Genomic DNA, 54074 nt, shown 5'->3' on the forward strand with positions numbered 1-54074 from the left:
TTTTGTCTTTCGTATCCATGGTATTCTCCCTTATTCTAACGAGTCTGGCCGCTGCCCGTCACGACGAATTTCCACGAGGTCAGCTCAAAGGCGCCCATCGGACCGCGCGCGTGCAGCTTCTGGGTCGAGATGCCGATTTCCGCGCCCAGGCCAAACTCCCCGCCGTCGGTAAAACGCGTGGAAGCGTTGACATAGACGGCCGCCGCATCCACCGAAGCCGTAAAGCGCCGGGCGTTCTCATAGCTGTTTGTCACGATCGCCTCGCTGTGCCCGGTCGAATAACGCGCGATATGCCGGAGCGCTTCGTCCATATCGCCGACCACGCGGACTGCGAGGATATAGTCGAGGTATTCCGTAGCCCAGTCTTCCTCCGCCGCGGGCACGACACAGTCCCCCAGAATCGCCCTGGTTCGCTCGCAGCCGCGAAGCTCCACGTTCTTTTCGTCGAGCTTCGCCTTGATGGCCGGCAGGGCCCGCTCCGCGATGTCCCGGTGGACCAGGACGGTTTCGATCGCGTTGCAGACGGAGGGCCGGGAAGTCTTGGCGTTGTAGATGATCTCAGCCGCCATTTCAACATCCGCCGAATCGTCCACGTAAACATGACAGTTTCCCGCCCCCGTCTGGATCACCGGGACGCGTGAATTTTCAACGACCGAGCGGATCAGCCCCTGCCCGCCGCGGGGGATCAGCACGTCGATATAGCCGGTCAGCCGCATCATTTCCACCGCGGATTCCCTCGACGGGTCCCGCACCAGCTGAATGCAGTCGGGGTTCACTCCGCAGGACTCCAGCGCGCCGCGCATTGCCCGTGCGACCGCCTCGTTGGAACGCAGGGCCTCCCTGCCGCCTCTCAGGATGACCGCATTTCCGGCCTTCAGGCAGAGCGCCGCGGCGTCCGCCGTCACATTCGGACGCGCTTCGTAGATCATGCCGATGACTCCGATGGGTACGCGGATCTTTTCGATTTTCAGCCCGTTCGGGCGGACAAACCCGGAGACCACCTGCCCGACCGGGTCGGCCTGCATCGCGACCGAGCGGATCCCGTCCGCCATGCCGCTCACCCGCTCTTTGGAAAGCGCCAGCCGGTCCATCAGCGGCGCGCTCATATGGTTCCGTTCGGCCTCTTCCAGATCCGTCCGGTTGGCGGCGAGGATCTCCTCTCCGGCGTCTTCCACCGCCCGGGCCATGGCGAACAGCGCCTTTTCCCTGAGCTCTCCTGCGGCGGCCAGCTCCCGGGCGGCAATTTTCGCTTTTTTCCCCATTTCCTCCAAAGCAGTCATTTCATTCTCTCCTGTTTGCTGCATTTTCCTTGTTCTATTCTAGCCGATTTTTTTTCCGAAAACTGTCCCAATTTGCGCGCCCTCGAAAAGGTCGTACAATTTTTCGGGGTACGCCCCGCTGATAATGCAGCAGGGGATTCCCGCCTCGTTGACGAGGGCGGCGGCGTCCACTTTGGTGCGCATCCCGCCGGTTCCGCGCCGGGAACCGGTCCCGCCCGCCAAGGTCCGGATCTCGTCCGTCACCTGCGGCACGAACGGAATTCGTTTCGCATTCGGATTCACGGACGGGTTGCCGTCATAAAATCCGTCGATATCGGTCAGGATAATCAAAAGGTCCGCGCCGATCAGGCGGGCGACGATCGCCGAAAGAGTGTCGTTGTCGCCGATCTGGTTCCCGACCAACTCGTCCACGACGACGGTGTCGTTTTCGTTGACCACCGGGATGATATCCATTCCGATCAGTTCCTGAAAGGTGTTTTCCGTATTCTTCCGGGTGGATTCACTGGCGGTCACATCGCCGGTCAGCAGGACCTGCGCGACAGTTCGGTTGTATTCTCCGAAAAATTTGTCGTAGATAAACATCAGCTCGCACTGGCCGACCGCGGCCACCGCCTGTCGCTTTTCCGTCTCCTGCGGCCTCTCCCGCAGGCCGAGCTTCCCGACGCCGACGCCGATCGCCCCGCTGGTGACCAGCACGATTTCCCTCCCGGAATTCTGCAGGTCGCTCAGAACCTTGCACAGGCGCTCAATCCTGCGCAGGTTCAGTTTTCCGTTCTCATAGGTCAGCGTGGAAGTCCCCACTTTGATCACAATTCTTTTCGCCTGAGTCACTGCCGACATAATTCTGTCCTTTCTTTCCCTTTCATTCCGCTAAGATTATAGCATAATTTCCGGCAAGATTGAACGCGTTTTGCTGAAATTGGGTCCCACCCCAAAGGAATCGCCGCCTGAGGGTAAAAAATCAGTCACAATTTGTGCAAAGTAAATTACAGGTTGATATATCCAACAATTTGTTCTCTGAAAGTGTACGATTATCGAGTAAACTCATTTCAAGGAGCTGATATTATGATTTTCGATTTTGGCTATCGTCTTCGCGAACTGCGGGAAAACAAAGACCTGACCCAAACCCAGGTAGCAAAAAGGCTGAACCTTTCCAAAACCACGATCAGTGGCTATGAGAACAATATTAAAACCCCGTCGCTGGATGTTTTGGTTAAACTCTCCATCCTCTACGGCGTATCTTCCGATTATATCCTGGGCCTGGAAAACCGCAAGCTGCTGCAGATTGACGGCCTTACGATGAACCAGGAAGAAATTTTGAAAATGATTCTGGGTGAGTTCCGAAGCATGAACAAAAAGGCGCCCGCCGCAGACAAGTAACAGAAAAGCGCAGCCGTAAGACTGCGCTTTTTCTTTCGTCTATCTGGGCTGCCTCGGTTTCCCGAAACTTGGCTTCGGACCGGAATGGCCCCGGTCGTCATGCCTTGGCGCGGGCCTGCGGAACGGCCGCGGCTCCGGGTCATTCTCCGGGACCAGGCCGTCCACCTCGATCAGAGCGTCGCGGCGGGAAAGATTCAGCCTTCCCTTGTCATCGATATTCAGCACCTTGACCATGACCTCGTCGCCGATATTGACGACGTCCGTCACCTTTTCGACCCGTTTGACGTCAAGCTGGGAGATGTGCACCAGGCCTTCCTTGCCCGGCGCGATTTCCACAAACGCGCCGAAATCCATCAGACGCGTCACTTTTCCGTTGTAGATGGAGCCCGGCTCCGGATCGTTCGCGATGGTGTCGATGATGCTGATCGCGCGCTTGCAGTTGTCGAGGTCGATGCCGGAAACATAGACATGCCCGTCTTCCTCCACATCCACCTTGACCTCGCACTCGGCGCAGATCTTCTGGATCACCTTTCCGCCGGACCCAATCACTTCGCGGATCTTCTCCAGCGGGATCGAGATGGAAAGCATCTTCGGCGCGTATTTGGAAAGCTCCTTGCGGGGCTCCGGAATCGCCTTGAGCATAATGTCGTCAATGATGTAATCCCTGGCTTTGTGCGTTTTGTAAAGGGCCTCGCGCACCATGTCCGGCGTCAGGCCATTGATTTTCAGATCCATCTGGATCGCCGTAATGCCGGCGTGGGTCCCGGCCACCTTGAAGTCCATGTCGCCGAAGAAATCCTCGACGCCCTGAATATCCACCATGGTCATCCAGCGGTCGCCCTCGGTGATCAGCCCGCAGGAAATGCCCGCGACTGGCGCTTTGATCGGAACGCCCGCGTCCATCAGCGCCAGCGTGGAACCGCAGATAGAAGCCTGCGAGGTCGAGCCGTTGGAGGAAAGGACCTCCGAGACAAGGCGCATGGTGTACGGGAATTCGTCGACCGACGGAATCACCGGCAGAAGCGCGCGCTCCGCGAGGGCGCCGTGGCCGATCTCACGCCGTCCGGGTCCCCTGCTGGGTTTCGTCTCCCCCGTGGAGTAGGAGGGCATATTGTACTGGTGGATGTACCGCTTTGTCTCCTGCTCGTCGATGCTGTCGAAGTTCTGCATGTCGCTCATAGGGCCGAGGGTCGCGACGGTGAGGACCTGGGTCTGCCCGCGGGTGAACATGCCGGAGCCGTGGACCCGCGGCAGCAGGCCGACTTCCGCGGAAAGCGGGCGGATCTCGTTCATCTTCCGGCCGTCGACGCGCTTCTGTTCATCGAGCAGCCAGCGGCGCACCACGTATTTCTGCGTCTTATACATGCATTCGTCGATCTTGGCCTGCTGGTCGGGATAGACCAAATCGAATTTTTCGTGGACCTTGTCGTAAACCGGCTGCAGACGCTCGTCGCGGACGTTCTTGTCGTCTGTATCCAGCGCGGCGCGGACGTCCTCCAGCGCAAAATCCTTGATTGCGTCCAGCATTTCCTGGTCCGGCTCGTTGCTGGGGTAGGAGAATTTCTTCTTGCCGATCTCCGTCTTGATGGAATTGATGAACTCGATCATCGCCTGATTCGCCTTGTGCCCGGCCATGATGCCGTTGTACATGACGTCGTCCGGAATCTCCTCCGCGCCCGCCTCGATCATGGCGATGCGGTCGGCGGTCGAAACGACCGTGACGGCCATTTTGGACTTCTTCCTCTGCTCGCTGTCCGGATTGATGACGAATTCCCCGTCCACATATCCGACGGAGACGCCGGAAATCGGGCCGTTCCATGGAATGTCTGAAATGCTGATCGCGATGGACGTGCCGACCATCGCCGCGATGTCCGGCTCACAGTCGTGGTCGACGCTCATCACGGTGCAGACGACGGAAACGTCGTTGCGCATGTCCTTCGGGAACAGGGGGCGGATCGGGCGGTCAATCATGCGGGAGGTCAGGATCGCCTTGTCGGTCGGCCGGCCTTCCCTCTTCAGGTACGAGCCGGGAATCCTGCCGACGGAATAGAGTTTTTCCTCAAAATCGACGGAAAGCGGGAAAAAATCCACGCCCTCGCGCGGTTTTGCGGAAGCGGTGGCCGCCACGTGGACCACCGTCTCACCGTAGCGGACCAGGCACTCGCCGTTTGCAAGCTGGGCCATCTTGCCCGTTTCCACCACAAACGGCCGGCCCGCAAACTCCGTTTTATACACTTTGTAATTCTCAAACATGAACGTCTCTCCTCCGTTGCGTCTCCGGACAGCGGGTACGGCTGATTTAGCAATAAAACCGGCGTCCAGCCGGCCGCGCGGGGCGTCCGTTTCACTGCTAAATTCCCGTATTTCCCTCTCTCCGGAGACTTCTCATAATAAGCCTAAAGGCAGGCGGTAAGAACCGCCTGCCCTGAAGTGTAAATTATTTGCGGATTCCCAATTTTTCAATAATGACACGGTACCGGGAGATATCGCTCTTCTGCAGATAGTTGAGCATGTTTCTTCTCTGGCCCACCATTTTCAGAAGCCCGCGGCGGGAATGATGATCCTTTTTGTGGGCCTTCAGGTGCTCGGTCAGAGCGTTGATCCGGGTTGTCAGAATCGCGATCTGAACTTCCGGCGAGCCGGTGTCGCCCTCGTGCAGCGCGTATTGTTTGATGATTTCCGTTTTTTCTTCTTTCAGCATAACTGTTCCACCTTTTCATCAATTTCCCACATTCTCAGAACAGGGCCGGTGAAATCCCCACGCACGGGGCGTTCCCCCTGATCCGGGAAAGGGGCGTTTGGATTCTTGGTTCCATAGATTTAGATTATAGCACAGCAAAATGGTTTTGTAAATGAAAACTTACAGTGCGCCTCCGGCCTGGACGGCGCTCTTAAATGCGCCTGGCTGCGGAAACATCCTGCGAAAAAAATTCTCTCGCCTGCGCGCCGTCGCGCAGAATCTGCGCTCTCAGGTCCTCCAGCGTGGGAAACCGGCGCTCCGGGCGGAGAAAACGGAGCAGCTCCACCCGGACGGTCCTTCCGTAGAGCTCACCGCCGCGGTAATCAGGCATCCAGGTTTCCGAAAGCGGCTGGTCGGAGCCGACCGTGGGCTTGACTCCCACATTGGTCACCCCGGCATACCGTTGATTCTCCACAAGAACCTGTGAAACATAGACCCCGAACTTCGGCTGGACGAAGCCCTTCGGCAACTCCTGGTTCAGGGTCGGGGTGCCGAGCGAATGTCCCAGCCTTCTGCCCCGGCGGACCGGCATGCAGTAGCCGAACGGGCGCCCAAGCAGCTTGGCCGCCTCGCCGGCCCGTCCGGCTTCCAGCAGACCGCGGATGCGGGTGGAGCTGACGGGCGTGCCGCCCACCATCACCGCCTTGGCAACCGAAACGGCGACTCCGCGCGCCCCGCAGAGCCCAGCCAGCGTGGAGCTGTCCGCCTTTCCGCCGCGTCCGAACGTAAAATTGAAGCCGCAGCAGACTTTTTTCGCTTTTAAGCAGCCAATGAGAATCCTGTCGACAAATTCCTCCGCGGAAAGATCCTTCACGGCGCGGAATTCCAGAATATACAGCTGTTTCACGCCCATGTGCTCCAGCACGGCGATTTTATCTTCCTGCGACAGCAGCCGCCCGCCGGCTCCTCCGCCCAGGTCCGCAAGCGGGTTTTCCGCAAAGGTGAAAACAGTGGGCAGAAGCCCTTCCGATGCTCCGTCCAGCGCGAGGGAGATCACTTTCCGATGCCCCACATGCAGTCCGTCGAAATTCCCCAATGCGACGGCGCTGTCTCCCTCGGAGGGCGTCAATGTTCGATCAATTTCCATGCTTATTTTTCTCCAAAACAAAAGGATTTATTCTGTGCGGCAGCGTGCCGCTGGCCTCCGGCCGAATGCAAACCGTCGACCGCGGCTGAAAAGCTGCAATCAAATTCAGGTTTTCGCCCGGCGCTCCGGCACCCTTCCCCTCGGCGGCGGTTTCGTTTGGAGGAAGGTCCACACAAGCCTCCGAAAAACGGGCCGGGGCGAATGGAAGGTCAAAACGCTTTTTCCGGCGAAAGCCGTGTTCGCCCCCCGCCGGGCGCGGAATGTTTATCCGCCGGGAAACAGCCTCAGCACGCGGAGCCGGCCGTTCTCGGCGCGGCCAAGCCCGAGAAATCCTCCGGCCGGGTCTTTCACACGGTAAACGGAGCCTTCGCCGGGCGCGGTCCGGCGAAGCGCAGTCCGTTCCAGATCCAGCGCTCCGCCGTTGAGGAACCTCACCGACTGCGCCGGAGACACGCCGACGGACGGCAGATCGGAAAACAGCGTTTCCACCGGCAGGACGCGTTCCTCCAGCCGCCCTTCGGCCGCAAGCTCTTTCGCCCGCGGCAGCGTGATGCAGTCAGAAACCGTGAAACCCGAGGCGCGCGTTCTGCGCAGGGAGGACATTGCGCCGTATGTATGCAGCGCCTCCCCCAGGTCCGCGCAGACCGTGCGGACATAGGTGCCCTTCGAACAGGCGATCCGGAGCGCGCCGGAACGCGCCGCTTCGTCATAGGACAGCAGCTCCAGCCGGTAAATCGTCACCGGACGCGGTTCACGCTCGACCTCGATCCCCCTGCGGGCCAAATCGTAAAGGCGCTTTCCGCCCACGCTGACCGCGGAAACCATCGGCGGCACCTGCAGAATATCGCCGCGGAAGGCGCCGAGCGCCGATTCCACCTCTTCCGCCGTCGCGCCGTGTCCGCTTTCGGCGACGGTCTTTCCCGTCGTGTCCTGCGTGTCCGTCGCGATCCCAAGACGAAACCCGGCCTCGTATTCCTTGTCGGTGTCTGGCAGCAGCGCCTCCGCGCGCGTCGCGCAGCCAAGCAGCAGAGGCAGCACGCCCGTCGCCATCGGGTCCAGCGTGCCCGTATGCCCGATCCGCTTTTCGCGGGTCAGGCCGCGCAGGACGGCAACCACGTCAAAGGAGGTAAAACCGGCGGGCTTGTCCAGAATCAGAATTCCATTCATCCATGCGTCTCCAGATAATTGCGCACCGCGCCGAGCATCTGTTTTTTCGCCTCTTCCAGCGGCAGATCCAGCGTACACCCGGCGGCCCCTTTATGGCCGCCGCCGCCGAACCGCTCACAGATTTCGGAGGCGTTTGCGGGCGGCAGCGCCCGCAGCGACACCTTCCATGCGCCGTCCGCTTTTTCCCGCAGCGTCACGCCGATCAGAACGCCCTCGATTCCGCGCGGAATCGTCGCCAGGCCGTCCAGGTCGTCCTCATTCGCGCCGGATTCGCGGATCATCCGCCTCGATATGACGATCACCGCGGTTTTTCCACCGCAGTCATACTGGATGGAATCCAGTACCCTCCGCTCCATGTCGAGCCTCGCGCGGCTTTTGGTGTCGAACATCTTCCTGTTGATCGTCGGAGCGTCGATCCCCGTTTCGACCAGGTCCGCCGCAATGCGGTAGGTCCGCGGGGTCACGTTGATGTACTTGAAGCATCCGGTGTCCGTCGTGATCCCGGTGTAGAGCGGCGCGGCGATGTCCGGCCCGATCGCGACGCCCAGCTCCCTGAGGAGATCATAGATGATCTCGCAGGTCGCCGCCGCCTTCGGGTCCACGCAGGTCTCGGCGGCGTACCCCGTGTTGGACGGGTGGTGGTCGATGCAGAGCTCCACCCTGCCGCCCCACTGTGATTTCAGCGGCTCGCCGAGCAGGTCTTCGTCCGCGATGTCCACCGCGGCGACAAGGTCCGGTTCAAAATCGTCGTCCGGCAGATCCCGGAACAGGAAGTCGTATTTCGGCCCGATTTCGTCGGAGCAGCGGATCGCCGCGCGCTTCCCCATCCGCCGCAGACCGCGGCACAGCGCCGCGGCGCTGCCGAGCGTGTCCCCGTCCGGGAACTGATGGCTCAGGATCAGCACCCGCCCGGCTCTTCGCAGACGTTCGGCCGCTTCCTTAATCCCTATCATTCCGCTCCTCCTTCAAATCGTTGAGAATCCTGGAAATGTTCGCGCTGTATTCGATCGAATCCGTGGGCTTGAAGATCAGTTCAGGGACCTTCCGCAGGGACAGGCGGCTTCCCAGCTCGTGCCGGATGAAGCCGGAAGCGGATTTCAGGCCTGCCGCGGCCTCTTTCGCACGGTCCATTCCCTCCATCGCGCTGATATACACCGTTCCGTAGGACAGATCGCTCGTCACGTCGACGCGGACGATGCTGATCAGCCCCCGGACCCGCGGGTCTTTCATCTCGCGGAGAATCGCCGTCAGCTCGCGCTTGATATCCTCCGTCACACGTCCCAGTTTATGTCCGGCCATAAAAAATCCCCTCCTAATCAGGATGATGCGCCCACTGCGGACGCGCAGCGTCTTTCGCGCCTTCGGCGGACCTCCGGTCGGGACGCGCCTACGGCGTCCATGACTTTAGTCTTCCCGGAGTATTCCCCCGTACTCCTCCGTTAAGCTCAACAGTCGGGTAGCCCCGCGCTTGTGGCGGACGCACACGTCTTTTCACAGCGTCCTTTCGCGCCTACGGCGTTCTCCACTTTCGCTTTCCGGAAGCATTTTCGTACTCTCCCGCCAAACAAAGCGGACGGGTTTTCACCGTTCCAAACGGCGGGGCGTGCGTGCAGGCTCAGCTTGCTACTCCTTGTATTCTTCCATTTCGAAGGCTTCGAGGATGTCGCCTTCCTTGATATCGTTGTATTTCTCCAGTCCGATGCCGCAGTCATAGCCTTCCGCGACTTCCTTCGCGTCGTCCTTGAACCGCTTGAGGGACGCGATTTTGTCCTCCGCGAGGACGATGCCGTCGCGCACGATGCGGATCTGCGCGGTGCGCGTGATCTTGCCGTTCGTGACGTGGCAGCCGCCGATGGTTCCGACGCTGCTGATGCGGTAGACCTGGCGGATCTCCGCCTTGCCGAGCTGGGCTTCGCGGAACTTCGGGGCAAGCATGCCCTTCAGGGCGTCGCCGATCTCGTTGATGCAGTCGTAAATGACGCGGTAAAGCCTCAGGTCGACGCCGTCGCGCTTCGCGTTCTCCTCCGCGACCGGGTCGGGGCGCACGTTGAAGCCCACGATGATCGCGTTGGAGGCCGAGGCCAGCATGACGTCAGATTCGTTGATCGCGCCGACGCCGCTGTGGATCACGTTGACGCGGACCTCTTCGTTCGTCAGCTTCTCAAGCGACTGGCAGACCGCCTCGACGGAACCCTGAACGTCCGCCTTGACGATCAGGTGCAGCTCCTTCATGTCTCCCTGCTGCATCTGGTCGAACAGGTTGTCGAGCGTGACCTTGGTCCGCGCGTTGAATTTTTCTTCCTTCTGCTCGTTCCGGCGCTGGTCGACCAGCTCGCGCGCAAGGCGCTCATCCGAAACGGCATTGAAGATGTCGCCGCCCGTCGGCACGTCGTCCAGGCCGGTGATCTCCACCGGAACGCTCGGCCCGGCGGACTCGATCGTCCTGCCGTTCTCATCGGCCATGGCGCGCACGCGGCCGACCGTGGTGCCGGCAACGACGATGTCGCCCTGGCGCAGGGTGCCGTTCTGAACCAGAACGGTCGCGACCGGCCCGCGGCCCTTGTCGAGCCGCGCCTCGACGACCGTGCCCTTTGCGGCGCGGTCCGGGTTCGCCTTGAGCTCCTTCATGTCCGCGACCAGCAGGATCATCTCAAGCAGCTCGTGAATTCCGGTCTTCTGCACCGCGGAAACCTGTACGCACGGGACGTCCCCGCCCCATTCCTCCGGCACCAGGCCGTATTTCGTCAGGCCTTCCATGACCATCTGGGGATTCGCGCCGGGTTTATCCATCTTGTTGATCGCGACGATGATGGAAACCTTTGCGGCCTTCGCGTGGTTGATCGCCTCCACCGTCTGCGGCATGATGCCGTCGTCGGCCGCGACGACCAGGACCGCGATATCCGTCACCTGCGCGCCGCGCGCGCGCATGGTGGTGAAGGCCTCATGGCCCGGGGTGTCCAGGAACGTGACGTCGCGCCCTCCGACCTTGACCTGGTAGGCGCCGATATGCTGCGTGATGCCGCCCGCTTCCGTCGAGGTGACGCTGGTGTGGCGGATCGCGTCGAGCAGGCTGGTCTTGCCGTGGTCGACGTGGCCCATCACGACCACGACCGGCGCGCGCTGCACCAGATTGTCGTCCTTGTCCTCGCTGTCGTCGATGATCCTCTCCTCGATGGTCACAACGACTTCCTTCTGCACCTTGGCGTGGAACTCCATCGCCGCGAGCGAAGCGGTGTCGAAGTCGATCACGTCGTTGACGGCGGCAAACACGCCCATGCCCATCAGCTTCTTGATGACCTCCGCCACGGTCGCCTTCAGGCGCGTGGCCAGCTCGCCGACCGTGATCTGCTCCGGGATCTGCACGGTGATCGGCTTGGTCTTGCGTTCCAGCGCGATGCGGCGCAGGCGCTCGGACTCCGTCTCCCTGCGGGCACCCCTGGGCCTGCCGCGGTACTGGCTGCTGCGCTGGGTCAGCTTCTGCTTTTTCACCGTGTTGTCGTTCGGCTTTACCTTCTCCGAGGCGAGGCGGTCGTATTTCTCGTTGTATTTGTCCAGCTCCACATGGGAAGCGTGGGTATCCACGATCCTGCCCGCGGGCCGCTGAATGGAATTGTTCCCATTCCCGCCGCCCTCCAGCCGGATGCTGTTCTGCGGGGCGCGCCGCTGCGGCTGCGCCTTATGATCCTTCTGCACGTTCCGGTTCCCGCCGGAAGCCTGCTGCTGCGCGGGGCGCTGATGGAAATTGCCGCGCTGCTGTTGCTGCTGCTGCGCGGGGCGCTGACCCTGCCGCTGGCGGTTGTCGGGAGGCTGCGGCCTGCCGCCGTTTTCGGGCCTTTTTCCGTCGCTTCTGCGGGGCGCTGAGGAGGAGGAAGCAGCAGGGACGGGGCGGTGAGCGGGCGCCGGGGAAGCCGGTTTCGCCGCGGTTGGCGCGGGCTGGGTGCGGACCGCCACGTCGGGGCGTTCCGGTTCCACCACAACCGGTTTGCGCTTGCTGGCCTCCGCGAAATACGCGTCCAGGCTGTTCGTGTTGTTTTTCTGGGTAAAAGATTCAAACACGACGTCCAGCTCGTCTTCCGTCAGGGCCGTCATATGTTTTTTTGTTTCGCCGGTGTATTTCTGCAAAGCATCGATCACGTCCTTATTCGGGACGTCCAGGTCCTTCGCGACCTCGTGAACCCTGTATTTAATCATCATAGTACGAATTCCTCCTCAATCTTCCGCGTTCAGCGCGAGCAGCTTCTTTGCAAATCCTATATCATTTACCGCAAGTACCCCCGTCCTTTTCCCAATGGCACAGCCGATTTCATCCATGTTCGCACGAAGAACCGCCGTTTCCGCCTTTCCCCTCGCCGCAGCCTCGCTGACCGCGCGGGCCGTGCGCGGGGAAAGATCCGACGCAAGCAGAACGAGCGGACATCCTCCGCCGAGCGCCGCCTCGCACGCGGCGTCGCTCCCCAGGCTGAGTTTTCCGGCCTTCCTCGCAATCCCCAGCAGGGAAAGCAGCCTACGATTCATTCCCGTTCAGTTCCTCCTCCAGACGGTCATACACCTCATCCGGGATCCGGCAGGAAAAAGCTTTTTCCAGCCGTCTGGCCTTCCGCGCCGCCTTCAGGCAGTCCGCGCTTCTGCAGACATAGGCGCCGCGCCCGGGCTTTCGGCCGGTCAGGTCCAGCGAAATCTCGCCCTCGGGGGATTTCACCACCCTCACAAGCTCCTTTTTCGGCTTCATCTGCCCGCATCCCGCGCACATGCGCAGCGGCACTTTTCTTTTCTGCATCGCAACACGCCCCCTTCGGCAGTCGTTCCCCGATTATTCTTCCGCGGGTTCCTCCGCCGGCTCCTCATAGAATCCGCTCTCCGGCTTGATGTCGATTTTCCAACCCGTCAGCCTTGCGGCAAGGCGGGCGTTCTGGCCTTTGTTTCCGATCGCGAGCGAAAGCTGGTCGTCCGGGACCGCGACCCGGCACGCGTGGGAGCCGTCCTCCGCCGGAACAACGTCCACAACGCTGGCCGGGGAAAGCGCGGAGGCGACGAACTGCTTCGGGTCGTCGCTGTACTGGACGATATCTATTTTCTCGCCGCTGAGCTCCGCCACGATGCGGTTCACGCGCATCCCCTTCGCGCCGATGCAGGAGCCGACCGCGTCGACGTCCGGGTTGTGGCTCAGGACGGCGATTTTCGTGCGGGAGCCCGCCTCGCGCGAAACCGCCTTGATCTCGACCGTCCCGTCGTAGATTTCCGGCACCTCCGCCTCGAACAGGCGCTTGACCAGGTCCGGGTGGATCCGGCTGATGATCGCGCGCGGGCCCTTCTCCGTCTCCTTGACGTCCGCGACGTACACTTTGATGTGGTCGCCTTCCCTCAGCTTTTCGCCCGCCACCTGCTCCGACTTCGGCAGCACGGCCTCCGCCTTGCCGATCGAAAGCGTCGCGGCGCCGGAGCGGGGGTCGACCTGCTCGACCACGGCGCTGACCAGTTCCTGGTGCTTGCTTTCGAATTCCTGCAGCATGCGGTCGCGCTCGCCGTCGCGGATGCCCTGGCGGATGATGTTCCTCGCCGTCTGCGCGGCGATGCGCCCGAATTCCTTCGTGTCGAGCGGAACGGCGACCTTTTCTCCGGCCGCGGCCGCGGGATCGATTTCCCTTGCTTTTTCCAGCGTGATTTCCTTCCCTTTGTCCGTTATGTCCTCAACGACGGTCTTGCGCAGGTAAACCTCGAAATTTCCTTTCGCCTGGTCCACGTTCACCACGCAGTCCTCGTTGCCGTAGCTGTTTTTGCAGGCCGTGACGATCGCCTTTTTGATCCGGTCCACCATAAAATCAACCGAAATGCCCCGCTCTTTTTCCAGCAGGTTCAGGGCGTCAAAGATTTCGCTGTTCATTTTTCCTCATACTCCTCCAATTCATCCTCTTCCAGCAGCCGCACCCAGGCAGTGTCCCGAAGGGACAGGCGGGCCGTTTCCCCGGACTCGGCCCGAAGCGTCAGCTCTCCGCCGCCGTATCCGGCAAGTTCCCCCGTAAAATCCCTGGTTCCGTCCGGCAGCGGCCGGATCAGCCTGGCCGCCACGCGGGAGCCCAGAAAGGCCGTAAAATGTTCGCTTCGCCGCAGTTCCCGGTTCAGTCCGGGGGAAGAAACCTCCAGGCAGTAGGGTTCGCGGATCGGGTCAAGCTCGTCGAGCGGCCCGTTGACCGCGCGGCTCAAAGCCTCGCAGTCGTCGATGCCGACCCCGCCGGGCTTGTCGATAAAAATCCTCAGGTACCAGGCGCCGCCTTCCTTTTCATACCGGACGTCCCAGACCGAGAGGCCGAGCCGCTGCGCGAACGGCAGCGCAAGACGCCAGACCGCGCCGGCAACGCCGCCCTCTTTCCCTTTTCCCGCCAAAACGCTTCACCCCGCTATACAAACAAAAGAGCGGGTCGCCCCACTCTTTCATCCCATCATTCATATACTTTTGCTATTTTAACACATAAAAAGTAAAATTGCAAGGGAATTCCGAGAAAGATTCCGCTATTCCTCCATTTGCTTTCCGAGAAAGGCCGCCGCGACCTGCACCAGCTTCATTTTGGTTTCGTCCGGGGCCGCCTGCGTGTCGTCCTCCAGCAGGATCACGGCGCCCGTCACGTCGCTGGAAGCCAGGATCGGGCAGACGACGCTCGCCATGCGGTCGATCCCCTCGATAGGCTGCAGCTTTTCGCCGCTGGTGTTGATGAAGGTCCGCCGCGACTGCATGCATTCCTCCAGCTCCGGCGTGACGCGGCGCTCCAGGTATTCCTTGCGGGATACTCCGGCCGCGGCAACGACGTGGTCCCGGTCGCAAATCAACATAGGCAGGCCCGCCGTGCGGTTTAAAACCTCCGCATACTGGAAAGCAAACGTGGAGAGCTCCCCGACGGGTGAATATTTTTTAAAAATGACTCCCCCCTGCGAATCCGTGTAAATCTCGAGAGCGTCTCCCTCGCGGATTCGCAGAGTTCTGCGGATCTCCTTCGGTATTACAACACGACCCAAGTCGTCAATCCTTCTTACGATTCCTGTGGCTTTCAAAATTGATTTCCCTCCTATGTGGTGATTTACAACCATATTATCCGCAGGAAAGGGCTGACTATGCAGGATTTAACAAGGTTGTTTCTGGAAATTGATAGCAGCATTTCAGCGGGGCGCGGGGCTTGTAAACCGGCCGAAAGCGGTTTATAATAATTTATATTTTAAAAATATTTTAAAAGAAAAGCCGTATGGCATTCCATGATGGAGGGTTCACCGTGAAAAAAACTGCCGGATTCCTTGCCGCCGCGCTTGCCGCGTGTCTTCTGGTCCTTTCCGCGTGCTCCGCACGCACCCCGATTTCAAGCGATGATTTTCAAAAAAAAGCCGAGGCTCTGGGGTACAAGGTGTCGCAGGACTCTTCCTCCTCCGGTTCGGACGCAAAAACGCTGACCGCCGCCAAAAGCGATTCTGACACGCAGATTACTTTTACCACGTTTTCAGACGCTTCCGCGGCGCAGGAACAGTACGCTTCGCTGAAAGAAAGCCTGAAGGCGACGGGCGGGACAAGCACGGTCGATTCGGACTCCTACAACAAATACACCGCGCAGAACGGCGAGATCTATTATACCCTGGTCCGGATGGGCGATACCCTTCTTAACTGCAAGGGCACGGTCGGCAAAAAGGACGAAATCGACAATTTCGTCAAAGAGATCAAATATTGAGGTTTTCCCGCAAGAGGAAAAGGCGCGCCGGGCGGCGCGCCTTTTTTGATACCCCTTTTCACAACAAAAAACATCCGGGCCCGGCGGGCGGAAGGAGGACAGTGGTGCAGGCTGTGCTCCCGCCCCGCCGGGCTCCGGCTGCCGCAAGGCGCAAAAAAACGCCGTACACGGAAATCAATCCATATACAACGCCAACAAAACACACGCAAATCCAACCGATACCCCCTGTACAAACGGACGGACAGGCGGTATAATAGGAACCGCAATGCGCTGATGATTCAGTTGTGTATGGAGGTCATTTCTCCGTATGCAGGAGGCCGGTGCGCCAACACCTGTCTCCGCATTGCACTTTTTGTGCCTCACAGTTAAATAATACCACTTTCCCGTTTGAAGTCAAGGGAAAACCGGCAAATTCCGGCAAAATATGGGAAATGGAACTTTCAGCCGCCGCGCTTCGGCGCCGGCAGTATAAAAAGAGGAGGAACCCCACCGGGCTCCTCCTCTTTTTGCGGCTTTTTTCAGTTTTTGACTTCCGTCACGGTTCCGGTTTCCGTGTCCAGGCTGAAATAATAGGCCGGGTAGGAGCTGCTGTCCCCCACGCTGCGCATCTGCTGCGTCCGGTACAGGATCGCCCCGTCCTTGTACGACGCGGTCACGGCCGTGCTCCCGCACACGCCATGAAACGCATCCATGCTGCAGACTTTTGTTTTACCGGTTCCGTCCAGCCTGATTTTATCGATTTCAACCAGAGGGCTGATGTAATAGACCCAGTCCCCCGCGATGCACGGGCAGAGGACGATATCGTCAACAATGACTTTGTCCCCCGTCCCGTCCTTTTTCCTGACGTGCAGCTTGTATTCGTCCTTGTTGCTGTCGTAGGCTTCCCAGACGCCGTCCGTGCTGATTTCGTACCCGGTGTCGTAGTTCTTCGATTCCACGCTCGGAGCCGTCGAAGAGGCGACCGAAGCCGCGCTCTGCGAAACGGCGCTTTGAGAGGAATCCGGCGCGCCGCTCTGAGCCGCTGTCTCCCGACTGACCGCGGAACCTGCGCTTTGGCTTGAGCCTTCCCGGCTGGAAGAACTTCCGTTTCCCGCCTGCGCGGTTTTCCCCCCGCACCCAGACAGGAGAAGGAAAGCGGCCAGCGCCCCGGCAATCACTCCGTTTCTGATCTTCGTATGAAAACCCCCATCTTTGAATTTATTACCATTATAGCACTTTAAGCCGCAAACGGGTAAAAATCCCGCCGGGAGTTCCATTTTATTTTTCTTCTATCAGTTTTTGCGCCCGCCGGAACAGCTCCGGCTGGATCTCCGGATAAGTCAGGCTGTCCGGATCGGGAAAATCGTCCCTCAAAGCAATTTCCGCCATCTCAAACTTCGGAAGCGGGCCGAACTCCCCGATCTCCGCAAAATAAAGCATCCCGAACAGTTCTTTCCCGCCGTTGACCGCGCCCGTTACGGAATACACGCAGACCCGGGTGAGCGCGTACCGGAGGGCCCCGGTCTCCTCGAACAGCTCCCTCCGGGCGGCGTGCCCGATCTCCTCCCCCGGCTCCCGGTGCCCGCCCGGCACTTCCCAGGTCTTCCGGTCCCGGTGCCGGCAAAGCACCCATTTGCCGCGGCAGCGGGCGACGATCACCGCGTATTTCAGCAGGGACGGATCGACATTTTCATAAAACCGGACCAGGGTATCGCTTTTCTCCATTTAAAACACCCTTCCCCCGGCAAACCCGGCGAACGCCATCGACAGGATGCCGACATATAAAATCGAAGCGGGCAGGCCGCTGAACGCCTCCGGCATGTCCGGGTTGCGGCACTTCGCCTCCGCGTGGGTCAGGACCGCCGACGCCAGATAAAACGCGGCCCCGGTCCCGACCGCGTACCCGGCGGCCTGGACCGGGTCAAGCGAAAAGCCGCGCTGCGCGTAGGGCATGGCCAGCACAATGGTGTTCATCGCGGACGGGGCCAGAAGCGGCCCGATCTTTTTCATGGCGCGGGCGGGAAGGACGGCGCGCATCAGAAGGGAGGTCAGAAGATACGCGGCCGCGGCCGCCGCGGCGAAACAGGAGGACCGCAGGATCGCTTTCGTTCCGTACGCCGGCAGGAACGAATTCAGCCAGACTCCCGCAAAGGCGGAAAGCAGGGTAAACCAGGTGATGAGCAGGGAGTAGATCCCGATGGAGGCCGGGCGCTGCGCGGCGCGCAGCGCCCGGCTGAACCCGGAGCCGCCCACAAAAAGAAGATTTTCCGCGCCGACCGCCAGAAGGGCGGCCAGAACCAGCTTCAAAAACATCACGGCATCCTCCTTTTCATCCGCTCCGCGCTCCTGCGGGACCTCAGGCGGTTGATCCACTGGATCAGCGCCGCCAGGAAGCCGAGCAGCAGAAATCCGGCAAACGGCAGGTCCGCCGCGCGGCCGACCGCAAAACCCGTTCCGCCGGGAAGGCCGGCTCCTCCCATCCAGGCTCCGCGCAGCACAGCGATCAGAAACGCCGTCACCGCAAATCCGGCGGAGCAGCCCAGCGAATCCGCCGCGACCGCCAGCGCCACGTGCTCCGGCGCATATTCCTCCGCGCGGGAAAAGACGACGGAATTGCAGATCATCAGCCCGGCCGCCATCCCGAGATTCGAGACGGAGCCGGGCAGCAGCAGGTCCGTCAGGAACCCCGCCGGAACATAGAGCGCGGCGGAGACCAGCAGGACCAGGCCGGGCCGGAACCAGCGCGGGACCAGCATCCCCGTCAGGCAGAGCAGGAGCGACGACGGAAGGGACAGCGCCAGAAACAAAACGGAAAGCGCCGCCGCGTTCTTCACGTTCCATGCGGCTGCGGCGATCGGATACATGCCGAGCGCCCCGATCAGGACGGGATTGCGGAACAGCAGCCCGTTAAAAAAGATCGGGCCAGCGCCGTGCGGCAAAAGCCTTTTATCCTTCATGTGGTTTCCCCTCCCAGCCGCGCAGGCGGAACACGGCGGAATCCATCAGCGGCGCGACCGCATCGGCCATCAGCAGCGCGAAGCACGCCCCCTGCTCATAGACGCCGAACCAGCGGAACGCCATGGTCACCGCTCCCGCAAAGGCGCCGTAAAGGCACCGCCCGGGAAACGTGCGCGGCGACGTGACCGGATCGGTCACCATGAACACGGAACAGAAAAAAAGAGAGCCGGAAAGAAGCTCGTATTTGACGGAAGTCAGCGGGCTGCACAGGATGCGCGGAAACAGCGCCGCGGCCAGAGCGGCCGCGCCGAGAAAGCAGACGGCGGCCTCCGGTTTCGCCGCCCTGGTGAGAAAAAGCAGGATCCCGCAGGCTCCGATGATCAGGACCCCCGTCGCGCCGAGCGGCCCGGGGAAATTCCCCCACAGCATGTTGAACGGGAGAATGTCCGGCTTGAACCCCTGTTTCAGCACCGCCGCCGGTGACAAAGCCGTGCCGAACGAGCCGGCCCCGAACGGCGGGAACGAGGCGGGAGCGGACGGGTCGAAATAGGAAAAGACCGTCTGCGGCCAGCAGAGGGCGGCAAACGCCACGCCGGCGGCGGCGGGATTGAACGGGTTGCGCCCAAAGCCGCCGAACGGCTCCCTGACCACAAGGACGGCGAAGGCGGACGCGGCGCAGGGAAGCCAGAGCGGCGCGTTCAGCGGCAGGAGCATCGGGATCATCAGCCCCGTCACCAGGACGGAAATCTCCGTTACGGAGATGCTTTTCCCGCGGATCAGGCAGAACAAAATATGGCAGAAAACAGCGGTCAGCATGGAAGCTCCCGCGGCAACCAGGGGGCGGGGCCCATAACGGATGACGGGAATGATCAGCAGGGCCAAAAGGGCGAGCAGCACGCTGCGCATCATGGAAAAGACCGTGAATTCGCCTTTTATATAGGGAGAGCCGGCATTTTTCAGCATCATGGATCTCCCCTGCCTTCCTTGATTTTGATCGCGCGCCCCACTGCGGCCGCCAGATCGATTTCCGACGGGCAGACGACGCTGCACGCCCCGCACCGGATGCAGCGTTCCACGTTAAACAGCCGGAACGGGTCCGGCGAGCCGGATTCCAGCTGCTGCAGGATCATCCACGGGATGATGCCGCGCGGGCAGGCGCGTTCGCACCGTCCGCAGCCGACACAGGGCAGCGCCGCGCGCCGGGGCAGGCGTTTCATCGCGAGGATGCAGCGGGTCGCCGTCGTCACCGGTTCGGAGAGATCGGTGACGCTTCTTCCGTTGACCGAGGAGCCGACCACCACCGCCGCCGTTTCGGGAAGCGGATTCCCGGCCGCCAGCACGTCCCGCAGCGGCGTGCCGATGCGGACCCGGCAGTTCACCCAGCGGGCGGCGCCGTCCCCGGCCACGGTCACCACCGTCTCGCTCTGCGCCAGCCCGCGGGAAGCGGCGGCCGCTAGCGCCAGGCAGGCCTGCGCGCCGACCAGGCAGGCCGCTTTCCCTTTCCCGGAAAACTTCCTGCGCAGAAGCGCCGCCGCCGGGTAGCGGTCCCCCGCGGTCAGGAACTCCACGGCCGTACAGGCTTTCTGCGCGCGGCGGATCTCTTCGCGGGACGCGGCCGCGATTTTTTTGGAAACCGCTCCGCACGCCAGCGCCGCCAGATTCAGTCCGGCCAAAACCTGAGCCGGATTTTCACGGAACACCGCCTGACCGGCGGAGGTCATCGGGTCTTCGTCGAAGCAAGCGGCGACCAGCACCGGCGCGTCCGCCGCCGCAAAGCGCGCCAGCTTCTTCCCCAGCGGCTCCCCGTCGAGCTCGTCCACGATTCCGGCCATCTCAGCCGCCCCGATGATTTTCGCCGCGCCCGCCTTTTTCCGCAGCGGAGCGAACATCTTCGGCGCCGGCAGCTTTTTAGGGGCGGGGATCGTGATGATTTGTTCTTTGAGCGAAGGTTCCTTCGCCAGATCCAGTTTGACTCCGCGCGGCATTGCACCGTACCTCCGTTATTTCAGGGCCGCCTCGGCCGCCGCTTTCAGATTGCGGATCGCCGCCGCGGAATCCGGCGCTTTAAAGACGCCGGTCCCCGCAACGCAGACGTCCACGCCCGCCCGTGCCGCCAGGGCGATTGTTTCCGCGTTGACGCCTCCGTCGATCTGGACCGTAAGATCCGGCTTTTTCTCTTTGAGCCGCCGGACTTTTTCCATCATATCCGGCATGAACTTCTGCCCGCCGAAGCCTGGCTCCACCGTCATGACCAGCACCATGTACAGCCGGTCGAGGTAGGGAAAGACCTCCTCCGCCGGCGTTCCCGGCTTGACCGCCATGGCGGGTTTCGCGCCGGCCTCCCGGATAACCTCGATGGTTTTGCCGGGGTCTGAAAAAGACTCCGCGTGAAATGAAACGATATCCGCTCCGCACTCTAAAAAGGCCGGCGCATAGCGCAGCGGCTCGTCGATCATCAGATGCACGTCGAACGGCTTGTCCGTGTACTGCCGCATCGCGGCGATCACCGGCGGGCCAAAGGTCAGGTTCGGCACAAAGTGCCCGTCCATCACGTCAAGGTGAATCCAGTCGGCCCCGGAAATATCCATCCGTATGATTTCATCGCTCAGCTTGGAAAAATCCGACGCCAGCATGGAAGGTGCAATCAGCATTCCATATCCCCCCGTTTGCTTTTATTGTACCCTACTTCTCCGCTTTTTTCAACTGAATCCGCCGCGCTTGTCACAGGTGTCTGCCGGAGCCAGGCTCCGGCAGACAATCTATGATCAAGCGGTTTCAATATATTGGCCCCGCACTCTTATTGTATGCTGCGACTCCGGATTTGGCAGTAAAAAAGGGGCCTCCTTTGTGTGATTCCTCTTATTTTTCTCCGCGGGTCTTTTTGATCTCCCTCGCGAATTCCACACAGGCCAGAACCAGCACGGCCGCGGTCACCGCGCGCAGCGCCCAGCCCCAGGCCCCGGTGAACAGGTTCAGCCCGGTATAGGCCCCCGCCGCCCACCATGCCCCGAGGATCAGAAAAAATCCGCCGATGGGGTAAAACACCCGATTCTCGCTTCCCATGCGGAAAATCAAAAGGATGCCGACCAGCACCCACAGCGCCGCGTAAAAATATCCCATGATACAGTCCCCCGCTCCCGTGTTTTTCTATCACTATAACCCGGACCGGCCCCGGTGTCAACACTGTTCCGGCGCAAAAAGGGCGGGGGCCCCGCGGCTCCCGCCCTTTCGTTTCCATAACAATCACAGAACATAAACGTTCATGGTCCTGGTCCCGATTTTCATGCACTGGGAATAGGAATCATAGTACAGATCGGCGATGATGATGCCGCGCATCGCGGCGCCGCCCGTGTCCGCGGCAACCGCGTAGCCGTAAACCAGTTTTCCGTCCGGAGAACAGATATACAGCCTTGTGCCGTAAGGGATCACCTTCGGATTCACGGCCACACGCCCAAACGCGGCCTTCGCGCCGGTGGATGTCCAACCGCCGCCGGTATAGCAGGAGCACCGGCCGGTCAGCACTTTTTTATACCGCACCGTCTTGCCGTTCTGGTCGGTCAGCGTGCCGTCGGAGCCGACCGAAGCCACTGCGCTGCGCTTCTTTGTTCCGTACAGCGTAACCTGATCGACCGGCTTCGTCACAACGGAAGAGCTGACGTCCTGCGTCTCGGCCACCTTGCCGTCGACCAGCTTCTGGCGCACGACGACTTTTTCCGTTCCGTTTTGCCCCGCCGTCTTGACCTCCGTCTTTCCCGCGGCGAGGGAGGAGTCCTTTTGGGTGACGGTCTTGTAGGGGATCGCGCGCGTCTCGGTCACTTCTTTGTAAGCGACGCGCGCAATGCTGATCTCCATCCCCGGATTGACCGTTTTGTCTGGAGCGATACTCAGCGTGTCGTCGGAGCCGAGCTGCACGCCGGCCTGCCGGACCGCGTCCGAAACGCTGCCTTCCTTTACCGTGGCGGCGACCTTGCACCCGTCCGCGGCCACCGTAATCTGGATCATCCGCGTCACCTGGATTTTCGTCCCGGCCTCCACCGTTTCGCTTTCCGCCGGCGTCACCAGATCGTCGGCATCCAGGCTGACACCGGCCTGACCGAGCACGCTGCCCACTGTGTCGCCGTAGTGCGCGGTCACCGTTTTGCTTGTTCCGTCCGCCTCGACGGTCACTTTCCGCGCGGTTTTCACCGAGATGATAACGTCGCCGGCGTGATCCGGGTCGTCGCTGCGGGAAATCAGATCATTCGGTCCCGTCTTGACTCCCGCTTTCAGAAGAATCTGGTCCGTTTCCGGCGAGGTCATTTCAACCTGGCCGACCGTCCCGTCGCATGTAACGGTCGCCACATGCGTGGCCGCCATGACCGTTCCCACCGAACCGACCGTAACCAGAATCATCAGCGCAAGCGCCGCTCCCTGTTTGAGCAGCGCAGACCGCATTGCCGAACCTTCGTCCTCTATCCGGCTGCGGATCAATAAAAGCGCGATTTCTTTTCTTCTGCGCACAGATGAGGTCAGTTGTTGAACCAGACCCGCTTTCCGCGCCGTATTCCAGCTTTTCCAAAGTCCCATGAAAAAACGGCAGAACCGCGTTTTCGTCTTTGCCACAGAGGTTCCGGCACGCCGGAGCAGCCCGAAATGGCACGCGGATCTCATCGCTTTTGCAAGCCTGCGGAAAAAATGGAGAACAGGCTCGAAGTTCTTACGCATAAATTCACCCTTTTCCGTCAGCCAGCGGGGGTTTTTTGCGTTGCTTTCCCCACTTGCCGGCCGTCAGTGCTGAGCAATTACATCAATGCGTGATATTATATTCACCGATTGCCCATATGTCAAATCGTACGCGTTCCTGAATTTGTGCATTATCAACAATCCGCGTTCTCTTTTAATTCCAATTTCGACCCGAAAAGCAGTGGTGTCCCGTCCCGTAAGGGGATGATTTCTGTGCAACATGCAAGAAAATGATTGGTTACAAAGCTGTTACAACTATTACAGCGCTGTTTTTTGTGCTTAGAAAGCATCAAATCCTTCCCTTTCCGTTCACATCCCGTACATAAATCTCCGGAAAGGCGCGCGGCGTCTGAGTTTTTTCAAGGTCTGAAAAAATCCGGCAATTTGTTGATTTTTGTCATGTTTCCGCTGTTTGTTCCATTCATTTTTTGCAGCTGTGCCCCGTTCGGATCCCGGCATCCGCCATCTGAAATTGATCCTGAAACCCAGGTTCCGAGAAGCTGCATTACTTCCTTCTTATATGAAATTGAATTTAGGACTTCTTCTTGGGGACCTGCAAGGCGTCTCCCGCCGGAATCACTTGAATTGTTCAGGGCGATTGGCCGGGGCAGGGAAATCGGCATGGCGATATCCATCAACCGATCTTCTCAAAGCTCGGTCTTGCTTTTTGCAAAGGCCCCGGCGGCCGTACCTGCATATCCGTGAATTGGTTTTAAAGACGGGCTGTCGGTTCCTTACCATAAACCGCATGTAAACTTTTCCTTCCTTATATAAAGCCGTTTTACGGCAGATTTGCGGCAAAAATGGAAAAAAGCCCTTGCAAACGCAGCGTTTGCAAGGGCTTTTGAATGCTGAAATTATCTCTTGGAGAACTGGGGAGCGCGGCGGGCCGCTTTGAGTCCATACTTTTTGCGTTCCTTCATTCTGGGGTCACGGGTCAGCAAACCCGCCTTTTTCAAAATAGGGCGCAGATTTTCGGAGTCATACTGCAGCAGGGCCCTCGCCACGCCGTGGCGGACTGCGCCGGCCTGCCCGGTCACGCCGCCGCCCGCCACACGGCAGACCACGTCGAACTTCTCATCGGTCTTGGTCAGGACAAGAGGCTGGCGGACAATCAGCTTGAGCGTCTCCAGGCCGAAATAATCGTCGATATCGCGATCGTTGATCGTGATTTTACCTGTCCCCTGATAAACCCTGACACGCGCGACGCTGCTTTTTCTTCTTCCGGTTCCGTAAAAATAAGGTGCTTTTTCGTACATTGTGTGATCCTCCCCTTACAGTTCCCAGGCCTGCGGCTTCTGGGCGGCGTGGCGATGCTGGGCACCGTCGAAAAGGCGGAGCCTTGCCATAGCGGCGCGTCCCAGAGCGTTGTCCGGAATCATACCCTTGACGGCAAGTTCCATTGCCTTGCAGGGCTTTTCTTCCATCAGGGTCGAATACCCTACCTTCTTCATGTGCCCGACATACAAAGAAGGCTGATAATAGATCTTCTTCTCCAGTTTTTTGCCGGTCAGGACCGCCTCGCGGCAATTGACGATGATGACATGGTCTCCGCAGTCGACATGCGGCGCGAAAATCGTTTTATGCTTGCCGCGAAGCAGAACAGCTGCCTGTGCGGCGACGCGCCCAAGCGGCTTTCCGGCTGCGTCGATGACATACCATTTGCGCTCGATGCTGCCGGTTTTCGGCATATAGGTGGACATGGTTGTTACCTCCTGAAATTTGTTCGGCATCCTTTTGCTCCCGCTGAACCGCGGGGTCCTCTGAAACCGCGCGAAACCAACGCGGAAAATTGCATCTTCGATCTTACCACAAGCCCGGTCCCGTGTCAAGATAAAAAGTCCGAAATTTTAATTTATTCAGCCAAAACTCCTAGTATCTCTTTATTCTGCCCTATCTCTTGCGTTTTCTACGATTTCATTTCACGTTAAAAAGGTGATTTTCAGGCGGCCGATTGTAAACCTTCTCTTTAATATTAGTTTACAATCGGCCGCCTTTGCGCTCTTGAGTGTCAGGCTGTGAGGAGAACGCGTCCGTTCAAATTATATACCGATTGTTAATTTCAAAATGTTTTAAACACTTTCAACACAGTTATCAACATCTTGTTCTTGACAAGATACGATCAACGATATTTTGTGACGGCCTGTGCAAGATATCCTTTTCGCTTGAAATGAGAAAACACCGCCGGAACTGACGGCGGTGTTTTCCGTTTGGTGAAACGACCAAATCAGAGAAGGAACTTCTCCTGCTGTTCGCGGCAGAGGGAATCCCAGCGGCAGTCGGAGCAAACCGCGGCGCGGGCCGGGCGGGAGATGACAATCGGGTTTGTTATTTGCTCCAGTTCCCGCCATGGGAGAACCTGCCCGACGCCCAGCCCGCAGGCCGCAAGGCATTTCCGGTCGTAGCGGGCAGATTTTTCCGAAGTCGCGCAGACGCCACTCCGGTTGTTTGGACAGCGCGCACAGATCCGATCCGTCCCGCTGGTCAAAATGACCCGCTGGTCCGGGTTTTTCCGCAGATACCTTTGAATTCCGGCCATTCCCGCCACAAAATCATCGCCATACCCTCTGCCGATAAAAAAACGCAGGCAGAGGGCGTGATGCGGCCGCAGAGGGAGAAAAAATCTGTTCATGCCGCGCCGGCGCTGTGGCTCAGGCGTCCGTAAACAGCGCTGAGCCGGACGGAAACCACAACTGCGACCGCGATCTTCAGAGCATCCCCGACGAGGAATGGAAACACGCAGAGCGTCAGGGATTCCCAGAGGGCCCGTTTCGTGACGATCATAAACCAGGCGGTGCCAAGAAAATAGCAGACCGCCATTCCCACCGCCATGGATACCGCAAGCGAAAACGGCCTGCGCCCTGTCAGGCCCGTCATCAAGCCGATCAACCACGCGGTTGCGGCGTAGCCCACAATATAGCCGCCCGTCGGACCGGCGATGATTCCGATCCCGCCGCTGAATCCGGCAAAAACAGGCAGCCCCGCGGCGCCCAGAAGAATGTAAATCATCTGGCTGACCAGTCCGCCGCGCGCGCCGAGAATCCCGCCCGCCAGAAACACGGAAAACGTCGCAAGATTGATCGGCACCGGGCCGATCGGAATGGAAAACTGCGAAAGAACGGCGGTCAGCGCGGCGAACATCGCACAGGCCAGCAGTTCGAATGTCTTTTTTCCCTTCATACCAGATCTCTCCTTTTCTATAAGTATAAGAACTCTTCTTCCTATTGTCAACCATAAATTATTATTCGGTTTACAATAGGGCCGTTTTCCCGGGAAGTCTTCCGTTTTTCGGCAGACCCCTCTTCCGCAATAAACGGATATCCCTCATGCCGCAAGCGTCAAAATAAAAAGCAGGATCCCTCTTTTCGAGGCGTCCCGCATCATATTTAATGTTCGCCCCCGGCCCGCGCGCCGCCGAGGGAGAAATACCGTGATCTTATCGCAACACGGCTAGGCCGCATTTTTCTGTCTTTTGCTGCGTTTATGGGACATAGAAAACAATAAAAAAAACAGCCACCCTATTGGATGACTGCTTTCTGTGTCGGCGCCACCTATTGTCCCGGGCCGTTACCAGCCAAGTATCTTCGGCGCAGATGAGCTTAACTTCCGTGTTCGGAATGGGAACGGGTGTACCCTCATCGCAATCGGTACCAACTTGTTTCGTGTTTTAGCGACTTGATTATAATACCACGGTTTCCGACAGAATGCAAGTATATTCTTTACTTTTTTCAAGTTTTTTTAATTTTGCTTCAAAAAAGAAGAATAAAAGAAGCTTGCCCCGTTTCCCCATTCCTTATTCATTTTCGCATTAATTTTCGCAGGAGGACAGAATGTTACGGCAGAAATAAAAGATCAAAAACGACACCAGGGTATTCCACAGAACAAGCGGCAAGGCGGCCAGCAGCGGAGCCGCGCCTTCAAACGAGGCCTTCATTGAAACCGCCGCTATCAGCGTCCCGGCGGCTCCCGGCAGAAGGATAAGGATCAGCAGAAGCATGTAAAGCATCATGACCGGGCCCCTGTTCGGCGCACTTCCCAGCACGCGCCGTCCCAACACGCTCCCCGCAGTAAACAGGAACCCAAACGAGGCATACGCGAGGATGCAGGCCAGCCCCGTGAAAGGGTTGGCGCGAAGGGCCGCACAGAGAACGGCAAAAACGGCCAGCCCGTCCGCCGCGGGACGGATCACCGTCGACAGACCGGCCCAGAACAGCTTCCGGAACGGATCCTCCGGCACCATGTAAAGGTACGGTTTCCCCAGCTCGCCGGACCAGTCCCCGGCGGCGCTTTGGAAAAATAGGACGTAAACGCTGAACCCGCATCCGGCGAGGAGCATCGCGTCCGCCGTCGCGGGGGCTGCATTTGATCTTCCGATCAGCGCCATCACACCGGCCGTCGCCAGGTTAATCAGCAAAAGGATCAGCGCGGATCCGCTGACCGGTGCAAACCGGCCGCCGCGGCGGTCTTCCCGCAGATGTTTGTAAAAAAACACGCTGGCGCCCCATCCCGCGCCAATCCCGGTCTTCCCGATTCTCTCCTTTGCACGGGTTTTCACAGGACGTTTCCCCTTTGCGGACTGACGCAGCTCAAAGCTTTTTTCCGCATTGCTGAGAACGTCTTCATAGTAATCCGCATCGATCTTGAGAAGCAGCAAAATCGTCAGTGCAAGGAATCCGGCGGTCAGGGCAAGATAAAGCCCTGCTCTTCCGCCGTTTCCGGCAATCAGCGCGAACACGGCGCCTCGGACCCACCCTACGACGGGGAAGGCGTCCAGAAGCGGGGACGCGGCCGTTTGATAAAGCACCGTCAGGGTTGGATTCTCCCTTGTCTGATACAGCACAAAAAGTGCGATCAGGAGAGGAACCGCCAGAATTCCGGCTTTGACGGATGCGCGCTGAGCGGGTCCGCGGTTCGCGATGCAGTACAGGCACAGTGCCAGTACCTGGACAACAACCAGAAACAGCGCCGTACCCACGATCAGCACAACAACATCCGCGGCGGTAATTTTGAAAGCGTTCATCAGCATTCCGCTGTAGAACAGCAAAAAGGCAAAGCCGGCAAAAGTCTTGCCGGTCTGGCGGATCAATCCGTAGGCCAGGATCGTCTTCGGCGAAACCGGCGAAACAAACAGCAGGTTGACGTCCGGCAGCCGGAACAGCGAAGAGCCGGATTCCAGCGCGGACAGCGCGGTGATCGTTCCCAGCACCAACAGCCAGACCAAAAAACCGCTCTGCAGAATAGCAGGATCCATCCGCCCCTTTTCCTGCACCGGCGTGCTCAGAAGCATCCAGACGATCAGGGCGACGGAGGCCAGAACCGCGATCAGCCGCGCGGGCTTCCGAATCAGCCGTATCGCCTCGTTCTTGATCTGTTTACGCGCTATGTACAGAATCGTCCCCAAGGTTCTCTTCCCTCCCTTCCGTGATCGAGAAGAAAAGCTGCTCCAGGCTCTCGCCGTTTCCCTCCATTTCAGGGCGCGTGCGTTCCGCCGCGATTTTTCCGCTCATCATGATCAGCGCCCGGTCCCAAACCTGCCGGACCGTATCCAGCATATGGGTGCTGATCAGGACGGAGCAGCCGCGGGCGCGCAGTTCGCCGATGACGTCGCGCAATTCCTTGATGGCGTGCGGATCAAGGCCGACCAGCGGTTCATCCAACAGGATAACTCTCGGCTCCGGCAGCAGTGCGCAGCAGATGCTCAACTTCTGCTGCATCCCTTTTGAAAGCTCGCCGCCCAGTTTGCTTCTCTTGTCATCCAGTTCCAATCGTTCCAGAAGAGCATCGGCTTTCCGTTCCCAGTCCCCCACGCGGTAGGCGCGCGCGATGAATTCCAGATGTTCCAGCACCGTCAGCGACTCCATCGGCGCCGGGATCTCCGGGATATAGCCAAAGCACCGCTTTGCCTCCACGCTTTTGTTCGGGTGCCCGCACACCAGCACGGTTCCCTCAAACCGCAATAACCCCGCAATGCTTTTAATTGCGGTGGATTTCCCCGCGCCATTCGGGCCGGCCAGAACGGCAACCTCTCCGTCTTCTACCCGGAAGGTCACATCGTCGTTTGCCAGCAGTTTGCGGTAGCGTTTCGTCAGGTGTTGTATCTCTAACATAATTTCTCCTAAATCATTCTTTTTTCGTTATCCGTTTCATCGCTTAGAAAAACAATCTGTGTCCCATCGATATGGAAAAACTGAAAAACATCATGACCAGGATCGTCAGCAGAATTCCTGCGGCGATCACCGCGATGCCGCCGATCATTTCTTTTTTCGCCCTGGACGCGAGCGCTTGCTCGTAAGGATTCGCCTGTGCTGCGGCCGGGTTTTTCTCCCCGCATTTCGGGCAGCAGAAATCGGAAACATCGTGCGGATACCCGCAGTTGGCACAGCGGACCATGCGGCGGCCAGAGCCGCGGACACACAGATAGACGATCCCCGGAATCAGGCCGAGAAATCCAATGGCAAGGCCCCAGATCAAAGCGTCCGGGTTCCCCTGCGCCTGTGCGTCGTGATAGGCGGCGAGCGCGAACAGAACATGCTCCGTCAAATACAGAAGTGCCAGAAGCAGCATCAGTGAAAGCGCGATAAAACCAAACCCGGCGGAAACAGCCATGAGAAAACCTCCAACCATATTATACTAATACAATAATACAGCAACCTCGATATCATGTCAAATCCGAAATTATTAGAATACCTTCATCATACATGATTTCAAATTTATTTTCAAACGTAATTTTATACATGGAAAAAATGACGGAAAAAAGCAGCAATCAATCAAAAAGCGGAAACGCGCCAACGCTTCCGCTGAAATTCGTATCCCTTTAAGAAAAATTTCTTTAATCAGCAGCCTGCTGAGACAGTAAGCTTTCCACAGCCGTTCCGCACCGACTCCACCCATTCCTTGTTCTCCTCCGGGCCATCTTCTTCCGGATGGGATAAGATCAAAGCGGCAGCGTATAAATTCTTTCTGTAATTTAATACAATGCAATTCCCTGCATTTCGTATTTTAAATCTGAACTGACAAAAATCAAACGCCTGGTCATTACGAAAGATCAAAGGTCCGGCAATATCAAAAAAGCCATCGGAAAACCCGATGGCAGAAATAAAGAAAAAGACCCGCTGTGAGAGCGGGTCTTCCATTTCCGAACACCGAATATGAACTCAAAGAACTCATACCCTGAAAACTGAATAAAGACTGAGAAGGGAAAAGCGAACTTGAACGGGCAAACCAAAAATATGGTCAAGCCCTCGGCCTATTAGTACTGCCAAGCTGAACACGTTACCGTGCTTACACACGCAGCCTATCAACCTTGTAGTCTACAAGGGGCCTTACCAGCTTATGCTGTGGGATATCTCATCTTGGAGCCGGCTTCACGCTTAGATGCTTTCAGCGTTTATCCGATCCGCACATAGTTGCCCAGCTGTGCCACTGGCGTGACAACTGGTGCGCCAGAGGTGCGTCCATCCCGGTCCTCTCGTACTAAGGACAGCTCTCCTCAAATATCCTGCGCCCACGACAGATAGGGACCGAACTGTCTCACGACGTTCTGAACCCAGCTCGCGTACCACTTTAATCGGCGAACAGCCGAACCCTTGGGACCGAATACAGCCCCAGGATGTGATGAGCCGACATCGAGGTGCCAAACCTCCCCGTCGATGTGGACTCTTGGGGGAGATCAGCCTGTTATCCCCAGGGTAGCTTTTATCCGTTGAGCGACGGCAATTCCACTCTCATACCGCCGGATCACTAACTCCAACTTTCGTTTCTGCTCGGACCGTCATCCTCGCAGTCAGGCTGGCTTATGCGTTTACACTCTCCCGCACGGTTTCCGTCCGTGCCGAGCCAACCTTTGAGCGCCTCCGTTACGCTTTTGGAGGCGACCGCCCCAGTCAAACTGCCCGTCTAACAATGTCCCCCGGCCGGATTCACGGCCGCAGGTTAGAATTTCAGCAACTTAAGGGTGGTATCCCAAGGACGACTCCGCTCCAGCTGGCGCCAGAGTTTCAAAGTCTCCCACCTATCCTGTACATAAATTACCGAAACCCAATATTAAACTGCAGTAAAGCTCCATGGGGTCTTTCCGTCTTGTCGCGGGTAACCGGCATCTTCACCGGTACTACAATTTCGCCGGGCGGGTAATTGAGACAGTGCCCAGATCGTTACACCTTTCGTGCGGGTCGGAACTTACCCGACAAGGAATTTCGCTACCTTAGGACCGTTATAGTTACGGCCGCCGTTTACTGGGGCTTCAATTCAATGCTTGCACATCTCCTCTTAACCTTCCAGCACCGGGCAGGTGTCAGCCCCTATACGTCATCTTTCGATTTGGCAGAGACCTGTGTTTTTGCTAAACAGTCGCCTGGGCCTATTCTCTGCGGCCTCATCTCTGAGGCACCCCTTATCCCTAAGTTACGGGGTCAATTTGCCGAGTTCCTTAACTACCCTTCTCCCGTTGGCCTTGGAATCTTCTTCCTGTCTACCTGTGTCGGTTTGCGGTACGGGCGCATCGGATATCCCATAAGACTTTTCTCGCCCTGCTCTAAGCATGCTTCCCTACTAAATTTCGGTCCCTTGCGCCCGGGTCAACCAACGCCCGGGTCATGCCCTTTGCAGGTGTCATCTTACTTAAATCCTTCTGCGGCTACGGAATGTCAACCGTATGTGCATCGGCTACGCCTTTCGGCCTCACCTTAGCTCCCGGCTCACCTGGAGCGGACGAACCTTCCTCCAGAAACCTTAGACTTTCGGCCAATATGATTCTCACATATTTCTCGCTACTCATTCCGGCATTCTCTCTTGAATGAAATCCACCGGCGCTTCCGCTCCGACTTCAACTCTCATTCAACGCTCTCCTACCATGCTCAGCCATTCTCCACGCTCTCAATCCTTTTCAGCTTTTAAGTAATTTCGCGTCGCTGCGCGCCGCCAGATTCCTTCTTCACTTTCGCTAATTGAGGTTATGGAGAATGACTGAGCATCCCAAGCTTCGGTACACGATTTTAGCCCCGTTGAATTTTCGGCGCAGGGTCACTCGACCAGTGAGCTATTACGCACTCTTTTAATGAATGGCTGCTTCTGAGCCAACATCCTGGTTGTCTGTGCAACCCCACATCCTTTGCCACTTAACCGTGTTTGGGGACCTTAGCTGTGGGTCTGGGCTGTTTCCCTTTTGACGATGAAACTTATCTCACACCGTCTGACTCCCGTATATCGATTATCCGGCATTCTGAGTTTGATAGGCTTCGGTAGCCTTTCGGCCCCTAGACCATTCAGTGCTTTACCTCCGGTAATCTGATACGAGGCTAGCCCTAAAGCTATTTCGGAGAGAACCAGCTATCTCCGGGTTCGATTGGAATTTCTCCGCTACCCACACCTCATCCGCTACCATTTCAACGGGAGTCGGTTCGGTCCTCCATGGGGTTTTACCCCCACTTCAACCTGGACATGGGTAGGTCACCCGGTTTCGGGTCGAATACAACTGACTTCATGCGCCCTGTTCAGACTTGGTTTCCCTGCGGCTCCGTCCCTTAAGGACTTAACCTTGCCAGTTACATTCACTCGCCGGACCATTCTACAAAAGGTACCCGATCACCCGTTGACGGGCTCTCGGTGCTTGTAAGCACAAGGTTTCAGGTTCTTTTTCACTCCCCTTCCGGGGTCCTTTTCACCTTTCCTTCACAGTACTCTTCACTATCGGTCACTGGGTAGTATTTAGGCTTGGAGGGTGGTCCCCCCACGTTCCCACCGGATTTCTCGTGTCCGGCAGTACTCGGGATACAGCCCGCTCCGCTTTCCCTTCGCATACGTGACTTTCACACTGTCTCGTCGGCCTTTCCATGCCGTTCTGCTCGGGATCGCAGACTCTTTGGCTGTCCACACCCCGAAGGCATTGCTGCCTCCGGTTTGGCCTCTTCCGCGTTCGCTCGCCACTACTTGCGGAATCTCAATTGATTTCTCTTCCTCGCCCTACTTAGATGTTTCAGTTCAGGCGGTTCCCCCCGTAAAGCTATGAATTCACTTTACGGTGACCGGACATAACTCCGGCCGGATTGCTCCATTCGGACACCTATGGATCAAAGCCTGCTTACGACTCCCCATAGCTTTTCGCAGTTTGCCGCGTCCTTCTTCGGCTCCCAGTGCCAAGGCATTCCCCTTGCGCTCTTTGTAGCTTGACCATGTGATTTTTTGGTTCTTCAAAATTGTAGTTTTTCTATCAGATTAATCTTTTAGAATAACAACTTTTCTCGCTTTATCTGCTTCTCGCTTTATTCAGTTTTCAAGGTACAACCTGAGGTTGACGCACGTCGCGGGTCAGCTTTCAGTTCAAAGAACCTTACCTGTCGCGGCCTTTACCAGCCTGCAGATTACACACAACACTCTTTTCCATTTTCATGAACCGGAGCATTCTATGTATTTGTGGACTCTTTCTGTTACGCGAGCACTTCGCCGACTGTTTCCAGCCCGCCCTGTGCGCGGCGAAACGGACTTCGTCCGTGGTGGGCTTAAGTGGACTCGAACCACCGACCTCACGCTTATCAGGCGTGCGCTCTAACCGGCTGAGCTATAAGCCCATGTTTTGTTGTCGGACGCTCTGGCTAGAGGTTTGATCCCCAATCCTTCGCATTTCCAACGCCGGTTTCAGGTTCTTACCCTTCACCCTGTTCACTTTTCGGACTTCCTTCTGTTGCGCGGGCACTCTGCCGGCTGTTTCCAGCCCGTTCTGTGCGCGACGAAACGGACGTCTGTCCGTGGTGGAGATAAACGGGATCGAACCGTTGACCTCCTGCTTGCAAAGCAGGCGCTCTCCCAGCTGAGCTATACCCCCATATGGAAGTGATTCAACTGTCTGGTTCTTCTCAGTTCTCTCTCACTGAAGTTCCCTACACTGATTCCGGGAGCCTTTTCAGACTGTCCCGCCACTTAAAGGCACTTTCCTGCCGGTTCTCACCGGCGGGCCGTGCCTCCAAGCTCAGCTTGGGGCCTTCAAAATTAAACAACGATTGTTCAGAAGTCGTCTTCCGTAACCGACCTAGGATGTCTGAGCCATTGTTCATGACTCATGTCTCCATAGAAAGGAGGTGATCCAGCCGCACCTTCCGATACGGCTACCTTGTTACGACTTCACCCCAGTCGCCAATCCTACCTTCGGCGGCGCCTTCCTTGCGGTTAGGCTACCGACTTCGGGTATTACCGGCTCCCATGGTGTGACGGGCGGTGTGTACAAGGCCCGGGAACGTATTCACCGCGGCATGATGATCCGCGATTACTAGCAATTCCAGCTTCACGCAGGCGGGTTGCAGCCTGCGATCCGAACTGAGACCGTTTTTGGGGTTTTGCTCCACCTCGCGGCTTCGCTTCCCGTTGTTAACGGCCATTGTAGTACGTGTGTAGCCCAGGTCATAAGGGGCATGATGATTTGACGTCGTCCCCACCTTCCTCCGTTTTGTCAACGGCAGTCTGATTAGAGTGCTCTTGCGTAGCAACTAATCACAAGGGTTGCGCTCGTTGCGGGACTTAACCCAACATCTCACGACACGAGCTGACGACAACCATGCACCACCTGTCTCAACTTTCCCCGAAGGGCACCTAATGCATCTCTGCTTCGTTAGTTGGATGTCAAGACCTGGTAAGGTTCTTCGCGTTGCTTCGAATTAAACCACATACTCCACTGCTTGTGCGGGCCCCCGTCAATTCCTTTGAGTTTCAACCTTGCGGTCGTACTCCCCAGGTGGATTACTTATTGTGTTAACTCCGGCACGGAAGGGGTCAGACCCCCCACACCTAGTAATCATCGTTTACGGCATGGACTACCAGGGTATCTAATCCTGTTTGCTACCCATGCTTTCGTGCCTCAGCGTCAGTTAAAGCCCAGCAGGCCGCCTTCGCCACTGGTGTTCCTCCCGATCTCTACGCATTTCACCGCTACACCGGGAATTCCGCCTGCCTCTACTTCACTCAAGCACCACAGTTTCAAGTGCAATCCATGAGTTAAGCCCATGGTTTTCACACCTGACTTGCAGTGCCGCCTACGCACCCTTTACACCCAGTAAATCCGGACAACGCTTGCTCCCTACGTATTACCGCGGCTGCTGGCACGTAGTTAGCCGGAGCTTCCTCCTCAGGTACCGTCATTATCGTCCCTGAGGACAGAGGTTTACAATCCGAAAACCTTCTTCCCTCACGCGGCGTTGCTGCATCAGAGTTTCCTCCATTGTGCAATATCCCCCACTGCTGCCTCCCGTAGGAGTCTGGGCCGTGTCTCAGTCCCAATGTGGCCGTTCAGCCTCTCAGCCCGGCTACCGATCGTCGCTTTGGTGGGCCGTTGCCCCGCCAACTGGCTAATCGGACGCGAGTCCATCTCTCAGCGGATTGCTCCTTTGATTCCAGTGCCATGTGACTCCGGAATATCATGCGGTATTAGCGTCCGTTTCCAGACGTTATCCCCCTCTGAAAGGCAGGTTCCTCACGCGTTACTCACCCGTCCGCCACTAAACCATCTCTAAGCAAGCTCAAAAATGGTTCCGTTCGACTTGCATGTGTTAGGCACGCCGCCAGCGTTCGTCCTGAGCCAGGATCAAACTCTCTAAAATTTGGTATATATTCGCCTTCCGGCGTTTATATCTCTTTTAGAGCGTCTTCGGCTCTTAAAGTCCGATACACTAACGTATCGCTTGTGATTTTTTTTGAAAGAGTTTTCCGTCTCTTTTTGTCCGAAAGTACTTTTCACTCTCGTCCTTTACGGGTTCCTTCTTCTGTCTCTCGTTGTTTAATTTTCAAGGTCCCATGCGGCTTCCCGGCCCTTTCGGACCCTCTTTCCGCAGCGCCCCTTTCGCAAGGCGCTTCACTATAATACCAAAACAACCTCCTCTTGTCAACCCTTTTTTTCATTTTTTTTGTTGTTTTCGGTTCCTTCGACCAAATGGAAAAATCTGGAACCATCAGCAATGGATTTACGTCAGGGATAAATCGGAGGTTTGAGGGAAAAATCTGTGATAAGAGGTGGTATTCTCTTGAATGGTAAAGTGATCTATTTATGGAAGGTATTCGTTATCGTTTTAGTCAATATTCTATTGATCGCCGTGGTAACTCACATGGGCAGTTCCATCCAGACCCTTTCCAAAGTCGGTTCCACCGGGACCGAGGTAAGGCAGATTCAGACAAGACTGAAAAACTGGGGATACTACAGCGGCGCGGTCGACGGCGTTTACGGAACACAGACCAAAAACGCAGTGATCTACTTTCAGCGTAAAAACGGACTGACCGCAGATGGCGTCGCCGGTCCCGCAACGCTGAGCGCGATCGGTCTTCCGTCCGGCACTTCCGGCGGGGGATCGGGAGGATACAGCAGCAATGATGTCAATCTGCTTGCCCGGGTAATATCCGCAGAATCCCGCGGCGAACCGTACGAGGGTCAGGTTGCGGTCGGCGCGGTGATCCTCAACCGGATCCAGCACCCCTCCTTTCCGAATACGCTCGCCGGCGTAATTTATCAGCCAGGGGCTTTTTCCTGCCTGAACGACGGCGGAATCAACGCGGCGGTTTCCAGCTCGGCTTACAAGGCGGCGCGGGACGCCATCAACGGCTGGGATCCTTCCGGCGGCGCGATCTATTATTACAATCCCGCAAAAGCAACCAGCAAGTGGATTTTGTCAAGGCCCGTCCTGGTGGTAATCGGCGACCACCGGTTCTGCAGTTGAATGACCCGGCATTCAATTTTATGCGTCAGCCGGCGCGGCAGTTCGCCGTGCCGGCTGATATTTGCGCCGAACAATCTATACATTCCGTTAATTTAATCTTGTATTATACAATTCGTTCTGCTTTTTGAAGAACTTATTGCTGATTCGCTGCATTCCCTTTTTCAAGTTAAATACTTACCGTACTATTCAGTTTATATATACCATATATAATGTATAATTTTATGACCTTGTTTCCAGAATACGGCTGTATCGGGACAGGACCTCATTCAGCACACTGCGGTCGATGGCGCGGATCGGCGTCATCGGCGCCGGGTCCGACCCATGACTGCCAATACTCTTCTCAAACAGCGCCACATCGTGCCACCCGCCGCGCTTGAATCCCGTGCGGCGATATTCGCCCAGCCTTCGGAAGCCCAAGGACTCGTGCATCTTTTCACTGTTCCGGTTCGGCACCGTAATAATCGCGTAAACATTCTGAACTCCCTGCAAACGCAGCATTTCGAGCAATGCCCCGTACAGGGTTTTTCCGTATCCGCGCCTCAGGGCGGAACGTTCCACATATACGGAAAGCTCCGCGTTCCAGCGATAGGATGCCCGCTTCTGATACCGGCTTGCGTAAGCGTAAGCTGCGACGGCTCCATCTGACTCACAAACCAAGTAGGGATACTCTTCTGATATCGTCAGAATCCTATCCCGGAATTCCTCCGGGGAAGGCGTTTCTTCCTCGAACGTGATTGCCGTTTCCATAATATAAGGACGATAAATATCCAAAATCTTTTCCGCATCCGTCTCACGGACAAACCTGACCAACGCCATCGCAATCCTCCTGACGCTTCATTTTTATCTTTCTGAAACCTCCGGCCCGGCCGAGGGAAACCTTGGCTGTGGACAATCAATCCACCTTATATGGAATTCCATTAATAAGAAGGGTGATACCGTCCTGCCATTCGATGTTCATCGTGTTGAATTCTCCCCATTTTCCGGTGTAAACTCTGGTTATTTTTACAAACCTTCCAAGTCCCGCATTCCTCTCCGAAGCATTATTTTCAACATCCACCAGCGTATTTCCGCCTAACGCGCCTTGGTCGGAATCGATCACAACCGCTGTATAGGATCGGTCCGGAGACGTTACCCGATTGACAACGGTTTTCTGTACAAGCTGTCCAAATGTCATTGCAAAGAAGGATGCCGCCAGGAGAAGGAACAGAAGAAAACTATTCATCACGACGCATACCGTACTGAAAACCGATTTGTTTTTACATAAAACAGATATGACAAAACAGGACGCAAAGCAGCTTAAGGCGTGCAAAGTAAGAAGAAAAACATTTCCCCCTCGGACGACTAATCCAATCATACAAATATATAGCAGTGAAGCGGGCGGCAAAAACTGAGAAACAATATTCGCCGCTTTTGTGGAAACTTTTCTTCCAGCCACACAGACCGCCGTAAGTACCGCTTCGATGAACACAGACAGGACAAACCACATCATTTCATGATCCACAACAAACTGATAGCCAAAACACTTGGATGCAATGAAAGGAGTCGCAACAAGCAGCAAAAGTGAAAAACAGATTACCGGCACCCGCCCCGTCAGCTTGTCCATTGCATACACCACCATTTTAAAAATTGCCCTATCCTTATATTTAGGAAGACATTGTTCCCTAGCCCATCGCTATCCATATCCAAGTATAACATAAAAATGATTGCTGTGGAAAGCAAAAAAAGGAGCGCTGCAAAAAGGCACACTCGGTTCATGCGGTTCCGGGCCGCGGGCGCAAAGCGCCTTACTCGCCTACGGCGGCCACGTCTATGCCAAAAGAGGAAAAAAGGACAAGCTCATCGCACGGGGAAATCTTCATCGTCACCCTCAGGGCTGCGCCGAGGTTCGAATCCATCCATTGCATAAATCAAAAATAGAGGCACCCATGCGGGTGCCTCTATTTTTGGTGGACACAGCGGGACTCGAACCTGCGACCTCTCGCGTGTGAGGCGAGCGCTCTAACCAGCTGAGCTATGCGTCCACAATTTGGTGACCCGTACGCGATTTGAACGCGTGTTACCGCCGTGAAAGGGCGGTGTCTTAACCACTTGACCAACGGGCCATAAAATGGTAGCGGCAATTGGATTCGAACCAACGACGCTTCGGGTATGAACCGAATGCTCTAGCCAACTGAGCTATGCCGCCACAAAATTCCACTCTTAAACAGCGGAGCGTTAATCATTATAACGCATGTCCGCATGATTTGTCAATATGTTACCGAAAATAATATCTTTTATACGTAAGGATATTTCTTTCAAACGATCAAACGGACTATTTGAACAAAATGCGCGCTTCAAAGCTCAGGCCGGCCGAATTCTCGCCGCGCACCAGCGCCTCTCCGCCCTGACGCCGCGCAAACAGACGAAGCCGGTCTCCCGGCGACATCTCGCCCAGATAATCAATCTGCAGGCCGCTCACCGCGTCCCCGGCCGCATCCGGTAAGAAGTCGTCGACAATATCGGCGTAGACGGCGTTGTTCATGTGTCCGTTGGAGTCCAGATCCGAACGGTAAACGGGGCGCTCGCCGACCAGCGGAAGATCGTCCGGCGTTATGGCGCGGACCATTTTTTCCTCCGGATCAACCGGCACATCGCGGAAAACGTGAAGATCAATAAACGCCTGCGGACGCCGGAGCTGGTGCGTGGCCGCGTCGGCCAGCACCGTCACCTGCATCGCGTCGATCAAAAGCGCGCCGCTTTCGTCATAAAATTTAAAGTCGCGGTAAAACCGTACGCCGCCGCGCCCCCGCGGATGGGTGCGCACTTCGATTTTTTCCCGATGGGACGGCAGGCGGAAAATTTTCACCCGGTTGCATACCAGAAAAAACACCAGCCCGGTCTTTTCCAGAAATTCTTCATATCCGATATGCAGCAGGTCCACATGCTGCTCGCTGGTCTCGTGCACGTGCCGCAGAACCGCGCCGAGCTTCATCCGGTTATCCGGGCCGACATCATAAACCGGGACGGTCAGGCGGCGCACATACTCGGCAGTCAGGTCCTCCCTCATGGCCGGATGACATCCGTTCCCAGATAATTTCTCAGCACTTCCGGCACCGTAACGCTGCCGTCCGCATTCTGATACTGCTCCACAATGGCGGGGAACAGCCGGCTGGTGGCAAGACCGGACGCGTTCAGCGTGTGAACGTAATGCAGCTTTTTGTCCGCTCCGCGATATTTGACATTCCCTCTTCTTGCTTGATACTCGCGTGCGTTGGAAGCCGAGCTGACCTCCTTGTAAATTCCCATGGAGGGGATCCAGACCTCGATGTCGTAGGTGCGCGCCATTGAGAACGAACAGTCGCCCGCCGCAAGCTTGCTCAGGCGGTAATGGAGCCCCAACTCCTGCACGAGGTTCTCCGCCTTGTGCACCAGCTCTTCAAACGCCTTGTCCGAATCCTCCGGTCTCGTGTACTGGACCATTTCAACCTTATTGAACTGGTGTCCGCGGATCATACCGCGCTCTTCCGAACGGTAGCTTCCCGCTTCCCTGCGGTAGCAGGGTGTATAGCCGATATACTTTTTCGGTAGCTCGTCTTCGTCCAGGACTTCGTCCCTATGGAGATTGACCAGCGCGGTTTCCGCGGTGGGCAGCAGAAATTTTTTATCATTTGTCGTCGGATTCTGAATCCAGTAGTCCTCGTCCACAAATTTCGGGAACTGGCCGGCGACATATCCGCATTCATACTTCAGCATGTGCGGCAGAAGCATGAACTGGTAACCGTCGCGGACGTGTTCATTGATAAAGAAATTGATGAGCGCCCATTCCAGCCGCGCGCCCATTCCGGTGTAGATCCACGAACCTGCGCCGGAGAGCTTGGCTCCGCGCTGATAATCGACAAGGTGCAGGCTCTCGCAGAGGTCCACATGGTTCTTCGGTTCAAAATCGAACTTCGGCTGCTCTTTGAAATAGCGCAGCGGCTTGTTGTTCTCCTTGCCTCCCGCGACCACGTCCTCATCCGGAAGATTCGGCAGGCTGAGCAGAAGCTCCTTTTGCTTTTCCTCGATTTCGTTCAATTGAGTCTCACAGTTTTTGATCTCGCCGGAAAGAGACTTCATTTTCGCCATCAGTTCGGAAGCGTCCCCGCCCTGCTTTTTGATCTGAGGAATCTGCTTGGAGGCTGAATTCTGTTCCGCGCGCATGGTTTCCACGCGGCCCGTTACCTCGCGGCGGCGGCTGTCGATTTTCAGAATATCGTCGACGATTTGATCCGCGTCGTATTCCCTTTTCTTTGCCCCGGCCTTGACAAAATCGGGATTGCTGCGAATCAGTTTGATGTCAATCATATCGGTTGCTCCTTTGGTTTTTATATTCTGCTTTCTTATTCTATAGTATTGTCATGAATCTTCCGGATTAACTCGGCCAAGTCGTCCTGCCCGTAAAATTCGATCTGAAGCAGGCCCTTCTTTGCGGTTCCGGTCACATGTACTTTTCTGCCCAGATTTTCGCGCAGAGCGAGTTCCGTCTCCTCGTAAAACTTCACGCGGGGCGAAACCTTTTTCACGTTCGGGCGTCTGTTCGCCCTTTGCGCCATCTTTTCGATCTCCCTTACGGAAGCCCCGTCCGCCGCGGCTCTCGCAGCCTCCAGCATCAGCCTGCCGCTCGGAAAACTCAGCAGCGCACGGGCGTGCCCCGCGGAGAGGACCCCTTTTTGCACCATCGCGCGGATCTCTTCCGGAAGGTTCAGCAGCCGCAGCGCGTTCGCCACGGCGGGCCTGGATTTTCCGACCGTGCCGGCCACTTCCTCCTGCGTCATGCCGTAGGTGTCGATCAGCGACTGGAATCCCTGCGCCTCCTCCAGTGGATTCAGATCCTCCCGCTGGAGATTTTCGATCAGCGCAAGCTGCATGACCTCGCTGTCGCTCATTTCCCTCACGACGGCCGGGACTTCCTTCAGTTCCGCGATGCGCGCGGCGCGCCACCGGCGCTCCCCCGCCACGATCTGATAGCCGCCGCTGAAAATCGGCCTGACCAGCAGCGGCTGCAGCACGCCGTGCTGCCGGATCGATTCCGCCAGTTCCTGCAGGGACTGCTCGTCAAAGTCCCGCCTCGGCTGGCCGCGGTTCGGCTCTATTTCATCCAGATGCAGAAGCACGGCCGTACGGCCGCCTTCCACGTCGTTTTCCGCGAAGATCGCGTCGAGGCCCTTCCCCAGGCCGCCCTTTTTTCCTGCCATTTTACCGCCTGCCCTTCCCTTCTTTGCCGCGCCTCTTTTCACAGGCCCGGCCTCTCTCCATTTTCAGCGCGCGCCGCCTTCCATTTCCTCCGCCAGAGCATTGTAGCAAACCGCTCCCTTTGACGAACGGTCGAAATACTGGATCGGCTTGCCGTAGCTCGGCGCCTCCGAAAGGCGCACCGCACGCGGAATCACCGTGCCGAACACACGGCGGGGAAAATATTTTTTCACCTCTTCCACCACCTGCTGAGTGAGGTTGAGCCTCCCGTCGAACATGGTGAGCAGAACGCCCTCGATCTCCAGGCGGCTGTTGTACTGCCTTTTTACGCGCCGCACCGTGTTCATCAGCTGCGTCAGGCCTTCCAGCGCATAATACTCGCACTGAATCGGAACAAGCAGCGTATCCGCCGCGGTCAGGGCGTTTGTCGTGATCATCCCGAGCGACGGCGGGCAGTCGATCAGGATATAATCGTAGGATTCGCGAACAGGGGCCAGCGCGTTTTTCAGGCGGGATTCCCTGTGCTCCAGATCGACCAGTTCGATCTCCGCCCCCGCGAGGTCCATGCTGGAAGGCAGAAGATCCAGGTGCTCGAACTCCGTCTTCAGGACCACATCCTGCGCGGTTTCTCCGCCGATCAGCACCTCATATACGGTATTTTTGCGGTTTCTGCGGTCGATCCCGACTCCGCTGGAGGAATTTCCCTGCGGATCCGCGTCGACCAGGAGCGTATTTTTTCCTCTCAGGCCAAACGCGGCCGAAAGATTGACCGCCGTGGTCGTTTTGCCGACTCCTCCCTTTTGGTTGGCAACCGCAATGATCTTGCCCAAAGCATTTCCCCCTTCCTGCGGGCTTTTTGCATCCCGCAGGGTACCCGATTCCCGCCGGACGCGGGAAGTTTGGTATTATTATAGCACGACTCTTTGGGAAGATAAAGAAATTTTTCCGGGAATCCTTGCCCTTTCCGCGGCGTATTTCTTCTGAAAAGCGGCATGCGGCCTGGATTTCCTGCCGTGTTTCATGTGAAACAATTTCTTTTTATCCCAAACCGCAGCATCATATATTCCTTTCGGGCCCGCCTGCGGAACGGCGGGGGGTGCTGTTCGGGCCAACGCGGTGCGGAACAAATTCAGGCCCGGCCGAATCTTAGGAAACGGTTTTCGGCTGCGGGGCCGCCGCCTGAAAAAACGCGGATAACAGAACGGGCCGGACTTTCGTCCGGCCCGTTCTGCGGGAAATGATATAGGGAAATAGGAGTAAAAACTTATACTCTGAATTCAGGCGGGTTTTCTGCCCCCCGCATAGGCCTGGGATTTCGGAATCCTGACGACGCATTCGATGTAGTCCTCCGTTTCGCTCTGGAGGGTCTGCGCGCTAATTCCGCTCTGCTTCATGGTTGCAATCGCATGGGAAATCGTGTTGAGAAAAATCCGTACGTCCTTAATGACGGGCGTTTTTTTCTGATTGCTGTTTTTATCGCCGCAAAGCAGCTTTTCTATATATTCCTCCGTCTGGCGGACATTGTATCCTTTCTCGATCACTGTTTCCAGCGCCTCTCCGCGCTGCATTGGATTCTCCAGACGAAGCAGGGCGCGGGCATGCCGTTCGCTCAACCCCGCCGAAACAATCTGCTGCCGTTCCGTTTCCGTAAGCCGCAGCAAACGAAGTTTGTTTGCGATGGAGGACTGGCTTTTCCCCAAACGCGCGGCCGCCTCTTCCTGCGTGATGTTCCAGCGTTCAATCAGTCTGCGGATTCCCTCGGCTTCTTCAAAAAGCTCAAGATTGCTGCGCTGAATGTTTTCCGTCATCGCCATAACGGCGCTTTGATCCGGCGTGCAGCTGCTGATCAGGCAGGACGCCGTTTTCAAACCCGCCATTCGGCAGGCCCGAAGCCTTCGCTCCCCCGCGATCAGTTCGTAGCCGTTTTCCATCTTCCGGACGAGCAGCGGCTGCAGCAGCCCGTTTTCCCGGATGCTCCGGGACAGGCCGAGCAGTTCGTCCTCCCGGAACGTCCGCCGAGGCTGCGCGGGGTTTGGCCGTATCAGATCAAGGCTGATTTCAACCACCTTGCTTTTATCTCTGAAAAGCAACGCCGCCGCCTCCTTCGCTTGTCCTTGGTACAAGCATAACACGCCGCCATAACGGATTTTGTAAAAATTTGTCCCTTTCCAAATATATTTTTCTTTCCATACTTTACCCGGCTTTTCCAATTTTATCATGGATATCGTTTCCAACTGAATTCTTGGGATCTTTTTAAATTTTTAACAGGCCCCGCCTCTTTCTGTTGAAAACTTCTTTTTCCTTTTCTATTTCGCGGCGCCGATTGCCGAAAAACCGCATCGGAAAGGCAAGATTCCAAGTATTTAAAAAGCTCCCGGCTTTCAACCAAAAAAACAAAGGCTGTTGAAAACCACCTTTGCCGGCGCGGAAGGCAGGTCATCCAGCGCGAAGAAGATCACGGAAAAGAACAAGCTCACGGCGTACTCTTCAAATCCGCTTTTAAAAAATTTTCCACCGAATCCGCAGATCCGGTGGAAAATTTTTCAGAGCGGCAATTTTGCGATTTTCGATCCGTGACGCGGGTATACGGCGGGCGTCGGAGTTTTTCGGCGAATCGTCACCAGGCTGCGCCCGTCCCCGCCGGGCAGTGTGTATTCCACCGCGGAAACCGTTTCGCACCCCAGCAGCGAAATCGCTTTCTCCGCGCTTCCCAATTCCGCCTTTACCTCCGGTCCCTTCATCGCGGCAAACAATCCTTCCGTTTTCAGAAACGGGAGGCAGTACTCGCACAGGACCGGAAGCCGCGCGACGGCCCGCGCCGTCGCGAGATCGAACCGTTCCCGGTATTCCGGCTTTCGCCCGCCTTCCTCCGCGCGCAGGTGAACGAGCTCCGCTTTCAGAGAAAGAGTCCGAAGAAGCTCTTCCAGAAAAATCAGGCGCTTGTTCAGCCCGTCCATCAGGGTCAGCTTCAGGTCCGGCCTCAGGATTTTCAGCGGCACGCCGGGAAATCCCGCTCCGGTGCCGACGTCGATCAGCTTCGCCCCCTGCGGGATTTTCAGGTATTTCAGAATCAAGATGCTGTCGAGAAAATGCTTTTCCGCGATCTCCTCCGGCTCTTTTAAGGCCGTCAGATTCATTTTCTGATTCCACTCGGCCAGCAGCTCCAGATAAGTCTGAAATTGTTCCGCCTGTACCGGCGAGACCGGAATCCCGTATTCCGCCGCCGAAGAGATCAGCCACTCCCCGATCTGTTTCACAACGCTCCCTCCCCGCGCCGGGCCAGCCAGATCAGCAATACGCTGATGTCCGCGGGGCTGACGCCCGAAATGCGAGACGCCTGCCCGACGCTTTCGGGGCGGACGGATTGCAGCTTTTCCTGCGCTTCCGTCCGAAGGCCGGCGATTGCGCCGTAATCGACATTCTCCGGCAAAGCGCGGCTTTCCAGCCGCCGCATCTCGTTGATCTGCGCCTTCTGCCTGCGGATATACCCCTCGTATTTCAGTTCGATCTCCACCGCCTCAAACACCGACGCCGGAAGACGCGGCCGATCCGGATCGACCGCACTCAGCTTTCCATAATCGAGCTGCGGCCTTCGGATCAGCTCCGAAAGCCGGATACCCGTCGAAACCGGCGATGTTCCATGTGAAACAAGCAGCTCGTTCAGTGCCTCCGACGGCGACAGGACTGTATTTTTCACCCGTTCCAGTTCACCGGAAACCTGCTCCTGCTTCTTCTGGAAACGCGCCCAGCGGCGGTCGCCGATCAAGCCGATCTTTCGCCCGATGGGGGTCAGCCGCGCGTCGGCGTTGTCCTGCCGCAGCACCAGGCGGTATTCGCTGCGCGAGGTCATCATACGGTATGGCTCCGAGGTCCCCTTTGTAATCAGATCGTCGATCAGCGTGCCAATGTAAGAACCGGCCCGGTCGAGGACCATCGGTTCCCTGCCCTGAATTTTTAGCGCGGCGTTGATTCCGGCGACCAGCCCCTGCGCGGCGGCCTCTTCGTAACCGGAGCTGCCGTTGAACTGCCCCGCGCCGTACAGGCCCGGAAAATCGCGGAATTCCAGCGTCGCGCCCATTTGAAGCGGGTCGGCGCAGTCGTATTCGATCGCGTAGGCCGTCCGCATGATCTGCACATGTTCAAGCCCGGGGATCGTCTTGTAAAAGGCGGTCTGCACGTCTTCCGGCAGGGAGGAGCTCATTCCCTGAAGATACATCTCCTCCGTATCCAGCCCGCACGGCTCGATAAAGAGCTGATGCCGCTCGTGGTCGGCGAACCGGACGATTTTTGATTCGATGCTCGGGCAGTAGCGCGGCCCGACCCCTTCGATCTTTCCGCTGAACAGCGGGGAACGGTCGAGGTTGTCCAGGATGATCTTCTTCGTTTCCGCGTTGGTCCAGGAGATATAGCAGACTTCGCGGTTCTTTCCGGGCGTCTCCGTATCGTAGGAGAACGGCACGACCGGCTCGTCCCCCTCCTGTACTTCCAGATTCGTAAAGTCGATGCTCGATTTCAGCACCCGCGCCGGCGTCCCGGTCTTGAAGCGGCGAAGGCGGATCCCGAGCTTTTCCAGCGACGCGCCGAGGAACGCCGCAGGGAACATCCCATCCGGGCCGCCGTCCCAGGACTGTTCGCCGATATAGATCTTTCCGGTCAGATAAGTTCCGGTCGCAACGATAACCGCCTTGACGGAATAGACCGCGCCCATTCTGGTTTCGACCAGCCACGCGCCGCTTTCCATCCGGAAGAGCGCGGTGACCTCCGCCTGCTTCAAGAACAGGTTTGGCTGCAGCTCCAGCTTGTGCTTCATGATCTTGCTGTATTCGCGGCGGTCGATCTGCGCGCGCAGCGAGTGGACGGCGGGGCCTTTGCCGCGGTTGAGCATACGGCTCTGGAGAAAACATTCGTCGGTCGTGCGCCCCATTTCTCCGCCGAGCGCGTCGATCTCGCGAACCAGGTGGCCTTTCGCCGTCCCTCCGATCGAGGGGTTGCACGGGCAGTTGCCGACCGCATCCAGATTGATGGTAAAAACGAGCGTGCTGCACCCGAGGCGCGCGGAGGCAAGGCCCGCCTCGATCCCCGCGTGCCCCGCGCCGATCACCGCCACGTCGTATGTTCCCGCATCGTATGTCAAAATATTCCCTCCAGTATTACTTTGGTCTATATATTCCAAATTGTTGATATTTTAAATTCAGAGAATCGCATGATTTCTGCATTTTGTCAATGGAAGGTCTTTGCGCTCAGGCCGGACGCACAGCGTCTTTCGCGCTCAGGCCGCGCGGGCTGATCTTTTGCGGGCCCAGGGCCCGGCGATCCTTAATCTATTATTTCTTCTATTTTCTTTTTCTGTCCTCCGGCCGCGCGAGTCTGTTTTTTCGGGCCTGAGGCCCGGTGCCCCTTAACCTTTTATTTCTTCTGATTTTCTCTTCTGCGCTCAGGCCGCGCGGGCCTGTTTTTTCTGGCCTGTGGCCCGGTGCCCTTTAACCGGTCATTTCTTCTTATTTTCTTCTTTGCGCTCGGGCCGCGCGGGCCTGTTTTTTCTGGCCTGTGGCCCGGTGACTCTTAACCTGTTATTTCTTCTTATTTTCTTCTTTGCGCTCGGGCCGCGCAGGCCTGTTTTTTCTGGCCTGTGGCCCGGTGCCCCTTAACCGGTCATTTCTTCTTGTTTTCTTCTTTGCGCTCGGGCCGCGCAGGCCCCTCCTTTCGGTCTTGAACGAAAGGAGGCAAAGTTCGCACGAGGGGATTTTCAACTCCCGTAGGGAGAGTTCCGGAGAAAATCCCCCCTGAACCCCCCGGGAGCCGTCAAGAAGTTTTTTCTGTTCTTCCAGCATCTGCTTTTCATTGACGACGGGGGCTGAAAAATTAAAGCCACAAAGTATTTACCTAAAAGCTGAAATTCTTCAAAAAGTTACCTTTTTACATACGGCGTAAGATTGGGAATCGTTCAATGGGAAGCACTTGCGTAAGAATTCGTTGTTGCTTCATGACAGGTGCCGGGGTGCAGGGGGACGTTTAGGTGCCCCTCCCGACGGGAAGTTGAAGTCCCCCTGCATAGTCTTTGCCGCCTTTCTGCTATATCAGAAAGGCGGGGCCCGCGCGGCCTGAGCGCAAAGAAGAAAATAAGAAGAAATGATCGGTTAAGGGGAACCGGGCCATAGGCCCACAGGAATCCGGCCTGAGGACATAGAAAAAATGAATAGAAGAAATTTTGGGTTAAGAGGCTCCGGGCGCCAAGCACTCAAAAACCGAAATAATATCAAATCGAATATTACCTGTTGAATTTTGGTAAATTAAGGATTATAATAGAGTCGCAAGGTAAATAAAAGGTGCAATGCAGAGGCAAGGTGTCGTAACCACCCGCCTCCTGCATACGGAGAACAGACCTCCATATACCACGGAATTCACCGCGCATTGCAGGACTTATTATACTTCCTTTTTCTGTCTTTGTACAGGGGAAGGAAGGATAAACACTTCTTTTTCCTCCTGTATCATGCGCGCGCGCCGGTGTATGGAATGACAAATTCCGTACCGGCGCTTTTTGTTGCCTTGCGGGGCGGCGTGACGCCGCTTTCTGCGGCCCACCATTCAGCAAGCAGTGAAAAAGCGGCTGGAATGGGTGGGACGGAGGCAGGAAACTCCCGACGGCACATTACGCCGTTTTCAAAACCCCGGTTTCCAAAGCGTTGCGGGGAAAAGCTGGCGAACAGCTTTCCCCGAGCCGAGGCGCCGCAGGCGCGAAAGGGTCGAATGGCCTGAGAGGTTCCCGAAACCGTCCGCCGGACGTTCGGCAAGCCATGACAGAGCGTGACCCGTGCGAGTGACGCATGGAATCCGGGTATGCTTTGGGTCGTGGCCGCCGCAGGCGCGAAAGCGCTTTGCGTCCGGTGGGCCGTTGATACAGCGTCACGCTGTGCCCGCCGGCGGAATTCCGAATGTATGTGAAAGAAGTATGAACGCGGAAAGTCCAGCCCATACCCGGCGCAGTGAGAGAGATTCCGCCGGCAAAAAAGGGAGCGGAGCGTCCAGCCCGAATGGCGCTCCGCTCCCGATTTTTATCAACAATTTGTTGAATTATTCCTATAAAATACTCTGTGGCTTCAATTTCCGAGTCCCCGTCGTCAATGAAAAGTGGTTGCCGGAAAGTTTTTCACTCTTTACATGAAAAGCGGGGAAAACTTTGAGGACGTTACGGCGTTCCCAAAGTTAGCTTTCGGGAGTTTCCGACCTCTGTCCCGCCTGTCTCAGCCCACCCTTTACTGTTTTGTAAACGGCGGGCCATTGGCAGCGGCGATACGCCGCTCCCGCCAAATGACGCTTTCAATTTTTACCGCGATCAATGGCGGGGCGCGTGTGCAGGCTCAGCCTGCTGAACGGCGAGCCGTCCCGACCGGATGGTCCGCTCCTAAGGCGGACACATAATGTCTTTCACACCTATGGCGTTCCCGACTTTAGCCTTCGGGAGATTCCAATCTCCGTCCCGCCCGTCTCAGCCGGCCTTTTACTGTTTTGTAAACGGCGGGCCGTTGGCAGCGGTGACACGCCGCTATTTGCCGACGCAGAACTGGGAAAACACGGAATCCACGACCGCGACGGTCGCCCGCTCGCCGGTCAATTCCAGAAGCGCGGAAACCGCATCCTCCACCGAAACCGTCACCGCGTCGAACGTCATCCCGCTTTTCAGCGCGTCCAACGCCTCGTCCACGCTCCGCATGGAGCGTTCCGCCGCATCGCGCTGCCGCTCCGTGTACAGCATCCCGTCCGCCGGGTCCAGCTCCTTTGTCCCCAGAAGCTCCGCGACCGCGTCTTCCAGCTGGGACAACCCCTCCCCGGTTTTAGCCGAAAGAGATACAATCTGTTGAATTTTTGATTCAATAAACTCTTTGTCAATTTTCATCGGCAGATCGATCTTGTTAAGCACCGCGATGCAGGGCGCCTGGCCGATTTCCCGGATCAGCATCCGGTCTTCTTCCTCCAGTTCCTGAGAAGCGTCGAACACCGCGAGGATCAGACGGGCGGCGCGGAGCCGGTCCCGCGCGCGTCCAACCCCGGCTTTTTCGATCGGATCGGCGGTATCGCGCAGCCCCGCGGTATCCGCAAGCCGGAGAGGAATCCCTCCGAGCAGCACCGTGTCCTCCACAATATCGCGCGTCGTGCCCGCGAAATCGGTGACGATCGACCGTTCACAGCCGGCGAGCAGGTTCATCAGCGTAGATTTTCCCGTGTTCGGGCGCCCCGCGATCACCGTATCGACCCCTTCGCGCAGAGCGCGCCCCGCGTCGAACCCGCGCAGCAGTGATTCCAGCTCCGTTTTCACGCCGCCGAGGGAAGACGTGAGTTCTTCCTCCGTCACCTGGGGAATGTCGTCTTCCGGATAATCGGCCCATGCGGAAAGATGGGCGGCGGCTCCAAGCAGCTTTTCCCGGATGCTCCGGATACGGCGCTCCAACGCGCCGCCGTGCCCCGCGAGCGCCGCCTTTGCCGCCTGTTCGCCCTGCGCGGAAACCAGCTGCATGACGGATTCCGCCTCAGTCAGTCCGATCTTACCGTTGAGAAACGCGCGCCGTGTGAATTCGCCGGGTCCGGCCGGAACCGCGCCCGTCTGGAACACCGCGCGGAGGAGCCGGCGCAGGATCGCCAGCCCTCCATGGCAGGAAAGTTCCACCACATCCTCCCCGGTAAAACTCCTCGGCGCGCGGAAATTCAAGGCGACGGCCTCGTCGATGTCGCCGTCCGCGTCATGGACTTTTCCGTAAAGGGCACAATAGCCCCCGATTTCGTTCAGGCTTTTTTTGTGCAGGGGAACAAAAACCCGGTCCGCGATTTCGCGCGCCCGCGGCCCGGAGATCCGCACGATCCCGATTCCCCCCGGCGCCTGGGATGTGGAAATCGCCGCAATGGTCGCGCCGGACTCATTGTATTTTTTCTGATCCATAAAAAATCCCTCAAAAAAAGAGGACAATTCCAAAGGAACCGCCCTCCCGTCCGCTGTTTACTTTTTCGGTTCGATCTTCCCGTACAGGGGAGCCGCCGCCGACCGCTGCGCCGGGGCCTGGCGCTCCTCCCTGTTTGGCGTCCGTCCGCCCGCCGGCGGCGTTTCCCTGGGACCGGAACGATACGGCTGCTTGTTCCTCGGCCCGCCCCGGCGGTTGTAACCGCTCCGGCGGGACGCCGGGCGCTCTCCGGCGGTCGGGCCGATCACCACATGCCGGGCAACGTCCTCGCCTTCCGACCAGGACTTTGCCCCCTCAACGGTCTGAACCGCCGTATGAATAATCCTGCGTTCGTATGGATTCATCGGCTCCAGGGAGACATTCCGCCCGATCCGAAGGGATTTCTCCGCCATTTTTCGGCCCAGGTTTTCCAGCGTCTGCTTCCGCTTGTCCCTGTAATTTCCAATGTCAAGGCTGATCCGGTAATAAGTGTTTCCGGCGTGGTTTGCAACCAGTCCCGTCAGATACTGAAGCGCGTCGAGAGTCTCTCCGCGGTGGCCGATCACATAGCCGATGTCGCTGCCGTCCAAGCAAAGCACCGCCCCGCTTTCCTCCCTGCTGATCTCGATCTGAACGGTTCTTAATCCCATATTTTTCAGAACGCGCCGCAGGTAATCGGCGGCAATCTGCGCGGGGTCGTCCTCGACGTAAACCCTCACCTTCGCCGGACTTCCGCCGAACAGCCCAAACGTCTTTTTCATCGGCATCTCAAGGATCTCAAACTCCGCCTCATAGGATTCCACGCCCAGCTGCCTGCATGCAGCTTCCCTTGCGAGTTCCACGGTTTCGCCGGTTCCAATCGCTTCTTTCATTCGGTAATCCCTCCCAGAAATCGACCCCTGTTCCTGCGTCTATTTCCGCGGCTTTCCGGCCTTTGCCTGCCGGTCTTTCCCTTCCGGCCGGCTTACCGCCGCCGCCGCGACAGGCTTCCTGTTTTGCTCTTCCTGTTCAAGCAGGGCAATGCGCCTCGCTTCCGCCTTTGCGCCCAGATCCGCCGGGCTGTACCAGATATTCAGAATGACGGTCTGCAAAAACCCGGTAATTGTGGAAATGATCCAGTAAAATCCCACCGCGGCAGGCATCGTGCAGGCAATCCACGCCGTGAAAAGCGGGAAGAAATAAAACATATATTTCATGCAGCCCTGCTGCTGCTGTTGCATCCCAGGCTGGAGCTTCATGGTAAAATACTGCGTAACAATGGAGGATACCAGGCACAGAACCGGTATCGTCCACAGGTTGGTCCTGAACAGCGTCCCGAAAATGTTTGAGGCGTCGCTCGGCGTATCCAGCAGATTAAGCCCAAGAAAGCTGAACCCGTGGCTGAACGATTGGATTCTCGCAAGCTCGTCCGCGCTGAACATGGTCAGGTACGGTTTGAGATCCGCAAAATGTTTGACGATTTCAATCTGGGCGTAGCGCGTATCAATCGTCTGTCCGAGGCCCGGAATCAGTTTAAGCATGTCCGACGCGGCGTTCGCCGCGGTCCCGGAAACGTGGAGCGCGTTGATGAGCGGGTAGAGCACCGTGTAATAAAGGCCCATCATGATCAGAAGAGGAATCACCATTGTCAGGCATCCGCTCGCCGGGTTCACGCCTTCTTTTTCATACAGCTTCTGCGTTTCAATCTGGAGCTTTTCCCTGTCCTTCGCGTATTTTTTCTGCAGTTCCTTCTGCTTGACCGCTATTTTGCTGTTCGCCGCCATGGAAATCTGCTGTTTGACGGAAAAAGGAAACAGGATGACCTTGGTTACAACTGTAAACAGGATGATGGAAACCCCGTAATTTTTGACCAGTTCGTAAAAAAACCAGAGCAGGTAGCCGAGAGCGCTACCGAAAAAGTTAAAGAAATCGTACATACAGAATATTCTCCTCTGTCCGGCGGAAAACCGCCGGATGGTCGCCGGAGTCAAAAAGCCGGCGTACTGAAGTGGGGCGCGGGCCGCTTGATTCGAAGTTACCCTTTTTTCTCTTTTGAAGCGCCGCGGTCGGCGGAGCCGTGGAAAAACAAATGGTCCGGAACGGGGTCATACCCCCCGCGGGAAAACGGATTGCATCGCAGAACGCGGTAAAGCGCGAGAAAAAAACCTCTGAAAGCGCCGAACCGCTCGATCGCCTCGACCGCATAATTGGAACAGGTCGGGTAGTATTTACAGCACGGTTTTTTATAAGGGGATATGGCCTTCTGGTAAAACCGGATCAGCAGAACCAGGACTGACTTCATTTGAGCACTCCCGCGCTTTTCAACTGCCGCTCCATCACGCGGCTCAGATCCGTGCTTTTCATCGCGGGCGTTTTCGCCCTCGCGACAAAGACCAGGTCGAATCCCGGGCGGATCTCCCCCGGCAGCGTGCGAAACGCTTCCCGGATCACCCTGCGGGACCGGTTCCTGTGCACCGCGTTCCCGGTTTTTTTGCTTGTCGTGATTCCCACGCGCAAAGCGCTTTTCCGGTTTTTCAGCACATAGGTGACAAGCGCCGGGCCGACAAAGGACTTTCCTCTGGAATAAGCCCTTTGAAAATCCCTGTTCTGATTCATCGATATAAATTCTTCCATTTATCAAACCCAAGACATACCGGTTTTTCTGTTGAATAAAGAAAGGCCACAAAGAGTGGCCCTCTCCCGACGGGAAACATGCCGCGGCTTCCGCCGTGTTTCGGGCCTGTCCGTCCAGTACTCAATAACTCAGTTTTGCCCTGCCCTTTGCTCTGCGGCGGGAAAGAACCTTGCGTCCGTCCGACGTGGACATGCGCTTGCGGAATCCGTGTTCCTTTTTCCTGTGCAGTTTTTTTGGCTGATAGGTTCTAAGCATGAAAAGACCCCCCTTCGAATCTAAACAAAAGACCCTTTGCGGAATATTATATCTTATCTGCCGGCGGCCTGTCAACCATACAGTTCCCGCGCCGGCGCGCAAAACCGCCGGAATTCCAGACGGCACTGCCCGCAAATGGTCCTATAGGGTTAAATATACCACAAGTTTACCAATATGGAAAGCAAAAAAACCGGAAAATAAAAAATTTATTGAGAACGCGAAGAAAAAGCGGACGCGGCGGCCAAATCAAAATTTGAAAAAAGTAAAAATCTGTGTTACTATAAGTAATGATACCCGTTGACAGAATCCGATGATGCCAAATGGGAAAAGAATGAAAATGAGGTACTGCAATCA

51 protein-coding genes, 5 tRNA genes and 3 rRNA genes (1 of these 59 only partly in view) are annotated in these 54074 nt (G+C 57.2%); 3 read left to right on the forward strand and 56 right to left on the reverse strand.

The features are described from left to right. The 3 genes in view from EQM14_RS15875 to proB are tightly spaced (at most 39 nt apart) and all read right to left on the reverse strand, a layout consistent with a single transcriptional unit that may run on beyond the window. On the reverse strand, positions 1–19 hold the 5' end (the start) of the coding sequence (locus EQM14_RS15875; RefSeq protein ID WP_128744132.1) for a hypothetical protein. It extends 1073 nt beyond the left edge of the window; 19 of the gene's 1092 nt are visible here — the first part of the coding sequence; the start codon lies at positions 17–19; the stop codon falls past the left edge of the window. Positions 20–35: 16 nt separating this feature from the next. Beyond that, positions 36–1280 carry a glutamate-5-semialdehyde dehydrogenase gene (locus tag EQM14_RS15880; protein WP_128744133.1) on the reverse strand — a complete coding sequence of 415 codons (1245 nt, stop codon included), beginning with the start codon at positions 1278–1280 and terminating at the stop codon, positions 36–38. 39 nt (positions 1281–1319) lie between these two features. Further along, positions 1320–2120 carry a glutamate 5-kinase gene (gene proB / locus EQM14_RS15885; RefSeq protein WP_128744134.1) on the reverse strand — a complete coding sequence of 267 codons (801 nt, stop codon included), beginning with the start codon at positions 2118–2120 and terminating at the stop codon, positions 1320–1322. A 225-nt stretch (positions 2121–2345) separates the two neighbouring features. Between proB and EQM14_RS15890 the strand changes: the two genes are divergently transcribed. Continuing rightward, the gene (locus EQM14_RS15890) at positions 2346–2660 is read left to right on the forward strand and encodes a helix-turn-helix domain-containing protein (protein ID WP_128744135.1); all 315 of its coding nucleotides are present in this window, start codon (positions 2346–2348) and stop codon (positions 2658–2660) included. 39 nt (positions 2661–2699) lie between these two features. Here EQM14_RS15890 and EQM14_RS15895 read toward each other — a convergent pair whose 3' ends face one another. The 12 genes from EQM14_RS15895 to EQM14_RS15950 form a co-directional block, all read right to left on the reverse strand. After that, positions 2700–4913: a polyribonucleotide nucleotidyltransferase gene (locus EQM14_RS15895; protein WP_128744136.1), complete on the reverse strand. Its 2214-nt coding sequence runs from the start codon at positions 4911–4913 to the stop codon at positions 2700–2702. A gap of 184 nt (positions 4914–5097) precedes the next feature. Continuing rightward, positions 5098–5361: a 30S ribosomal protein S15 gene (gene rpsO, locus EQM14_RS15900; protein WP_128744137.1), complete on the reverse strand. Its 264-nt coding sequence runs from the start codon at positions 5359–5361 to the stop codon at positions 5098–5100. Positions 5362–5551: 190 nt separating this feature from the next. Beyond that, positions 5552–6487 carry a riboflavin biosynthesis protein RibF gene (gene ribF, locus EQM14_RS15905; RefSeq protein WP_128744138.1) on the reverse strand — a complete coding sequence of 312 codons (936 nt, stop codon included), beginning with the start codon at positions 6485–6487 and terminating at the stop codon, positions 5552–5554. 264 nt (positions 6488–6751) lie between these two features. Next, positions 6752–7654, reverse strand: a complete 903-nt coding sequence (truB, locus tag EQM14_RS15910; protein WP_128744139.1) for a tRNA pseudouridine(55) synthase TruB — start codon at positions 7652–7654, stop codon at positions 6752–6754. Next, positions 7651–8607 carry a DHH family phosphoesterase gene (locus EQM14_RS15915; protein ID WP_128744140.1) on the reverse strand — a complete coding sequence of 319 codons (957 nt, stop codon included), beginning with the start codon at positions 8605–8607 and terminating at the stop codon, positions 7651–7653. Before EQM14_RS15915 ends, truB begins: the two co-directional genes overlap by 4 nt. Then, positions 8594–8953 carry a 30S ribosome-binding factor RbfA gene (gene rbfA, locus EQM14_RS15920; protein WP_128744141.1) on the reverse strand — a complete coding sequence of 120 codons (360 nt, stop codon included), beginning with the start codon at positions 8951–8953 and terminating at the stop codon, positions 8594–8596. Before rbfA ends, EQM14_RS15915 begins: the two co-directional genes overlap by 14 nt. A gap of 324 nt (positions 8954–9277) precedes the next feature. Then, the gene (gene infB / locus EQM14_RS15925; protein ID WP_128744142.1) at positions 9278–11848 is read right to left on the reverse strand and encodes a translation initiation factor IF-2; all 2571 of its coding nucleotides are present in this window, start codon (positions 11846–11848) and stop codon (positions 9278–9280) included. A 15-nt stretch (positions 11849–11863) separates the two neighbouring features. After that, positions 11864–12169: a L7Ae/L30e/S12e/Gadd45 family ribosomal protein gene (locus tag EQM14_RS15930; RefSeq protein ID WP_128744143.1), complete on the reverse strand. Its 306-nt coding sequence runs from the start codon at positions 12167–12169 to the stop codon at positions 11864–11866. Then, a complete protein-coding gene (rnpM, locus tag EQM14_RS15935) occupies positions 12159–12431 on the reverse strand; it encodes an RNase P modulator RnpM (protein ID WP_128744144.1) in 273 nt (90 codons plus the stop codon). Before rnpM ends, EQM14_RS15930 begins: the two co-directional genes overlap by 11 nt. A 33-nt stretch (positions 12432–12464) precedes the next feature. After that, complete coding sequence (gene nusA, locus EQM14_RS15940) at positions 12465–13535, reverse strand: transcription termination factor NusA (RefSeq protein ID WP_128744145.1); 1071 nt, start codon at positions 13533–13535, stop codon at positions 12465–12467. Further along, positions 13532–14035: a ribosome maturation factor RimP gene (gene rimP / locus EQM14_RS15945; RefSeq protein ID WP_128744146.1), complete on the reverse strand. Its 504-nt coding sequence runs from the start codon at positions 14033–14035 to the stop codon at positions 13532–13534. Before rimP ends, nusA begins: the two co-directional genes overlap by 4 nt. Positions 14036–14161: 126 nt before the next feature. After that, positions 14162–14698, reverse strand: a complete 537-nt coding sequence (locus EQM14_RS15950; RefSeq protein ID WP_128744147.1) for a stage V sporulation T C-terminal domain-containing protein — start codon at positions 14696–14698, stop codon at positions 14162–14164. A gap of 215 nt (positions 14699–14913) precedes the next feature. On the opposite strand from EQM14_RS15950, the gene EQM14_RS15955 reads away from it, so the two are divergent. Then, entirely contained in the window at positions 14914–15360 is a 447-nt protein-coding gene (locus tag EQM14_RS15955) for a hypothetical protein (RefSeq protein WP_128744148.1), read from the forward strand. 518 nt (positions 15361–15878) lie between these two features. Here the strand turns inward: EQM14_RS15955 and EQM14_RS15960 are convergent. The 23 genes from EQM14_RS15960 to EQM14_RS16070 all read right to left on the reverse strand — a co-directional run bounded on the left by EQM14_RS15960 (position 15879) and on the right by EQM14_RS16070 (position 35603). Further along, on the reverse strand, positions 15879–16616 hold the full coding sequence (locus tag EQM14_RS15960; protein WP_128744149.1) for a hypothetical protein: 738 nt from the start codon (positions 16614–16616) through the stop codon (positions 15879–15881). A gap of 1 nt (position 16617) precedes the next feature. Further along, complete coding sequence (locus tag EQM14_RS15965; RefSeq protein WP_128744150.1) at positions 16618–17064, reverse strand: NUDIX hydrolase; 447 nt, start codon at positions 17062–17064, stop codon at positions 16618–16620. Next, positions 17065–17652 carry an Rnf-Nqr domain containing protein gene (locus EQM14_RS15970; protein WP_128744151.1) on the reverse strand — a complete coding sequence of 196 codons (588 nt, stop codon included), beginning with the start codon at positions 17650–17652 and terminating at the stop codon, positions 17065–17067. Continuing rightward, the gene (locus EQM14_RS15975) at positions 17652–18296 is read right to left on the reverse strand and encodes an Rnf-Nqr domain containing protein (protein ID WP_128744152.1); all 645 of its coding nucleotides are present in this window, start codon (positions 18294–18296) and stop codon (positions 17652–17654) included. The genes EQM14_RS15970 and EQM14_RS15975 overlap by 1 nt, the downstream gene beginning before the upstream one ends. Next, positions 18286–19263, reverse strand: coding sequence for an RnfABCDGE type electron transport complex subunit D (locus EQM14_RS15980; protein ID WP_128744153.1), 978 nt, complete (start codon positions 19261–19263; stop codon positions 18286–18288). The genes EQM14_RS15975 and EQM14_RS15980 overlap by 11 nt, the downstream gene beginning before the upstream one ends. Further along, positions 19260–20282, reverse strand: coding sequence for a 4Fe-4S binding protein (locus EQM14_RS15985; RefSeq protein ID WP_128744154.1), 1023 nt, complete (start codon positions 20280–20282; stop codon positions 19260–19262). The genes EQM14_RS15980 and EQM14_RS15985 overlap by 4 nt, the downstream gene beginning before the upstream one ends. 15 nt (positions 20283–20297) lie before the next feature. Beyond that, the gene (gene rpe / locus EQM14_RS15990) at positions 20298–20948 is read right to left on the reverse strand and encodes a ribulose-phosphate 3-epimerase (RefSeq protein WP_128744155.1); all 651 of its coding nucleotides are present in this window, start codon (positions 20946–20948) and stop codon (positions 20298–20300) included. A gap of 208 nt (positions 20949–21156) precedes the next feature. Further along, complete coding sequence (locus tag EQM14_RS15995) at positions 21157–21417, reverse strand: hypothetical protein (RefSeq protein ID WP_128744156.1); 261 nt, start codon at positions 21415–21417, stop codon at positions 21157–21159. Positions 21418–21540: 123 nt separating this feature from the next. Further along, the gene (locus EQM14_RS16000; protein ID WP_128744157.1) at positions 21541–23001 is read right to left on the reverse strand and encodes a 3D domain-containing protein; all 1461 of its coding nucleotides are present in this window, start codon (positions 22999–23001) and stop codon (positions 21541–21543) included. A 377-nt stretch (positions 23002–23378) separates the two neighbouring features. Continuing rightward, positions 23379–23654 (reverse strand): hypothetical protein, encoded by a 276-nt coding sequence (locus EQM14_RS16005; protein WP_128744158.1) that lies wholly within the window; start codon positions 23652–23654, stop codon positions 23379–23381. Between the two features lie 222 nt (positions 23655–23876). Beyond that, on the reverse strand, positions 23877–24278 hold the full coding sequence (rpsI, locus tag EQM14_RS16010) for a 30S ribosomal protein S9 (protein WP_128744159.1): 402 nt from the start codon (positions 24276–24278) through the stop codon (positions 23877–23879). Positions 24279–24293: 15 nt separating this feature from the next. Then, entirely contained in the window at positions 24294–24722 is a 429-nt protein-coding gene (rplM, locus tag EQM14_RS16015) for a 50S ribosomal protein L13 (RefSeq protein WP_128744382.1), read from the reverse strand. Between the two features lie 524 nt (positions 24723–25246). Then, on the reverse strand, positions 25247–25651 hold the full coding sequence (locus EQM14_RS16020) for a DUF1284 domain-containing protein (protein WP_128744160.1): 405 nt from the start codon (positions 25649–25651) through the stop codon (positions 25247–25249). Then, positions 25648–26199 (reverse strand): biotin transporter BioY, encoded by a 552-nt coding sequence (locus EQM14_RS16025; RefSeq protein WP_128744161.1) that lies wholly within the window; start codon positions 26197–26199, stop codon positions 25648–25650. The genes EQM14_RS16020 and EQM14_RS16025 overlap by 4 nt, the downstream gene beginning before the upstream one ends. A gap of 359 nt (positions 26200–26558) precedes the next feature. After that, positions 26559–26674 (reverse strand): 5S ribosomal RNA (gene rrf, locus EQM14_RS16030). Between the two features lie 153 nt (positions 26675–26827). Then, complete coding sequence (locus EQM14_RS16035) at positions 26828–28420, reverse strand: putative ABC exporter domain-containing protein (RefSeq protein ID WP_164919120.1); 1593 nt, start codon at positions 28418–28420, stop codon at positions 26828–26830. Continuing rightward, positions 28392–29126: an ABC transporter ATP-binding protein gene (locus tag EQM14_RS16040; RefSeq protein WP_128744163.1), complete on the reverse strand. Its 735-nt coding sequence runs from the start codon at positions 29124–29126 to the stop codon at positions 28392–28394. Before EQM14_RS16040 ends, EQM14_RS16035 begins: the two co-directional genes overlap by 29 nt. Before the next feature lie 43 nt (positions 29127–29169). Continuing rightward, complete coding sequence (locus tag EQM14_RS16045) at positions 29170–29625, reverse strand: hypothetical protein (protein WP_128744164.1); 456 nt, start codon at positions 29623–29625, stop codon at positions 29170–29172. A 227-nt stretch (positions 29626–29852) separates the two neighbouring features. Continuing rightward, positions 29853–30152 carry a hypothetical protein gene (locus EQM14_RS16050; RefSeq protein WP_128744165.1) on the reverse strand — a complete coding sequence of 100 codons (300 nt, stop codon included), beginning with the start codon at positions 30150–30152 and terminating at the stop codon, positions 29853–29855. Positions 30153–30248: 96 nt separating this feature from the next. Next, positions 30249–33188, reverse strand: a 23S ribosomal RNA gene (locus EQM14_RS16055). A 319-nt stretch (positions 33189–33507) separates the two neighbouring features. Then, positions 33508–33584 (reverse strand) — tRNA-Ile (locus tag EQM14_RS16060). A gap of 178 nt (positions 33585–33762) precedes the next feature. Beyond that, positions 33763–33838, reverse strand: a tRNA-Ala gene (locus tag EQM14_RS16065). Positions 33839–34084: 246 nt separating this feature from the next. Continuing rightward, positions 34085–35603, reverse strand: a 16S ribosomal RNA gene (locus EQM14_RS16070). The 16S and 23S rRNA genes sit together here with 2 tRNA genes alongside, the layout of an rRNA operon. A gap of 420 nt (positions 35604–36023) precedes the next feature. Between EQM14_RS16070 and sleB the strand changes: the two genes are divergently transcribed. Next, on the forward strand, positions 36024–36710 hold the full coding sequence (sleB, locus tag EQM14_RS16075; RefSeq protein WP_243112561.1) for a spore cortex-lytic enzyme: 687 nt from the start codon (positions 36024–36026) through the stop codon (positions 36708–36710). A gap of 219 nt (positions 36711–36929) precedes the next feature. Here sleB and EQM14_RS16080 read toward each other — a convergent pair whose 3' ends face one another. From EQM14_RS16080 to rpmH, 18 genes are all read right to left on the reverse strand, one after another. Beyond that, positions 36930–37526 (reverse strand): GNAT family N-acetyltransferase, encoded by a 597-nt coding sequence (locus EQM14_RS16080; RefSeq protein WP_205703181.1) that lies wholly within the window; start codon positions 37524–37526, stop codon positions 36930–36932. Positions 37527–37602: 76 nt separating this feature from the next. Beyond that, positions 37603–38313 carry a hypothetical protein gene (locus tag EQM14_RS16085; RefSeq protein ID WP_128744167.1) on the reverse strand — a complete coding sequence of 237 codons (711 nt, stop codon included), beginning with the start codon at positions 38311–38313 and terminating at the stop codon, positions 37603–37605. A 341-nt stretch (positions 38314–38654) separates the two neighbouring features. Continuing rightward, a tRNA-Val gene (locus tag EQM14_RS16090) sits at positions 38655–38731 on the reverse strand. Between the two features lie 6 nt (positions 38732–38737). Then, positions 38738–38812: transfer RNA gene (locus EQM14_RS16095), tRNA-Glu, on the reverse strand. Between the two features lie 6 nt (positions 38813–38818). Further along, positions 38819–38895 (reverse strand) — tRNA-Met (locus EQM14_RS16100). 126 nt (positions 38896–39021) lie between these two features. Next, positions 39022–39756, reverse strand: a complete 735-nt coding sequence (locus EQM14_RS16105) for an acyl-[acyl-carrier-protein] thioesterase (RefSeq protein ID WP_128744168.1) — start codon at positions 39754–39756, stop codon at positions 39022–39024. Next, the gene (gene serS, locus EQM14_RS16110) at positions 39753–41033 is read right to left on the reverse strand and encodes a serine--tRNA ligase (protein ID WP_128744169.1); all 1281 of its coding nucleotides are present in this window, start codon (positions 41031–41033) and stop codon (positions 39753–39755) included. The genes EQM14_RS16105 and serS overlap by 4 nt, the downstream gene beginning before the upstream one ends. A gap of 35 nt (positions 41034–41068) precedes the next feature. Next, the gene (locus EQM14_RS16115) at positions 41069–41923 is read right to left on the reverse strand and encodes a ParB/RepB/Spo0J family partition protein (RefSeq protein ID WP_128744170.1); all 855 of its coding nucleotides are present in this window, start codon (positions 41921–41923) and stop codon (positions 41069–41071) included. Positions 41924–41986: 63 nt separating this feature from the next. Next, the gene (locus EQM14_RS16120) at positions 41987–42751 is read right to left on the reverse strand and encodes a ParA family protein (protein ID WP_128744171.1); all 765 of its coding nucleotides are present in this window, start codon (positions 42749–42751) and stop codon (positions 41987–41989) included. A 447-nt stretch (positions 42752–43198) separates the two neighbouring features. Next, positions 43199–44011 carry a ParB/RepB/Spo0J family partition protein gene (locus EQM14_RS16125; protein WP_243112562.1) on the reverse strand — a complete coding sequence of 271 codons (813 nt, stop codon included), beginning with the start codon at positions 44009–44011 and terminating at the stop codon, positions 43199–43201. Positions 44012–44464: 453 nt separating this feature from the next. Beyond that, entirely contained in the window at positions 44465–45178 is a 714-nt protein-coding gene (gene rsmG / locus EQM14_RS16130; protein ID WP_128744173.1) for a 16S rRNA (guanine(527)-N(7))-methyltransferase RsmG, read from the reverse strand. After that, positions 45175–47055 (reverse strand): tRNA uridine-5-carboxymethylaminomethyl(34) synthesis enzyme MnmG, encoded by a 1881-nt coding sequence (gene mnmG / locus EQM14_RS16135; protein WP_128744174.1) that lies wholly within the window; start codon positions 47053–47055, stop codon positions 45175–45177. The genes rsmG and mnmG overlap by 4 nt, the downstream gene beginning before the upstream one ends. A 2409-nt stretch (positions 47056–49464) precedes the next feature. After that, positions 49465–50853: a tRNA uridine-5-carboxymethylaminomethyl(34) synthesis GTPase MnmE gene (gene mnmE, locus EQM14_RS16140; protein WP_128744175.1), complete on the reverse strand. Its 1389-nt coding sequence runs from the start codon at positions 50851–50853 to the stop codon at positions 49465–49467. A gap of 57 nt (positions 50854–50910) precedes the next feature. Continuing rightward, on the reverse strand, positions 50911–51723 hold the full coding sequence (gene jag / locus EQM14_RS16145) for an RNA-binding cell elongation regulator Jag/EloR (RefSeq protein WP_128744176.1): 813 nt from the start codon (positions 51721–51723) through the stop codon (positions 50911–50913). Positions 51724–51762: 39 nt separating this feature from the next. Then, positions 51763–52767, reverse strand: a complete 1005-nt coding sequence (locus tag EQM14_RS16150; RefSeq protein WP_128744177.1) for a YidC/Oxa1 family membrane protein insertase — start codon at positions 52765–52767, stop codon at positions 51763–51765. A 98-nt stretch (positions 52768–52865) separates the two neighbouring features. Continuing rightward, positions 52866–53132, reverse strand: a complete 267-nt coding sequence (gene yidD / locus EQM14_RS16155) for a membrane protein insertion efficiency factor YidD (protein ID WP_128744178.1) — start codon at positions 53130–53132, stop codon at positions 52866–52868. Then, on the reverse strand, positions 53129–53446 hold the full coding sequence (rnpA, locus tag EQM14_RS16160) for a ribonuclease P protein component (protein ID WP_243112563.1): 318 nt from the start codon (positions 53444–53446) through the stop codon (positions 53129–53131). Before rnpA ends, yidD begins: the two co-directional genes overlap by 4 nt. Positions 53447–53585: 139 nt before the next feature. Continuing rightward, positions 53586–53720, reverse strand: coding sequence for a 50S ribosomal protein L34 (rpmH, locus tag EQM14_RS16165; protein ID WP_128744180.1), 135 nt, complete (start codon positions 53718–53720; stop codon positions 53586–53588). Between the last annotated feature and the right edge of the window lie 354 nt (positions 53721–54074).

The sequence above is a fragment of the Caproiciproducens sp. NJN-50 genome (assembly GCF_004103755.1).
GTDB lineage: Bacteria > Bacillota > Clostridia > Oscillospirales > Acutalibacteraceae > Caproicibacter.

Bases quoted from the DNA above. Each gene is read 5' to 3' on its own strand.
- EQM14_RS16000 (WP_128744157.1), bottom strand. From the start codon at position 23,001: ATGCGTAAGAACTTCGAGCCTGTTCTCCATTTTTTCCGCAGGCTTGCA.
- proB (WP_128744134.1), bottom strand. From the start codon at position 2,120: ATGTCGGCAGTGACTCAGGCGAAAAGAATTGTGATCAAAGTGGGGACT.
- mnmE (WP_128744175.1), bottom strand. From the start codon at position 50,853: ATGGATCAGAAAAAATACAATGAGTCCGGCGCGACCATTGCGGCGATT.
- EQM14_RS16115 (WP_128744170.1), bottom strand. From the start codon at position 41,923: ATGGCAGGAAAAAAGGGCGGCCTGGGGAAGGGCCTCGACGCGATCTTC.
- EQM14_RS15915 (WP_128744140.1), bottom strand. From the start codon at position 8,607: ATGATAGGGATTAAGGAAGCGGCCGAACGTCTGCGAAGAGCCGGGCGG.
- EQM14_RS16025 (WP_128744161.1), bottom strand. From the start codon at position 26,199: ATGAAGGGAAAAAAGACATTCGAACTGCTGGCCTGTGCGATGTTCGCC.
- EQM14_RS15890 (WP_128744135.1), top strand. From the start codon at position 2,346: ATGATTTTCGATTTTGGCTATCGTCTTCGCGAACTGCGGGAAAACAAA.
- rnpM (WP_128744144.1), bottom strand. From the start codon at position 12,431: ATGCAGAAAAGAAAAGTGCCGCTGCGCATGTGCGCGGGATGCGGGCAG.
- EQM14_RS15985 (WP_128744154.1), bottom strand. From the start codon at position 20,282: ATGCCGCGCGGAGTCAAACTGGATCTGGCGAAGGAACCTTCGCTCAAA.
- rpmH (WP_128744180.1), bottom strand. From the start codon at position 53,720: ATGCTTAGAACCTATCAGCCAAAAAAACTGCACAGGAAAAAGGAACAC.
- EQM14_RS15895 (WP_128744136.1), bottom strand. From the start codon at position 4,913: ATGTTTGAGAATTACAAAGTGTATAAAACGGAGTTTGCGGGCCGGCCG.
- EQM14_RS15975 (WP_128744152.1), bottom strand. From the start codon at position 18,296: ATGAAGGATAAAAGGCTTTTGCCGCACGGCGCTGGCCCGATCTTTTTT.
- EQM14_RS15930 (WP_128744143.1), bottom strand. From the start codon at position 12,169: ATGAATCGTAGGCTGCTTTCCCTGCTGGGGATTGCGAGGAAGGCCGGA.
- EQM14_RS16005 (WP_128744158.1), bottom strand. From the start codon at position 23,654: ATGGATATCGCCATGCCGATTTCCCTGCCCCGGCCAATCGCCCTGAAC.
- rplM (WP_128744382.1), bottom strand. From the start codon at position 24,722: ATGTCCACCTATATGCCGAAAACCGGCAGCATCGAGCGCAAATGGTAT.
- infB (WP_128744142.1), bottom strand. From the start codon at position 11,848: ATGATGATTAAATACAGGGTTCACGAGGTCGCGAAGGACCTGGACGTC.
- EQM14_RS16050 (WP_128744165.1), bottom strand. From the start codon at position 30,152: ATGGAAGACCCGCTCTCACAGCGGGTCTTTTTCTTTATTTCTGCCATC.
- EQM14_RS15880 (WP_128744133.1), bottom strand. From the start codon at position 1,280: ATGACTGCTTTGGAGGAAATGGGGAAAAAAGCGAAAATTGCCGCCCGG.
- truB (WP_128744139.1), bottom strand. From the start codon at position 7,654: ATGAATGGAATTCTGATTCTGGACAAGCCCGCCGGTTTTACCTCCTTT.
- EQM14_RS15960 (WP_128744149.1), bottom strand. From the start codon at position 16,616: ATGGAACTCCCGGCGGGATTTTTACCCGTTTGCGGCTTAAAGTGCTAT.
- EQM14_RS15980 (WP_128744153.1), bottom strand. From the start codon at position 19,263: ATGATGCTGAAAAATGCCGGCTCTCCCTATATAAAAGGCGAATTCACG.
- jag (WP_128744176.1), bottom strand. From the start codon at position 51,723: ATGAAAGAAGCGATTGGAACCGGCGAAACCGTGGAACTCGCAAGGGAA.
- EQM14_RS16080 (WP_205703181.1), bottom strand. From the start codon at position 37,526: ATGGCGTTGGTCAGGTTTGTCCGTGAGACGGATGCGGAAAAGATTTTG.
- EQM14_RS15965 (WP_128744150.1), bottom strand. From the start codon at position 17,064: ATGGAGAAAAGCGATACCCTGGTCCGGTTTTATGAAAATGTCGATCCG.
- rbfA (WP_128744141.1), bottom strand. From the start codon at position 8,953: ATGGCCGGACATAAACTGGGACGTGTGACGGAGGATATCAAGCGCGAG.
- EQM14_RS16085 (WP_128744167.1), bottom strand. From the start codon at position 38,313: ATGGACAAGCTGACGGGGCGGGTGCCGGTAATCTGTTTTTCACTTTTG.
- rnpA (WP_243112563.1), bottom strand. From the start codon at position 53,446: ATGAATCAGAACAGGGATTTTCAAAGGGCTTATTCCAGAGGAAAGTCC.
- EQM14_RS16150 (WP_128744177.1), bottom strand. From the start codon at position 52,767: ATGTACGATTTCTTTAACTTTTTCGGTAGCGCTCTCGGCTACCTGCTC.
- nusA (WP_128744145.1), bottom strand. From the start codon at position 13,535: ATGAACAGCGAAATCTTTGACGCCCTGAACCTGCTGGAAAAAGAGCGG.
- rpsI (WP_128744159.1), bottom strand. From the start codon at position 24,278: ATGTACGAAAAAGCACCTTATTTTTACGGAACCGGAAGAAGAAAAAGC.
- EQM14_RS16105 (WP_128744168.1), bottom strand. From the start codon at position 39,756: ATGAGGGAGGACCTGACTGCCGAGTATGTGCGCCGCCTGACCGTCCCG.
- serS (WP_128744169.1), bottom strand. From the start codon at position 41,033: ATGATTGACATCAAACTGATTCGCAGCAATCCCGATTTTGTCAAGGCC.
- rpsO (WP_128744137.1), bottom strand. From the start codon at position 5,361: ATGCTGAAAGAAGAAAAAACGGAAATCATCAAACAATACGCGCTGCAC.
- EQM14_RS15970 (WP_128744151.1), bottom strand. From the start codon at position 17,652: ATGTTTTTGAAGCTGGTTCTGGCCGCCCTTCTGGCGGTCGGCGCGGAA.
- rpe (WP_128744155.1), bottom strand. From the start codon at position 20,948: ATGCTGATTGCACCTTCCATGCTGGCGTCGGATTTTTCCAAGCTGAGC.
- yidD (WP_128744178.1), bottom strand. From the start codon at position 53,132: ATGAAGTCAGTCCTGGTTCTGCTGATCCGGTTTTACCAGAAGGCCATA.
- EQM14_RS15995 (WP_128744156.1), bottom strand. From the start codon at position 21,417: ATGGGATATTTTTACGCGGCGCTGTGGGTGCTGGTCGGCATCCTTTTG.
- EQM14_RS16040 (WP_128744163.1), bottom strand. From the start codon at position 29,126: ATGTTAGAGATACAACACCTGACGAAACGCTACCGCAAACTGCTGGCA.
- EQM14_RS16020 (WP_128744160.1), bottom strand. From the start codon at position 25,651: ATGAACAGATTTTTTCTCCCTCTGCGGCCGCATCACGCCCTCTGCCTG.
- EQM14_RS16045 (WP_128744164.1), bottom strand. From the start codon at position 29,625: ATGGCTGTTTCCGCCGGGTTTGGTTTTATCGCGCTTTCACTGATGCTG.
- ribF (WP_128744138.1), bottom strand. From the start codon at position 6,487: ATGGAAATTGATCGAACATTGACGCCCTCCGAGGGAGACAGCGCCGTC.